General features: G+C 71.7%; 55 protein-coding genes and 3 tRNA genes (1 of these 58 cut by a window edge). 29 read left to right on the top strand and 29 right to left on the bottom strand.

Annotated features, from left to right (window positions below; translation table 11 throughout):
• The 4 genes in view from ACIBHY_RS52275 to ACIBHY_RS52260 are tightly spaced (at most 17 nt apart) and all read left to right on the top strand, a layout consistent with a single transcriptional unit that may run on beyond the window.
• A protein-coding gene (locus ACIBHY_RS52275; RefSeq protein WP_397243504.1) for a hypothetical protein crosses the window boundary here: on the top strand, positions 1-337 show its end. 653 nt of this gene lie to the left of the window's left edge; only the last 337 of its 990 coding nucleotides appear in the window; its start codon lies off the left edge, out of view; the stop codon is at positions 335-337.
• 5 nt (positions 338-342) lie between these two features.
• Positions 343-1,308, top strand: coding sequence for a hypothetical protein (locus ACIBHY_RS52270; RefSeq protein WP_397310745.1), 966 nt, complete (start codon positions 343-345; stop codon positions 1,306-1,308).
• Positions 1,309-1,325: 17 nt separating this feature from the next.
• Entirely contained in the window at positions 1,326-1,862 is a 537-nt protein-coding gene (locus tag ACIBHY_RS52265; protein ID WP_397243508.1) for a CGNR zinc finger domain-containing protein, read from the top strand.
• A gap of 10 nt (positions 1,863-1,872) precedes the next feature.
• The gene (locus ACIBHY_RS52260) at positions 1,873-3,054 is read left to right on the top strand and encodes an MFS transporter (RefSeq protein WP_397310744.1); all 1,182 of its coding nucleotides are present in this window, start codon (positions 1,873-1,875) and stop codon (positions 3,052-3,054) included.
• Here ACIBHY_RS52260 and ACIBHY_RS52255 read toward each other — a convergent pair.
• On the bottom strand, positions 3,020-3,643 hold the full coding sequence (locus ACIBHY_RS52255) for an alpha-ketoglutarate-dependent dioxygenase AlkB (protein ID WP_397243512.1): 624 nt from the start codon (positions 3,641-3,643) through the stop codon (positions 3,020-3,022). The two genes, ACIBHY_RS52260 and ACIBHY_RS52255, sit on opposite strands and share 35 nt — an antisense overlap.
• Positions 3,644-3,801: 158 nt before the next feature.
• Here ACIBHY_RS52255 and ACIBHY_RS52250 point away from each other — a divergent pair, with 158 nt between their 5' ends.
• Complete coding sequence (locus ACIBHY_RS52250; RefSeq protein ID WP_397310743.1) at positions 3,802-4,563, top strand: VOC family protein; 762 nt, start codon at positions 3,802-3,804, stop codon at positions 4,561-4,563.
• Between the two features lie 63 nt (positions 4,564-4,626).
• Here ACIBHY_RS52250 and ACIBHY_RS52245 read toward each other — a convergent pair whose 3' ends face one another.
• The 9 genes from ACIBHY_RS52245 to ACIBHY_RS52205 form a co-directional block, all read right to left on the bottom strand.
• Positions 4,627-5,706: a WD40/YVTN/BNR-like repeat-containing protein gene (locus ACIBHY_RS52245; RefSeq protein WP_397310742.1), complete on the bottom strand. Its 1,080-nt coding sequence runs from the start codon at positions 5,704-5,706 to the stop codon at positions 4,627-4,629.
• A 351-nt stretch (positions 5,707-6,057) separates the two neighbouring features.
• Positions 6,058-7,821, bottom strand: coding sequence for an ABC transporter substrate-binding protein (locus ACIBHY_RS52240; RefSeq protein WP_397243518.1), 1,764 nt, complete (start codon positions 7,819-7,821; stop codon positions 6,058-6,060).
• Between the two features lie 33 nt (positions 7,822-7,854).
• Entirely contained in the window at positions 7,855-8,130 is a 276-nt protein-coding gene (locus ACIBHY_RS52235; protein WP_397243520.1) for a DUF2160 domain-containing protein, read from the bottom strand.
• Positions 8,131-8,133: 3 nt separating this feature from the next.
• Positions 8,134-8,886, bottom strand: a complete 753-nt coding sequence (locus tag ACIBHY_RS52230) for a carbohydrate ABC transporter permease (RefSeq protein ID WP_379623746.1) — start codon at positions 8,884-8,886, stop codon at positions 8,134-8,136.
• A 50-nt stretch (positions 8,887-8,936) separates the two neighbouring features.
• Positions 8,937-9,908: a carbohydrate ABC transporter permease gene (locus tag ACIBHY_RS52225; protein WP_397243522.1), complete on the bottom strand. Its 972-nt coding sequence runs from the start codon at positions 9,906-9,908 to the stop codon at positions 8,937-8,939.
• The gene (locus tag ACIBHY_RS52220; protein WP_397243524.1) at positions 9,905-10,990 is read right to left on the bottom strand and encodes an ABC transporter ATP-binding protein; all 1,086 of its coding nucleotides are present in this window, start codon (positions 10,988-10,990) and stop codon (positions 9,905-9,907) included. Before ACIBHY_RS52220 ends, ACIBHY_RS52225 begins: the two co-directional genes overlap by 4 nt.
• Positions 10,983-12,071: an ABC transporter ATP-binding protein gene (locus tag ACIBHY_RS52215; RefSeq protein WP_397310741.1), complete on the bottom strand. Its 1,089-nt coding sequence runs from the start codon at positions 12,069-12,071 to the stop codon at positions 10,983-10,985. The genes ACIBHY_RS52220 and ACIBHY_RS52215 overlap by 8 nt, the downstream gene beginning before the upstream one ends.
• A gap of 91 nt (positions 12,072-12,162) precedes the next feature.
• Complete coding sequence (locus ACIBHY_RS52210; protein ID WP_397243527.1) at positions 12,163-13,278, bottom strand: response regulator transcription factor; 1,116 nt, start codon at positions 13,276-13,278, stop codon at positions 12,163-12,165.
• A 66-nt stretch (positions 13,279-13,344) separates the two neighbouring features.
• Positions 13,345-14,886, bottom strand: a complete 1,542-nt coding sequence (locus ACIBHY_RS52205) for a heme peroxidase family protein (RefSeq protein ID WP_397310740.1) — start codon at positions 14,884-14,886, stop codon at positions 13,345-13,347.
• 247 nt (positions 14,887-15,133) lie between these two features.
• Between ACIBHY_RS52205 and ACIBHY_RS52200 the strand changes: the two genes are divergently transcribed.
• From ACIBHY_RS52200 to ACIBHY_RS52190, 3 genes are all read left to right on the top strand, one after another.
• Complete coding sequence (locus ACIBHY_RS52200; RefSeq protein ID WP_397243531.1) at positions 15,134-16,627, top strand: M28 family peptidase; 1,494 nt, start codon at positions 15,134-15,136, stop codon at positions 16,625-16,627.
• A 77-nt stretch (positions 16,628-16,704) separates the two neighbouring features.
• On the top strand, positions 16,705-17,283 hold the full coding sequence (locus ACIBHY_RS52195; RefSeq protein WP_397310739.1) for a helix-turn-helix domain-containing protein: 579 nt from the start codon (positions 16,705-16,707) through the stop codon (positions 17,281-17,283).
• Between the two features lie 173 nt (positions 17,284-17,456).
• Positions 17,457-18,653, top strand: coding sequence for a DUF1684 domain-containing protein (locus ACIBHY_RS52190; protein WP_397310738.1), 1,197 nt, complete (start codon positions 17,457-17,459; stop codon positions 18,651-18,653).
• 16 nt (positions 18,654-18,669) lie between these two features.
• Here ACIBHY_RS52190 and ACIBHY_RS52185 read toward each other — a convergent pair whose 3' ends face one another.
• The 5 genes from ACIBHY_RS52185 to ACIBHY_RS52165 form a co-directional block, all read right to left on the bottom strand.
• The gene (locus ACIBHY_RS52185; RefSeq protein ID WP_397310737.1) at positions 18,670-19,416 is read right to left on the bottom strand and encodes a phosphotransferase family protein; all 747 of its coding nucleotides are present in this window, start codon (positions 19,414-19,416) and stop codon (positions 18,670-18,672) included.
• Positions 19,417-19,754: 338 nt separating this feature from the next.
• Positions 19,755-19,829 (bottom strand) — tRNA-Val (locus ACIBHY_RS52180).
• A 14-nt stretch (positions 19,830-19,843) separates the two neighbouring features.
• A tRNA-Cys gene (locus ACIBHY_RS52175) sits at positions 19,844-19,914 on the bottom strand.
• Between the two features lie 29 nt (positions 19,915-19,943).
• Positions 19,944-20,015, bottom strand: a tRNA-Gly gene (locus ACIBHY_RS52170).
• A 55-nt stretch (positions 20,016-20,070) separates the two neighbouring features.
• Complete coding sequence (locus tag ACIBHY_RS52165) at positions 20,071-20,706, bottom strand: amino acid-binding protein (RefSeq protein WP_397310736.1); 636 nt, start codon at positions 20,704-20,706, stop codon at positions 20,071-20,073.
• 181 nt (positions 20,707-20,887) lie between these two features.
• On the opposite strand from ACIBHY_RS52165, the gene ACIBHY_RS52160 reads away from it, so the two are divergent.
• Positions 20,888-21,376, top strand: coding sequence for a hypothetical protein (locus ACIBHY_RS52160; protein WP_397310735.1), 489 nt, complete (start codon positions 20,888-20,890; stop codon positions 21,374-21,376).
• A gap of 28 nt (positions 21,377-21,404) precedes the next feature.
• Here ACIBHY_RS52160 and ACIBHY_RS52155 read toward each other — a convergent pair whose 3' ends face one another.
• Positions 21,405-21,800: a hypothetical protein gene (locus ACIBHY_RS52155; protein WP_397243542.1), complete on the bottom strand. Its 396-nt coding sequence runs from the start codon at positions 21,798-21,800 to the stop codon at positions 21,405-21,407.
• Between the two features lie 110 nt (positions 21,801-21,910).
• On the opposite strand from ACIBHY_RS52155, the gene ACIBHY_RS52150 reads away from it, so the two are divergent.
• Positions 21,911-22,714, top strand: coding sequence for a heme ABC transporter ATP-binding protein (locus tag ACIBHY_RS52150; protein ID WP_397243544.1), 804 nt, complete (start codon positions 21,911-21,913; stop codon positions 22,712-22,714).
• A gap of 39 nt (positions 22,715-22,753) precedes the next feature.
• Entirely contained in the window at positions 22,754-23,863 is a 1,110-nt protein-coding gene (dusB, locus tag ACIBHY_RS52145) for a tRNA dihydrouridine synthase DusB (RefSeq protein WP_397243546.1), read from the top strand.
• A gap of 231 nt (positions 23,864-24,094) precedes the next feature.
• Here dusB and ACIBHY_RS52140 read toward each other — a convergent pair whose 3' ends face one another.
• Complete coding sequence (locus tag ACIBHY_RS52140; protein ID WP_397310734.1) at positions 24,095-24,874, bottom strand: phytanoyl-CoA dioxygenase family protein; 780 nt, start codon at positions 24,872-24,874, stop codon at positions 24,095-24,097.
• 41 nt (positions 24,875-24,915) lie between these two features.
• Here ACIBHY_RS52140 and ACIBHY_RS52135 point away from each other — a divergent pair, with 41 nt between their 5' ends.
• Positions 24,916-26,079 carry a helix-turn-helix domain-containing protein gene (locus ACIBHY_RS52135; protein WP_397310733.1) on the top strand — a complete coding sequence of 388 codons (1,164 nt, stop codon included), beginning with the start codon at positions 24,916-24,918 and terminating at the stop codon, positions 26,077-26,079.
• Here ACIBHY_RS52135 and ACIBHY_RS52130 read toward each other — a convergent pair.
• Entirely contained in the window at positions 26,076-26,573 is a 498-nt protein-coding gene (locus ACIBHY_RS52130) for a DUF2087 domain-containing protein (protein ID WP_397243552.1), read from the bottom strand. The genes ACIBHY_RS52135 and ACIBHY_RS52130 overlap by 4 nt on opposite strands.
• A 17-nt stretch (positions 26,574-26,590) precedes the next feature.
• On the opposite strand from ACIBHY_RS52130, the gene ACIBHY_RS52125 reads away from it, so the two are divergent.
• Entirely contained in the window at positions 26,591-27,160 is a 570-nt protein-coding gene (locus ACIBHY_RS52125) for a hypothetical protein (protein WP_397243554.1), read from the top strand.
• Positions 27,161-27,683: 523 nt separating this feature from the next.
• On the opposite strand, the gene ACIBHY_RS52120 is transcribed toward ACIBHY_RS52125, so the two are convergent.
• Positions 27,684-30,182, bottom strand: a complete 2,499-nt coding sequence (locus ACIBHY_RS52120; protein ID WP_397243556.1) for a DEAD/DEAH box helicase — start codon at positions 30,180-30,182, stop codon at positions 27,684-27,686.
• Positions 30,183-30,267: 85 nt separating this feature from the next.
• Here ACIBHY_RS52120 and ACIBHY_RS52115 point away from each other — a divergent pair, with 85 nt between their 5' ends.
• Positions 30,268-31,269: a DUF4344 domain-containing metallopeptidase gene (locus tag ACIBHY_RS52115; protein ID WP_397310732.1), complete on the top strand. Its 1,002-nt coding sequence runs from the start codon at positions 30,268-30,270 to the stop codon at positions 31,267-31,269.
• Here the strand turns inward: ACIBHY_RS52115 and ACIBHY_RS52110 are convergent.
• Positions 31,266-31,751: a GNAT family N-acetyltransferase gene (locus tag ACIBHY_RS52110; protein ID WP_397243560.1), complete on the bottom strand. Its 486-nt coding sequence runs from the start codon at positions 31,749-31,751 to the stop codon at positions 31,266-31,268. The two genes, ACIBHY_RS52115 and ACIBHY_RS52110, sit on opposite strands and share 4 nt — an antisense overlap.
• Before the next feature lie 26 nt (positions 31,752-31,777).
• A complete protein-coding gene (locus ACIBHY_RS52105) occupies positions 31,778-33,031 on the bottom strand; it encodes an acyltransferase (protein WP_397310731.1) in 1,254 nt (417 codons plus the stop codon).
• A gap of 196 nt (positions 33,032-33,227) precedes the next feature.
• On the opposite strand from ACIBHY_RS52105, the gene ACIBHY_RS52100 reads away from it, so the two are divergent.
• Positions 33,228-34,475: a sensor histidine kinase gene (locus ACIBHY_RS52100; RefSeq protein WP_397243564.1), complete on the top strand. Its 1,248-nt coding sequence runs from the start codon at positions 33,228-33,230 to the stop codon at positions 34,473-34,475.
• Positions 34,466-35,113, top strand: a complete 648-nt coding sequence (locus ACIBHY_RS52095; RefSeq protein ID WP_184962111.1) for a response regulator transcription factor — start codon at positions 34,466-34,468, stop codon at positions 35,111-35,113. Before ACIBHY_RS52100 ends, ACIBHY_RS52095 begins: the two co-directional genes overlap by 10 nt.
• Before the next feature lie 152 nt (positions 35,114-35,265).
• Here ACIBHY_RS52095 and mihF read toward each other — a convergent pair whose 3' ends face one another.
• Both mihF and ACIBHY_RS52085 read right to left on the bottom strand, forming a co-directional pair.
• Positions 35,266-35,571: an integration host factor, actinobacterial type gene (mihF, locus tag ACIBHY_RS52090; RefSeq protein ID WP_184962109.1), complete on the bottom strand. Its 306-nt coding sequence runs from the start codon at positions 35,569-35,571 to the stop codon at positions 35,266-35,268.
• 95 nt (positions 35,572-35,666) lie between these two features.
• Positions 35,667-36,071 carry a heme-binding protein gene (locus tag ACIBHY_RS52085; RefSeq protein ID WP_184962963.1) on the bottom strand — a complete coding sequence of 135 codons (405 nt, stop codon included), beginning with the start codon at positions 36,069-36,071 and terminating at the stop codon, positions 35,667-35,669.
• Between the two features lie 195 nt (positions 36,072-36,266).
• On the opposite strand from ACIBHY_RS52085, the gene ACIBHY_RS52080 reads away from it, so the two are divergent.
• Positions 36,267-36,809 carry a PadR family transcriptional regulator gene (locus ACIBHY_RS52080; RefSeq protein ID WP_379639352.1) on the top strand — a complete coding sequence of 181 codons (543 nt, stop codon included), beginning with the start codon at positions 36,267-36,269 and terminating at the stop codon, positions 36,807-36,809.
• Positions 36,806-37,636 carry an alpha/beta fold hydrolase gene (locus tag ACIBHY_RS52075; RefSeq protein WP_397310730.1) on the top strand — a complete coding sequence of 277 codons (831 nt, stop codon included), beginning with the start codon at positions 36,806-36,808 and terminating at the stop codon, positions 37,634-37,636. The genes ACIBHY_RS52080 and ACIBHY_RS52075 overlap by 4 nt, the downstream gene beginning before the upstream one ends.
• Here the strand turns inward: ACIBHY_RS52075 and ACIBHY_RS52070 are convergent.
• Positions 37,605-38,807, bottom strand: coding sequence for an ROK family protein (locus ACIBHY_RS52070; RefSeq protein ID WP_397310729.1), 1,203 nt, complete (start codon positions 38,805-38,807; stop codon positions 37,605-37,607). The genes ACIBHY_RS52075 and ACIBHY_RS52070 overlap by 32 nt on opposite strands.
• 52 nt (positions 38,808-38,859) lie before the next feature.
• Here ACIBHY_RS52070 and ACIBHY_RS52065 point away from each other — a divergent pair, with 52 nt between their 5' ends.
• The 10 genes from ACIBHY_RS52065 to rbsK all read left to right on the top strand — a co-directional run bounded on the left by ACIBHY_RS52065 (position 38,860) and on the right by rbsK (position 49,938).
• Positions 38,860-40,068: an MFS transporter gene (locus ACIBHY_RS52065; RefSeq protein WP_397243799.1), complete on the top strand. Its 1,209-nt coding sequence runs from the start codon at positions 38,860-38,862 to the stop codon at positions 40,066-40,068.
• A 393-nt stretch (positions 40,069-40,461) separates the two neighbouring features.
• A complete protein-coding gene (locus tag ACIBHY_RS52060) occupies positions 40,462-41,589 on the top strand; it encodes a LacI family DNA-binding transcriptional regulator (protein WP_397310728.1) in 1,128 nt (375 codons plus the stop codon).
• On the top strand, positions 41,586-42,500 hold the full coding sequence (locus tag ACIBHY_RS52055; RefSeq protein WP_397310727.1) for a carbohydrate ABC transporter permease: 915 nt from the start codon (positions 41,586-41,588) through the stop codon (positions 42,498-42,500). Before ACIBHY_RS52060 ends, ACIBHY_RS52055 begins: the two co-directional genes overlap by 4 nt.
• Positions 42,497-43,315: a carbohydrate ABC transporter permease gene (locus ACIBHY_RS52050; RefSeq protein ID WP_379617157.1), complete on the top strand. Its 819-nt coding sequence runs from the start codon at positions 42,497-42,499 to the stop codon at positions 43,313-43,315. Before ACIBHY_RS52055 ends, ACIBHY_RS52050 begins: the two co-directional genes overlap by 4 nt.
• 9 nt (positions 43,316-43,324) lie before the next feature.
• Entirely contained in the window at positions 43,325-44,641 is a 1,317-nt protein-coding gene (locus tag ACIBHY_RS52045) for an ABC transporter substrate-binding protein (protein WP_397310726.1), read from the top strand.
• The gene (locus tag ACIBHY_RS52040) at positions 44,638-45,603 is read left to right on the top strand and encodes an ADP-ribosylglycohydrolase family protein (RefSeq protein WP_397243577.1); all 966 of its coding nucleotides are present in this window, start codon (positions 44,638-44,640) and stop codon (positions 45,601-45,603) included. Before ACIBHY_RS52045 ends, ACIBHY_RS52040 begins: the two co-directional genes overlap by 4 nt.
• 6 nt (positions 45,604-45,609) lie before the next feature.
• Complete coding sequence (locus ACIBHY_RS52035; RefSeq protein ID WP_397310725.1) at positions 45,610-46,578, top strand: ADP-ribosylglycohydrolase family protein; 969 nt, start codon at positions 45,610-45,612, stop codon at positions 46,576-46,578.
• Positions 46,575-47,714, top strand: coding sequence for an ADP-ribosylglycohydrolase family protein (locus ACIBHY_RS52030; RefSeq protein ID WP_397310724.1), 1,140 nt, complete (start codon positions 46,575-46,577; stop codon positions 47,712-47,714). Before ACIBHY_RS52035 ends, ACIBHY_RS52030 begins: the two co-directional genes overlap by 4 nt.
• The gene (locus tag ACIBHY_RS52025; protein WP_397310723.1) at positions 47,711-49,054 is read left to right on the top strand and encodes an ADP-ribosylglycohydrolase family protein; all 1,344 of its coding nucleotides are present in this window, start codon (positions 47,711-47,713) and stop codon (positions 49,052-49,054) included. The genes ACIBHY_RS52030 and ACIBHY_RS52025 overlap by 4 nt, the downstream gene beginning before the upstream one ends.
• The gene (rbsK, locus tag ACIBHY_RS52020) at positions 49,051-49,938 is read left to right on the top strand and encodes a ribokinase (RefSeq protein WP_397243585.1); all 888 of its coding nucleotides are present in this window, start codon (positions 49,051-49,053) and stop codon (positions 49,936-49,938) included. Before ACIBHY_RS52025 ends, rbsK begins: the two co-directional genes overlap by 4 nt.
• Before the next feature lie 6 nt (positions 49,939-49,944).
• On the opposite strand, the gene ACIBHY_RS52015 is transcribed toward rbsK, so the two are convergent.
• Positions 49,945-50,718 (bottom strand): alpha/beta fold hydrolase, encoded by a 774-nt coding sequence (locus ACIBHY_RS52015; protein ID WP_397310753.1) that lies wholly within the window; start codon positions 50,716-50,718, stop codon positions 49,945-49,947.
• Positions 50,719-50,838: 120 nt separating this feature from the next.
• Complete coding sequence (pyrF, locus tag ACIBHY_RS52010) at positions 50,839-51,645, bottom strand: orotidine-5'-phosphate decarboxylase (RefSeq protein WP_397243587.1); 807 nt, start codon at positions 51,643-51,645, stop codon at positions 50,839-50,841.
• Between the two features lie 134 nt (positions 51,646-51,779).
• Between pyrF and ACIBHY_RS52005 the strand changes: the two genes are divergently transcribed.
• Entirely contained in the window at positions 51,780-52,250 is a 471-nt protein-coding gene (locus ACIBHY_RS52005) for a DUF2283 domain-containing protein (RefSeq protein ID WP_397310722.1), read from the top strand.
• Positions 52,251-52,260: 10 nt separating this feature from the next.
• On the opposite strand, the gene ACIBHY_RS52000 is transcribed toward ACIBHY_RS52005, so the two are convergent.
• The 3 genes from ACIBHY_RS52000 to ACIBHY_RS51990 form a co-directional block, all read right to left on the bottom strand.
• Positions 52,261-53,322 carry an alpha/beta hydrolase gene (locus tag ACIBHY_RS52000; RefSeq protein ID WP_397243591.1) on the bottom strand — a complete coding sequence of 354 codons (1,062 nt, stop codon included), beginning with the start codon at positions 53,320-53,322 and terminating at the stop codon, positions 52,261-52,263.
• Between the two features lie 18 nt (positions 53,323-53,340).
• Positions 53,341-53,733, bottom strand: coding sequence for a hypothetical protein (locus ACIBHY_RS51995; protein ID WP_397310721.1), 393 nt, complete (start codon positions 53,731-53,733; stop codon positions 53,341-53,343).
• 108 nt (positions 53,734-53,841) lie between these two features.
• Positions 53,842-54,636 carry a Cof-type HAD-IIB family hydrolase gene (locus ACIBHY_RS51990; RefSeq protein ID WP_397310720.1) on the bottom strand — a complete coding sequence of 265 codons (795 nt, stop codon included), beginning with the start codon at positions 54,634-54,636 and terminating at the stop codon, positions 53,842-53,844.
• Between the last annotated feature and the right edge of the window lie 145 nt (positions 54,637-54,781).

The following is a 54,781-nucleotide window of genomic DNA, read 5'->3' as shown; positions in this document are numbered from 1 at the left end:
CGCGGCCGGCGTGTACGCCCTGGCCGCCGACGGCAGGAACGCCGCCGCCCTCATCCCGGGCGACTACGACGGGGTCAAGCCGCCCAAGCTGCGCGAGTACGACATGACGAACGGGGAGATGGGTCCCTCGCTGAAGCTGGCGGCGCCCAAGGGCTACGTGCCCGCGGTCGCCTCCTACGACCGCGACGGCGGCCTCGGCGTGCTGTTCTACCAGGGGGAGAGCGGCACGGGGCACGCGTGGTCGGCCGGCGTGGACACCTCGGCGGGCACGCTCACCAAGCGTGACCACTACACGATCAGCGCGGCCAGGTACGCCGCGCGGCTGGCGGGGGAGTGAAGGCCATGAAGACCAGGTTCACCGCCGCGCTGGCCGCGGGCGCCCTCGCCCTGAGCCTGTCACCGGCCGCCCCCGCGCAGGCGGGCCCGCACGACCACGACGCCGTCCGCTACGCCTCGCTGAAGGGCTGCGCCGACAAGAAGGACGAGCGGCGCCCGTGCGGACCCTGGCGGCTGGTCACGCACGACGGCGGGCAGCGGCCGCTGCGCGACGCGCAGACCGTGGCCAGGCACGCCGACGGCACCTCCTCGGGCTACCAGGTGGCGCCGATCGCGGTCAGCGGCGACGGCAGCCACGTCGCCTACTTCACCAAGCGCGGCCGCCTGGCCGTCCGCACGATCGGCGGCGGGGTGAAGCTGCTGGCCGCCGACGCGCTGCCGCGGGTCGCGCAGTACGACGTGACGCTCCTGCTCTCCGACGACGGCGCCAAGCTGGCCGCGGCGATCACCGGGAAGAAGACGCGGATCTTCGACACCGCGAGCGGCACGCAGGTCGGCTCGGCCGGAAGGGGCGAGGCGGTCTCCGGCTTCAGCGGCGACGCCGACGAGCTGCTCACCTCCTCCGAGGGCGAGGAGCCCGTGACCGACCTGGCCGTCTACCGCGACAGCGGCGAGCAGGTGCGCCGGGTGACCCCGCCGCAGGTCGTCGCCTACAACGGCCCCTACGCCCTGGCCGCCGACGGCGCGACGACCGCCAACGTGATCCAGGGCGGGAAGCCCGCACTGGTCCTGTACGACAGCGCGGTGGACCAGGTCACCGCGAAGATCCGGCTCACGCTGCCCAAGGGCGAGGTGCTGAAGGCCGACTGGACGGGCGAGAACCAGGTGACGCTCCACCTGGCGGACGTGCCGGAGAGCGGGCCGACGAAGATGACCGTCGTGCGGGTCGAGGTGCCTTCCGGCAAGGTCACGGTCAGGGACCGCTACAGCGTCCTTGCCGACTCCTACGTCTTCGCCGCCTGCGGCGGCTGACACCGTACCCTGCAGGGATGGAGGTGCATTCGACCAGGGCGATGGCGGCGCGGGCGGTGGCGTTGTGCGAGGCCCTGCTGTGGGAGGAGCCGACGCCCGGGTCGATCGCCGGCGTCCTGCGGGCCCACGGGGAGCGGGGCCCGCTGGAGCTGTCGCCGGACGACGTGCGCGCGATGCGCGCGGCCGCCGGGCGCCTCATGGAGCTGTTCGCCGCCCCGTCGGCCGGCGCGGCGGCGGGGCTGCTCAACCGGCTGCTGGCCGGCGCCGCCTGCCCGCCCCGCCTGACCGACCACGGTGGCACGACGACCTGGCACCTGCACGTGGACCGCGACGACGACGCGCCGTGGGCGGAGTGGTTCCTGGCCTCCTCGGCGATGTCGATGGCGGTGCTGCTGGCCGATCATCAGCGGGTTCCGGCGGGGCTGTGCGCCTCGGTGAGCTGCGGCCGGCCGTTCCTGGACATCTCGGGCGGCAGCCCCAGGCGCTACTGCTCGCCGCGCTGCGCCACCCGGGAGCGGGTGGCCGCCCACCGCGCCGCCACCCGGGGCATGTAACGTCTCTTTCATGTTATGGCGTTACATGCTCGGGGCGGCCTCGGCGCGTACCGGCGACGACATGTCCGGGCCCGCGCTGCTCGTCCTGGGGCTCGCCGTCAGCGGGTCGCCCGCGGTCGCGGGATGGCTGCTCGCCGGGCTGACGGTCTCGGCCTCGGTGGGCGGGCCGCTGCTCGGCGTGCTGCTCGACCGCGCGCGGCGGCCGGGCCGGCTGCTGGCCTGGTGCCTGACGGGGTACGCGGGCGGGCTCCTGGTGATCCTCGCCCTCCTCGGCCGGGTGCCCGACGGGCTGGTGATCGGCCTCGCGGTGCTGACCGGGCTGCTCGGGCCCGCGCTCAGCGGCGGCTGGACGGCGCAGCTGCCGCTGGCCGTGCCCGCGGGCTCGCTCGCGCGCGCCAACGCGCTCGACTCGATCTCCTACAACGTCGCCGCCCTGCTCGGGCCCGCGCTCGCCGGGCTCATGGCGGCCTTCGGCGGCGGCTCCACGCCGGTGATCGCCGCCTGCGTCCTCATCGCCGCCTCCCTGCCCGTCGCCCTGTCGCTCCCGCCGCGCGAGCGCGTGGAGAAGGGGGCCTCGGTCGCGGCCGAACTCCTGGCCGGCGCGCGGGCGATCACCGGCAGCCCCTCGCTGCGCCGGGCCACCGTGACCTCGATGATCTCCATGGCCGGGGTCGCCATGCTGGTCGTGTGCACGCCGCTGCTGGGCGAGCGGCTCGTGGGCAGCGCCGGGTTCGGGGCGCTGCTCCTGGCCGTGACCGCCGCCACCGCCCTCGGCGCCAACGCGGTGCTGGCCCACCGCGCCCCCGCCGCCGGGACGTGGTGGCCCGACGGCGTGCTCGTCGCCGCCACCGCCGTGGTCGGGGCGGGCATCGCCGTCGCGGCCCTCGCCGGCTCCTTCGCGCTCGCCGTCCTGGCCGCAGCGATCGCGGGCGTCGGTGAGGGGCCGCAGCTCACCGCCCTTTTCGCGGTACGGCACCGCGACGCCCCCGCCCGGCTGAGGAGCCAGATCTTCACCACCGGCGCCAGCCTGAAGATCACCTCGTTCGCCGCCGGGTCCGCGGTGGCCGGGCCGCTGGCCGTACACTCCGTGCCCCTCGCTCTCGCGGTCGGCGCGGCGCTGCAGGCGGCGGCGGTCGCGGCCTACGGTGCTATGTCGCTCAGCGCACCCCGCGCGGGCGGAACTGAACGCTGATCCGCGGCCCGCACGGCCGCGCGGTCTTCGGCACCGCGTGCTCCCAGGTGCGCTGGCAGCTGCCGCCCATCACGATGAGGTCGCCGTGGCCGAGCTCGCGGCGCACCGACGGACCGCCGCCCCGGGGACGGAGCAGCAGGCTGCGCGGCGTGCCGACCGAGACGATGGCGACCATCGTGTCCTCGGCGGCGCCGCGGCCGATGGTGTCGCCGTGCCAGGCGACGCTGTCGCGGCCGTCGCGGTAGAGGCACAGGCCCGCGGTGCTGAACGGCTCGCCCAGCTCCTCGGCGTAGTGGGCGTCGAGCGCGGCCCTGGCCTCGGCCAGGACCGGGTCGGGCAGGGGCTCGGCCTCGCCGTAGAACTTCTGCAGGCGCGGCACGTCCACCACCCGGTCGTACATGACCCGGCGCTCGGCCTGCCACGGCACCTCGCGCAGCAGCCGCTCGAACAGCGCGTCGGCACCGCCGAGCCAGCCGGGCAGCACGTCGATCCAGGCGCCCCGCGACAGCCGGGTGCGCACCGGCGCGAGCGGGCCGGGGCCCGGCTCCTCGCCCACGTCGAGCAGCGAGCCTTGGTAGAGCACATCCATGTGTTCGAGTATACGTGATCGCCTGAACACATATTCGAAACTCGCTAGGCTCTCCTCATCCCCGACGCCGTGTGCGACGCTGAGAAGTGGCGTCGCCCTCAATCCCCTCCGCACCGTGAGGCGGCGGGCCGACCATCATCCATACGAAGGAGCACGCCATGCTCACCACGAAGAACCTTCCCGGCACCCCGGTCTGGCTCGATCTCGGGAGCCCCGACCTCCCCGCGACGGTGGCCTTCTACACCGCGCTGTTCGGGTGGAGCCACCACACCATGCCGGGCGGCGGGGACTACGGGTCGTTCCAGCAGGACGGCAAGACCGTCGCGGCGGTGGGCAGGCTCACGGAGGAGGGGGCCGACCCCGCCTGGATCCTCTACTTCCGCAGCACCGACGCGGAGGCCACCGCGAAGGCCGTCGAGCAGGCCGGGGGCACGGTCCGGATGGCGCCCTCCGAGGTCGGGCCCGAGGGCCGCATCGCGCAGTTCAGCGACCCGGCGGGGGCGCAGTTCGCGATCTGGGAGCCGGGGCGGCTCAAGGGGCTGGAGCTGGTGACCGTGCCGGGCTCACTGTGCTGGGCCGAGCTCTACACGCCCGACGCCGGCGGCGGGCATGGGTTCTACCGGTCGGTGTTCGACTGGAGCTTCGAGGACATGCCGATGGGCGAGATGACCTACACCGTCGTCACCCCGCCCGGCGGCGACGCCGACGACAGCATGGCCGGGCTCGTGCCCATGCCGGGCGTGGCGCCGCACTGGCTGCCGTACATCGAGGTGGGCGACTGCGACGCGGTCGTGGCCAAGGCACGGGAACTGGGCGGCGCGGTCGCGGTGGCCGCCGAGTCGGTGGAAGGAGTGGGCCGCTTCGCCACCCTGACCGACCCCCACGGTGTCCGCTTCGCCGTCATGACCAGCTCCGGCTGACCGGGTCCGGCCCTCTGCCCTGTCCTGGCGGCTGGGCAGGGGGCCGGTGGCGTACCCGGGTGGTCAGCGGCGGCCGAGGGCCAGACGGGCCACCCTGCCCTGCTCGCCCGCGGCCCAGCAGCTCAGGTCGGGCGTGCACGACACGGTGTCGAACGAGCCCGTGTCGAACGTGTGCCACGTCCGGCCGCCGGTGAAGGAGATGTCGCTGCCGCTCGGGCCCACGGCGATCGCGGCCAGAGGGAGCAGCGCCACGCCGGAGCGGTAGGCGGGCGGCGGCACGCGCGAGGGCCGCCAGGTGGCGCCGCCGTCGGCGGAGTAGGCGCCGGCCGAGGGGGAGGCCTGGCCGGGCCGGTAGTCGCCGCCGACCGCGATGCCCTGGTGCCGGCCGCGGAAGGCGAGGGCGAACACCCCGCGGGCGGGGTCTCCCGCGGGGATGGGAGTGTCGGTCACGGTCCAGGTGCGGCCCCGGTCGCGGGAATGGTACACGCGCGACCGCTCGGCGCCGCCACTGGCCAGCCACGCGTCCCGGCCGCCCGACGTCACCAGGCACTGCCCGCTGGCCGCGAACCCGGCCTCACCGGGCAGCGCGTCCGGCATCCCGGCGGCGGGCAGGACCGCCCAGCTCCGCCCGCCGTCCGACGTCGACAGAATCCTGAACCTGCCGTCCACCGGGTCGCTCATCGCCAGCCCGTGGCGGCGGTCGAAGAAGGCCATGCAGTCGTAGAAGGCGCGCGGCTCGTCGTTGCGGAAGGTCTCCGTCCAGGTACGGCCGGCGTCGTCGGTGCGGTAGACCCGCGAGTCGGTGCCCTCGCCGATGGACAGCGCCACGGCGGTGTCGGGCCCGAACGCCTCGATGTCGCGGAACTGCAGCGCGCCCGCGCCGGGCGGCGAGACGTTCCGCCAGGTACGCCCGGCGTCGGTCGTCCTGAGCACGGTACCTTCGCTGCCCGAGGCCCACACGACATCACGGCTCACCGGAGCCAGTCCGCGCAGGCGGCCGGTGACGCCGGTCTGCTTGAGATCCCAGCGGAGGAGGTCGCCTCCGGTGAGGCCGCCGAGGTCTGGGGTGTCGGCCTGGGCTGGCAGGGGGGTGATCAGCGCACAGGCCGCGGCTACGGCCGTGATCGCGATACGTAACTTCATGCCGAGCAAGCTAAGCCCGCCCCTCCCACCCCGTCCACCATCCACCCTTACCCCCACCCCCACGCCCACTTCCACTCCCACGCCGCGGTTCCCACGCCCCGGTCTCGGGCTCCGAGTCCCGCGCTGCTCCCGAGCCCCGCGCTGGTCCCGGTCTCCGGGTCTCCCACGTCCCGCGCACCGGGTCCCGCGCGTGTCGGTTCGGGGTCTCCGCGTCCCGGGGTCCCGCGCGTCGGTCCGGGGTCCCGGGTCTCCCGGGTCCAGGGTGCCGGTCTGGTTGACAGGTGGCCTTCCTCGCCCGGTGGGCGGGAGGTCCCCGTGCGTGGTCGGGGCGCACGGGGACTCACGGGGTGGTCAGTCGCCGGACTTCCACTGGGCGATCAGCTTGTCGTAGTCGAGGGTCTCCGGCTTGCCCCTCTCGTCGGCCAGCTTGGGCGCGGGTGCCCCCGGCTGGTCGAGCCACGTCTGCGCGGCCTGTTCAGGGTTGAGCTTGGGGGCGCAGGCGCCGCCGTAGCCGCGCCGTTCCAGCCGGGACAGGATGTCGTCCTGCTGCTTGGCCAGGTTGTCCATGGACTGCTGGGCGGTCGTCTCGCCGGTCACCGCGGTGGCCACGTTCTGCCACCACAGCTGGGCGAGCTTGGGGTAGTCCGGGACGTTGGTACCGGTCGGGGTCCACTGGACGCGCGCGGGTGAGCGGTAGAACTCGATGAGCCCGCCGTACTTGGGGGCGTTCTCGGTGAAGTAGGCGCTGCGGATGTCGGAGTCGCGGATGAAGGTCAGGCCGGTGATGGACTTCTTCAGCGACACCGTCTTGGAGGTGACGAACTGGGCGTACAGCCAGGCGGCGGCGCGCCGTTCCGCGGGAGTGTTCTTCAGCAGGGTCCAGGATCCGGCGTCCTGGTAGCCGAGCTTGTTGCCGTCCTTCCAGTACGCGCCGTGGGGGCTGGGGGCGATGCGCCACTTGGGGGTGCCGTCGGCGTTCACGACGGGCAGGCCCTGCTTGGTCATGTCGGCGGTGAAGGAGGTGTACCAGAAGATCTGCTGGGCGATGTTGCCCTGCGCGGGCACGGGGCCGGACTCGCTGAAGTTCATGCCGGCGGCTTCCTTGGGCGCGAAGCGCTTGAGCCAGTCCACGTACTTGGTGAGGGCGTAGACGGAGGCGGGGCCGTTGGTGTCGCCGCCGCGGGTGACCGAGGAGCCGACGGGACGGCAGTTCTCGACGCGGATGCCCCAGTCGTCGACGGGCAGGCCGTTCGGGATGCCGGGGTCGCCGTTGCCGGCCATGGACAGCCAGGCGTCGGTGAAGCGCCAGCCGAGCGAGGGGTCCTTGCGGCCGTAGTCCATGTGCCCGAAGACCTTCTTGCCGGCGATCTGCCCGTTTCCATTGACCTTGTTCGTGAAAAAGTCGGCTATATCCTCATAAGCCGCCCAATTCACTGGTACGCCCAGGTCGTAGCCGTACGCCGCCTTGAACTGCTTCTTGATCTCCGGATCGGTGAACCAGTCGTACCGGAACCAGTACAGGTTCGCGAACTGCTGGTCGGGCAGCTGGTACACCTTCTTGTCCGGCCCGGTGGTGAAGCTGATCCCGATGAAGTCCTTGAGGTCGAGCGTCGGCGAGGTGACGTTCTTGCCCTCCCCGGCCATGTAGTCCGACAGCGGCACCACGTAGTCGCCGCGCGCGTGCGTCCCGATGAGGTCGGAGTCGTTGACGTAGGCGTCGTAGATGTTCTGGTTGCCCTGGATCTGGGTCTGCAGCTTCTCGACGACGTCGCCCTCCTGGATCAGGTCGTGCTTGATCCTGATCCCGGTGATCTCGGTGAAGGCCTTGGCGAGCTGCCGCGACTCGTACTCGTGCGTGGTGATTGTCTCCGACACCACGTTGATCTCCATCCCGCGGTACGGCGCCGCCGCCTTCAGGAACCATTCCATCTCCGCCAGCTGCTGATCCTTGGCCAGTGTCGACGGCGTGAACTCGGTGTCCACCCACCTCTTGGCGGCCGCCCTGCCGTTCTCCTCACGGAAGTCGCTCGACGGCTTGCTCCCGCTGGAGCACCCCGCCAGCAACAGGGCGAGTACGCCCAGCGCGGCCGCGTGCCTCTTGAGTGTGTGCGACATGTCCGACTCCTCTCGCGAGCAAGGGGGCGCAGGTCAACCCCATATCCCGATCACGGCCACGACGACGAGCGCGCACCCGAGCGCGAGCCACATCGACAGGTCCGTGACGGCGATCCACCCGGCGAGCACCACCGCCGCGCTGATCAGTCCGATGTAGAGCCGGTCGCCCCTGTCGGTCTCGATGCGCAGGAAGCCGCGCCGGGCCGGCGGCGGCGACAGGCGTGCCCAGACGGTCATGGCGACCAGCAGCAGGGCCAGACCGGCGAAGACCAGTGCGGTGGGCGCGGTCCAGACCATCCACTCCAGCACCTGTCACACCCTTCCCAGCGCGAAGCCCTTGGCGATGTAGTTGCGGACGAACCAGATGACGATCGCGCCCGGGATGATCGTCAGCACGCCCGCGGCGGCCAGCAGCCCCCAGTCGATCCCGGCGGCGCTGACGGTGCGGGTCATGGTGGCGGCGATCGGCTTGGCGTTGACCGAGGTGATCGTCCGGGCGATCAGCAGTTCGACCCAGCTGAACATGAAGCAGAAGAACGCGGTCACGCCGATGGCCGAGCGGATCATCGGCAGGAAGATCCGGAAGAAGAAGCGCGGCAGCGAGTAGCCGTCGATGGCCGCGGTCTCGTCGATCTCGCGCGGGATCCCGGACATGAACCCTTCCAGGATCCACACGGCCAGCGGCACGTTGAACAGCATGTGCGCGATGGCCACCCCGAGATGCGTGTCGAACAACCCCACGCTCTGATAAATCTGAAAAAAGGGAAGAAGAAAGACCGCCGGCGGCGCCATCCGGTTCGTCAGCAGCCAGAAGAACAGGTGCTTGTCCCCGGCGAAGCGGAAGCGCGAGAACGCGTACGCCGCCGGCAGCGCCACGATCAGCGAGAACACCGTGTTCAGCGAGGTGTAGACGATCGAGTTGAGATAGCTGGAGTACCACGCGGAGTCCGTGAAGAACGTGACGTAGTTCTCCAGCGTCACGTTCTGCGGCAGCAGCGAGAAGCTCCCGAGGATCTCGTCGTTGGGCCGGATCGACATGCCGAACATCCACAGCAGCGGCAGCATGAGCGTCGCCACGTACAGCCAGAACACGGTCCGCGCCCAGGGCAGCCGTCTCATCTCCCGCTCCTCGTCAGCACGGTGAAGAACACGTAGCAGGCGATCTGCACGATGAGGAAGTAGAGGAGCGAGAACGCCCCCGCGGGCCCCAGGTCGAACTGCCCCACCGCGATCTTCGACAGCAGGATGCTCAGGAACGACGTGGCGTTGCCCGGCCCGCCCCCGGTCACCACGAACGGCTCGGTGTAGATCATGAAGCTGTCCATGAACCGCAGCAGGATCGCGATCGTCAGCACCCCGCGCAGCCGCGGCAACTGCACGTGCCGGAACGTCGCCCACGCCGAGGCCCCGTCGATCTGCGCCGCCTGGAAGTACGGCTCGGGGATCGAGCGCAGCCCCGCGTACGCCAGCAGCGCCACCAGCGGCGTCCAGTGCCACACGTCCATGGCCAGCACGGTGACCCACGCGTCGGTGGAGTCGAGTGTGTAGTTGAAGTTGATCCCGAGCACGTTGTTGACGGCCCACCCGCCGAGCCCGATGTCGCCGCGGGCGAAGATCTGCCAGATCGTGCCGACGACGTTCCACGGGATGAGCAGCGGCAGCGCCACCACGACCAGCGCCACCGACACCCACGCCCCGCGCCGCGGCATGCACACCGCGAGCAGCACGCCGAGCGGGATCTCGATGGCCAGCACCTGCGCCGAGAACATCAGCGTGCGCAGGAACGCCGCCCGCACCTCGGGATCGCGGGTGACCGACCTGAACCAGTCCAGCCCCACGAAGATGCGGTCGGTCGGCGTGAAGACGTCCTGCACCGAGAAGTTGACCACCGTCATCAGCGGGATGACCGCGGTGAAGGCCACCGACACCACGACCGGCAGCACCAGCCACCACGCGCGGTTGTTCTTGGGCTTGACGTCCCTGGGGGCCCGCTCGTCGCCGGACTTCGACGGGGGTACGGCCGGCGCGACGACCTCACCGGCCACCTGGCTGCCGGCGACCTTGGCCGGAACGTCGCCGGCCGTCATGCGCCGCTCCCTTCGAGTGCCGCGAGGGTGCCGCACCTGATCTGGTCGCGGAACAGGTAGGCCCGCTCGAAGTGCAGGTGCTCGGCCGTGCCGTGCTCGCCGGGATCGGTCTTGGCGACCAGGTCGCCGCCGTCGGCCCGCGCGTGCACGAGGTGGTAGGAGCCCATCCGGTCCACGCCGGTGACGCCGGCCCGCAGCCCGGGGGAACGGGGGAACGGGCTGATCCTGACGAACTCGGGTCGTACGCCGAGCCGTACCGGACCGTCGGGAAGGGCGCCGTCGTCGCCCACGGCGCGCCCGACGACGGAGGTCCCGACGCGCACGACGCCGCGCTCGACCGCGGCGTCGAGCACGTTCATGCCGGGCGAGCCGATGAAGTGTCCGACGAACTCGTGCGCGGGGGACAGGAACAGCTCCGCGGGCTCGCCGCTCTGCACGATCGCGCCGTCCTTGAGCACGACCACCTCGTCGGCGAAGGTCAGCGCCTCGGTCTGGTCGTGGGTGACGTAGATGAGGGTGTGGCCGGTGTCGCGGTGGATCTCCTTGAGCTTGCTGCGCAGGGTCCACTTCAGGGCGGGGTCGATGACGGTGAGCGGTTCGTCCAGCAGGACCGCCGCCACCTCGGGCCGCACGAGGCCGCGGCCGAGGCTGACGATCTGCTGGCGGCCGGGGTCGAGGCGGCGCGAGCGGCGGCGGAGGTGATCCTCCAGGCCGAGTAACCGGGCGACCTTGCGCACCCGCTCGTCGACCTCGGCCTTCGGGTACTTGCGGTTGCGCAGGGGGAAGGCGAGGTTGTCGTAGACCGACATCTCCTCGTACAGCACCGGGAACTGGAAGACCTGCGCGATGTTGCGGGCCACGGGCGGCAGGCCGGTGACGTCGCGGCCGCCCAGCAGCACCCGGCCCTGGGAAGGGGTGATCAGGCCGGAGATGATGTTGAGCAGCGTGGTCTTGCCGCAGCCGCTCGGGCCGAGCAACGCGTAGGCGCGGCCGTCGGACCAGGTCCAGGTCATGGGGTTGAGCGCGTGCGTGCGGCCGCCGTCGTAGCTGTGGCCGACGCCCTCCAGCGTGATGTCAGCCATGCAGGTCGACCTCCGTGGCGGTGTCGGCCACCAGTTCCCCCGTTCCGGAGAAGATCAGGATGTGCGCGGGATCCACGTAGGCCACCGCGGGCTCACCGGGCGTGAACAGCTGGGTGCCCGGCAGCTGCGCCACCAGGTGGCGCCGCCCGGCCAGCAGCAGGTGCAGGAACGTCGTGCTGCCAGTGACCTCGGCCAGGCGGATCTCGGCGGGGAACTCGACCTGGCCGGGCCGGGTGCGCTCGATCGTCACCTGGTGCGGGCGGATCCCCAGCACCATGTCGTCGCCGGAGAAGTGCGTGCCGGGCGTGGACAGCGGGACGCCCAGGCATTCCAGGCGGCCCTCGTTCACCACGCCGGGCAGCAGGTTGAGCGGCGGATCGGAGAGGGTGGCGGCCACCGCCAGGGACGGCGGCCGGTCGTACATGCGCGCCACGTCGCCCACGTGCTGGACGCGGCCCTCGCCCAGCACCACCGTCGGGGCCGCGAACATCAGCGCCTCGGCCGGATCGGAGGTGGAGTAGACCACGGTGCCCGGCGAGTCCTTGAACATCGCCTTCAGGTCGGCGCGCAACTGCTCGCGGAGTTTGTAGTCGAGGTTGGCCAGCGGCTCGTCCAGCAGGAGCACGTCGACCGGGCGGGCCAGCGCGCGGGCGATCGCGGTGCGCTGCTGCTGGCCGCCCGACAGCTCGGCCGGGCGCCGCTCCAGCAGGTCGGCGATGCCCATGAGTTCGGCCACGTCGCGCACCCGGCCGTCCACGTCCTTGCGGGGGAATCCGGCTGCCAGGCGTAAGGGAGAGGCGATGTTCTCGTAGACGGTCAGCGACGGGTAGTTGATGAACCGCTGGTAGACGAAGGCCACGGAGCGCTTGCGCACCGGGACCGAGGTGACGTCCTCGCCGTTGACGACCACGCGGCCGTCGGCCGGGGTGTGCAACCCCGCGATCACCCGCATCAGGGTGGTCTTCCCGGCCGCCAGCGGCCCGATGAGGGTCGTCATGCCGCTGGAGAGTTCTAGGTTGATGTCGTCGAGCCACACTTCACCGCGTTGCCGTACGCGGACGCCATCGAGTCTCAGCGCCACATTTCCTCCGGCGGTAGGTCGTGGCTGTCCTGAACCAACATGCTCTTCCATCTAACATCGCCATCAACTCTGCGCAAACAGCACAGGTGATTCAGGAAAGAAGTCCTAGTTCGTAACCCACCGCCAGTGCCTCGGACCGGTTTCGGACATCCAGCTTGCTGAACAGGCGTGACTGAATGTTCTCCACGGTCTTGGTGGTGATGGCCAAAGCCTGGGCCGTCTGCCGTACCGAATGGCCCGTCGCTATGGACCGCAGGATCTGCAGTTCGCGGTCGGTGAGCGCCGAGCGCGCCGCCGCGCGCCTGCTCATCTCCGGGTGTACGGCCCGGCCCAGCTCACTGATCGGCACCACCGCGTCCGGCGCCGGAGACGTGATGACCTGGCCGAACGCGGTCTCGGTGACCACGACCACGCGGGCGCCGAGCGCGTGCATGTGGTGCCAGGCCCCGGACTCGTCGATGATCACGGCCACCAGCGGGCGGCGGAGCATGAGCGTGTCGTCCTCGTGCGTCCAGCGGTCGCCGGCCACGAAGACCGGTAAGTGCTGCCGGATCAGGTTCTCCACGACGGCGTCGCGGCAGCTTCCCGGCCCGCCGAAGACGACCGCCAGCGGAACCGTGGCCGGCCGGGCCCCGGACCGGAACAGCAGGCCGAGCCGGGCGGCCAACGAGACCAGGTTGACCCGGCTGTGCACCTCGGTCTTGGCGAAGATGCGGCGCATGTGGTTCTCGACGGTGGCCGGGGCGATGCCGAGCATCCTGGCCGCCTCCTGCACGCTGTGCCCCGAGGCCGCCAGCGCGAGGACGTCCAGGTCGCGCCGGGTCAGGACCGGCGGGTGGGCGGGGCGGGCGCGTGGTTCGAACGGGCAGCGCCGTACCGCTTCGAGGAGGGCGGCCAGCCCGCGTGAGTAGGGCACCAGCGTCAGTCCCGCGCCCACCGCCCGCACCACGTCGCGCACGTCCATGCTCGCGTAGGTGAGCACGAGGCCGCGGCCGTGTAATCCCGGGAGCTTGGCCATCACCTCCTCGAAGTCGTCCGCGACGTCGATCACTGCGACGTCGACGTCGCGGATGCGGCAGAGTCGTTCCAGGTCGGAGAGGTACTGGGTGAGCCCGGACATGCTCAGGCCGGGCTGCCCGGTAAGGGCGGTGGCGAGCGCTTCGCGGAGCAACCGGTTGGCGGAGTGCGCGGCCACGTGGATGGCCATACGCAGAATGTACTCAAAAGAAGCTTTCTTGTCTGTAAACAGCTCTTACCGGAACTTGTCAGGGTGTCATTGTCCCCGGCTGGCCGGATCGAGCTTGGCGAACCGCAGCAGATCGACCATCGTGAACGTCCCCGGGCCGCGGCTCGGCAGCGTCGGCCGCCAGTTCGGACCGGCCGCGAGGTAGGAGCCGGGGTCCTTCTGCAGCAGGCCGACGAAGACCTCGCCGATCAGCCGGGCGCCGACCCCGGCCAGCTGGATGCCGTCGCCGAGGTCCTGGCCCTCCTTGAGCACGTAGTACCAGAGCGGCGCGTTCGTGCCGAAGCCGAGCGGGCCGAGCTCGGAGGTGTCGACGTGCGGGATGCCCATCGTCGTGGCCAGGCGCTGACCCGACGGCAGCGACCAGGTGAGATGCCGCAGCAGGTTACGGGTGGCCAGCGAGATCGGCGGGTCGCCGCTCGGGATCGAGCGCAGCGGAAGCTGGAAGAGCGGCGTGGACAGCTGGGTGTCCATGCGCTTGTTCGGGCGTACCTGGCCGTCGCCGAAGTTGAAGAACGTCTGCCAGCCGATGAAGCGCCGCCCGGCCCGCGCGCCGCCCCGCAGGTCCACCGGGTCGGCCTGGCCCTCGGCCACCGGGTCGAAGATGAAGCCGAAGAACGGCCGGCCGCCGTCACCGGCCAGGTTGGCCCGGTAGGACGGGCGGATCATGCTGTGGCCGAAACGGTAGGCGATCTGGAACTCCACCGGGATCGACGGCGCGCCGGGCGGCCGGTAGAACTGGCGGCCGAAGCGCAGGATGTGGTCCACGAGCGGCCGGCCGATGATCTGCGGCAGGAACTCGTTCAGGATGATCCACTGGTAGTGCCAGAGGACCGTACGGCGGGCCGTCTCGAACAGGGCGCTCTCCGGTGTGCCCTGGGCGCGCAGGCGCTCGACGACCTTGTTGTGGAAGACGAGGAACGCCGCGTGCAGGCCCGAGATCATCAGGTTCTCGTCGTTGCGCGGGTCGCCGATGATCGCCCGTTGGTCCGGCTGCCTCGGCACGTCCTCGAACAGGCCGCCGCTCTCCACGCGCATCGTGATCCGGTCGGCGTTGAAGAGGTGCGGGCTGGCGGTGGGGCCGCCGCCGTACACCGTGTCGAGGTCGAAGGCGGGGGTGCGCAGGTTCGGCGAGGACTCCGGCCGGGTCGGCACGCCCAGCGGCGAGGCGTTGTCGAAGGTCATGTCGTGGTCGAGGAACTGGCCGAAGAACGTCACGCCCGCGGTGTGGAAGGGGTTGTCGCGGTTGTTCGGGCTGAGCTCCGGGTTGGTGATCAGCCGGATCGGGCCCTCATGCAGCGGGTCCTTCGCGTCCAGGATGCCGCCCAGCTTGCCCATCTCGGTCAGCGCCGCCCGTACCTGGGGCGTCGCCTGGGCGAACGGGGGCAGGTTGAACACCCGGCCGAAGTTGTTGACCAGCGTGCCCTCCTGCTCGGCGCGTGCTGAGGCGGCGATGGCGGCGTCCAGGTCGAGCGCGACGATCGCCGCGCTCGCTCCGAAGCCGCCGAGGAAGGTCCGCCGGGTGACGGCGGACGAGTCCGTGATGGGTGGGGGTAACCATCCTCGACGCATCTTGCTTCCTCCTCTGTACGGGGGGTTCGACGGGAAGCTTCGTCGCGTCGGGAGTGTGAGCTTGGCCGGAAGAGCGGCGCAATGACCCCAAGGTTCACCGGGTTTCCCAAGGGCTTCCCGCCCTCCCAGGGGGTACGCGGGGCCCTGGGGGTGCTCGGCCCTCCCAAGGGGTCTGTGCGCATGACTGGTCGATCCGGATTTGTGGAGTTATGTTCGGGCTCCCCGGATCTCCCCGCAGAGGAGTGGCATGAGATCACGTCTGCTCGCCGTACTCGCCACGCTCACCCTGGTCTTAGCCGGAGGCCTCCACCAGGCCACCGGCGCGACCGCGCTCGCCCCGCCCGACATCCCCCTCGCCAACGTCAAGGCGCACCTGACCCAGTTCCAGAGCATCGCCACCGCCAACGGCGGCAACCGCGCCCACGGCCGCCCCGGCTACCTGGCCTCCGCCAACTACGTCAAGGGCCGCCTGGACGCCGCCGGATTCACCACCACGCTGCAGTCGTTCACCTACAACGGCGCCACCGGCTACAACGTCCTCGCCGACTGGCCCGGCGGCGACCCCAACGACATCCTCATGGTCGGCGCCCACCTCGACAGCGTCACCGCGGGACCCGGCATCAACGACAACGGCTCCGGCAGCGCCGCCATCCTGGAGACCGCGCTCGAGGTCTCCCGGCAGGCGCTGCAGCCGACCAAGCACCTGCGCTTCGCCTGGTGGGGCGCGGAAGAGCTGGGGCTGCGCGGGTCGCAGTTCTACGTGACGAACCTGGCCGCCACGGAACGGGCCAAGATCAAGGCGTACCTGAACTTCGACATGGTCGGCTCGCCCAACGCCGGCTACTTCGTCTACGACGGAGACAACTCCGACGGCGTCGGCTCCGGCCCCGGCCCCGCCGGGTCGGCCGCTCTCGAGCGCACGCTGCAGGACTACTTCACCTCCGTCGGCGTCCAGACGCGTGGCACCGACTTCGACGGCCGCTCCGACTACGGGCCCTTCATCTCACGCGGCATCGCCGCCGGCGGCACCTTCACCGGAGCCGAGGGCATCAAGTCGAGCGCCCAGGCGCAACTGTGGGGCGGCACCGCCGGGCAGGCCTTCGACGTCTGCTACCACCGCGCCTGCGACACGACCTCCAACATCAACGACACCGCGCTCAACCGCCACGCCGACGCCGTGGCCTATGCCGTGTGGACCATCGCCACCGCCGTACCCCCCGTCGTGGTCTGGGAGGACACCTTCGAGACCGACAAGGGCTGGACCCGCCTGACCGGCAGCGCCACCACCGGCCTGTGGGAGCGCGGCGACCCCGAGGCCACGACCTCCAGCGGCGCCAAGCAGCTGGGCACCACGGTCAGCGGCGTCAACGACCTGGTCACCGGCCGCCTCGCCGGCGCCGCGGCGGGCGACCACGACATCGACGGCGGCACCACCGCCATCCAGTCACCCGCGGTGACGCTGCCCAGCGGGACGGTGAAGCTGTCCTTCGCCTGGTACCTGGCCCACGGCAGCAACGCCACCAGCGCCGACTACCTGCGGGTCAGGGTCGTCGGCACGACGACCGGCACGGTCTTCGAACAACTCGCCGCCGCCACGGACCGCGACGGCGCCTGGACCACCTCGACGGTGGACCTCTCGTCCTTCGCCGGCCAGAGCGTCCGCATCGTGGTCGAAGCCGCCGACGCCGCCACCGCCAGCCTCGTCGAGGCCGGCGTCGACGACGTCAAGATCATCCGCTAGCCGGTACGGCGCCGCCCCACCGCTCCGGGGGCGGCGCCCACCCGCTCACCTTGCACCGCGGACATACGATGTTGCCCATGGCGCAAGATGACGGCGAGCTGGACAGCCTCGTCCGCAAACGGATCCGCGCCCTGCGCGTGGCACAGGGCTGGTCGCTGGAGGAACTGGCCACCCGCGCCAACGTCAGTCAGTCCACGCTCTCGCGCATCGAGAACGGCCGGCGCCGCCTCGCCCTGGACCAGCTGGTCACCCTCGCCCGCGCTCTGGACACGACCTTGGACCAGCTGGTCGAGACCGCCTCCGACGACGTCGTCACCAGCCCGATGATCGACGGGGCCCACGGCCTGATGCGCTGGCCCGTGAAGGGCGACCCGGGCATGAGCGTCGTGCGCCAGCGCATGACCGAACCGCCGCCGGACAACCCCGCACGTATGCGCGCGCACCCCGGCCGGGAATGGCTCGTCGTCCTGTCCGGCACCGCGATCCTCATGCTGGGCCACCGCCGCATCCGGGTCGAGACCAACCAGGCGGCGGAGTTCCCCACCATGCTCCCGCACGCGATCGGCGCCGAGGGCGGCCCCTGCGAGATCCTGGGCATCTTCGACCGCGACGCCCGCCGGGGCCACCAGCGCGACGGCGGCGGCTCCTCCACCTAGGCCCCTGCGGACGAGTCACGGGCCCGCGCCGCCGTTGCCCGCCGAGCAGCCGAACCGTCCATCGTCTTGCCTTATGCGCAAGAGGTGATGCTCTCCGCGCATACCGCTCGTAGGTTGGGTGGCCACGGGCCGCGTAACACCACGTTCGCGGCCGGAGAAGAAGGGAGCCACTCATGGCCGCACAGCAGTCCTTTGCCTATCAACATGCACCAGAGGCGCGCGCCGGGTACGAAGCCTGGCGCGAGGAACGCTGGGAGGAGGTCGCCGGCCCGAACGGCAAGGCCAAGGTCGTCGCCAACGGCACAGTGACCGATCAGGACCTTCACACCATCGCCGGCATCCCCGGCACGTGGTCCACCAGCGCGACCGGCGCCCTGACCGTGACGGCGAGCGCCGGCGACGGCGTGCGGGTGGGCGGCGAAACAGTCGACGGAACCGCGGAGGTGGCGCCCGGCAGCACGCTGGAGTTCCCCGGCGGCCGCGTCGGCTTCGCCGGAGGCGGCGACGGATCCTACGGTCTGGTCGTCATGGACCACCAGGCGGTCGAACGCTCCGGCCTCGCCGGAATCGACACCTTCCCCTATGACCCGGCCTGGGTCTTCGACGGCGAGTACCGCGAGGCCCCCGAGGGCCGCCGCATCGAGGTGGAACGGCTGACGTCGCCGCGCAGCACCGAGGCCATCCGGGCCCCCGTCGACCTCGTCGTGACCGTCAACGGCACCGAACACGTGCTGGCCGTCCTCGAAGACATGCCCGGCCAGCGCCTGGTCGTGTTCACCGACGAGACGAACGCGGACACCACGCCCGAGATCGGCCGCTGGCTCGTCCTGCCGCTCCTGGAACCCGGAAGCAAGCTCACCGTCGACTTCAACAAGGCGACGCTCTCCCACCACCACCTGCGGCCGTCCGTCTTCGTCTGCCCCCTCTCACCTCCCGGCAACCACCTGCCGACGCGCGTCGAAGCAGGCGAACGCGCCCTGGTTTACAACACAGGCATCACCGCCATGAGCCAGGACCTCAAGGACAAGGCCATCACCTACCTGCGCAGCCTGGAGAAGGCCGACTGGGACACCGCCCGCGCCATGTGCGCGCGGACGGCCACCGTCTGGCACAACGACGGCAAGGGCGAGTCGGGCATCGAGGAGAACATCGCGGGGATGAAGGAGCAGATCCACACCATCGAGTCGATGCGCTACGACATCACCCGCCAGTTCTCCCAGCCCGGAGAAGTCCTTCAGCAGCACGTCGTGCACGTGGCCGCCAGGAACGGCGTACGCGGCGAGGTGCACGCCGCGGTCTACTTCCGCTTCGACGACGAAGGACTGATCACCCGCATCGAGGAGTACGCGAACTTCATCCCCGCCGGCTAGGTTCCGCCGTCCGGCCTCACATCCGGGCTTTCAGCACGTCCACCTCGCAGCCCGGCGAGGACGGGTGGAAACCGTGCTCGATCAGCCAGCGGATCGCCCGCAGGCTCCGCAACGACCACCACCCGCGGATCACGTCGAGGTCGACGTCGGTGCCGTAGCCGGCGACGACGTCACCAAGACGCTCCTCGTGTCCGAGCGTCAAGCTGGCCAGGTCGTACAGGGCATCGCCCCGGGCCGCCTCGGACCAGTCGATCACGCCGGTGACCTCGTCACCCTCGACGAACACGTGGGTGATCTGCAGGTCGCCGTGCGCGAACACCGGCGTCCACGGCCGGAGCGCCGCCTCGGCGACCTGGCGGTTGCGGGTGACCAGGTCGAAGGGAAGGACGTCGTTCGCGACGAGCCACTCACATTCGCCGTCGAGGTTCGCGGCGATCTCGTCGAGGCTCCGACCGGGCCACGGCGGCAGCGGCGCCTCATGCAGTTTCCGTACGGCGGCGCCCGCCGCTGCCCACGCCGCCGGTGACGCGGCCGACGGCTCGCCCAGGCGGCCGAGGGCGGTCCCGGGGACGGCGGCGAGCGCGAGCACGGGCGGCCTGCGCCACAGCACCACCGGCGTCGGGACCGGCGCCATGGCCATCGCCTGGACCTCGACATCGGTGCGCGCCTGATCAGCGTCGATCTTCAGGAACACATCACCGACGCGCAGGGTCGCGCGCTCGCTATGGGCGACGACGACTTCGACCTCTTCCACGCCGGCCATTGTCGCGGGGATGGCCAAGGATGTCGCCAGAATTTTCCCGAGCTCCCGAGCTCCCGAGCGGTCCGTGTGTCCGCGCGCCCGTCTGACCGAGCGCCCGAGCGATCGTGCGCCCATGTGGTTGTGCGGTCCGTGCGTCTGTCTGACCGAGCGCCGGTCCGACCGGCCGAGCGGCCGTGCGCCTGACCCCGTCACGCCGACCGGCGGCCTCGTGCGCGGCAGTGGTCGCCGGCCGGTGCCGGAGATCGACGTTCTCGGCTGCCTGGCGCCGCCGCCTCGGCCACGAAAACTGAAAACGGCCCTGCCCGCACGCCCAAAGGGCGCGGAGGGCAAGGCCGTGCTGGTGGACGATACTGGGATTGAACCAGTGACCTCTTCCGTGTCAGGGAAGCGCTCTCCCGCTGAGCTAATCGTCCGGGTATTCAACTAGAGGTGGAGACGGGATTTGAACCCGTGTGGACGGCTTTGCAGGCCGCTGCCTCGCCTCTCGGCCACTCCACCGAGCGAGGCCCCAACCTGCGGCCTCTCCGAGCGGAAGACGGGATTCGAACCCGCGACCCTCACCTTGGCAAGGTGATGCTCTACCACTGAGCCACTTCCGCGTCCGCCGCTGCTCGCGGCGACACAGCAACTCTAGCGGGTTTTTGGAGTGGATGCTCACTTGCGCAGCTGACGGGCCACGCTGCGTTCGGTCGCCGGGAGGCTGAGGAAGATCTCCAGGATGCGGGTGAGGCGGTGGACCTCGATCCGGTGGAAGGCGGGGCCGTCGGCTCTGGCCAGCATCAGCGTGAGGGCCAGCGGCGGGAGCGGGGCGTGGATGAGGTGCAGGCCGGACTCCAGGGTGGTCGCCACGGGGCGGGGCGGGTTCTCGGGCGGGAGGACGATCTCCTGGGGGGCTCGCCAGCTGGAGTAGACGGTCGCGTCGGCGGTGGACGCGGCGGCCCAGTCGGCGCTGAACAGCACCGGCAGCGAGTCGATGAGCGTGGTCAGCGCGCGCTCGCCCGCGGTGGTGATGTACTTGAGGATCTCCAGCTCGGGGTAGGTGCCGGCGGCTTCGCGGGTGGCCCAGATCGCCTCGACGCGTACACCTTGGACGGTCAGCAAGCTCTTGGCCAGCGTCTCCTTGGGGGTGCCGTCCGGGCAGAAGACGGTGATGTCGTCCACGGCCCGCCCGCCGCCGCGCTCCAGGACGGTCAGCTGCGTGATGTCGGCTCCGGCCACGCCCAGCACCCGGGTGACCTGACCGAGCGAACCCGGCCGGTCGGGCAGCGTGAGCCGTAGTCGAAGCAGCATCGTTCGCCTCCCCATCGATCGCAGCTCACAGCGTATCGGCGATGGTCGTTCGGGGTGCTGTCATCACGAATCTGCGCGACTTTCTGGTACGGCACACACCCCCCGGATACCGGCCATTCCCCCCACGGGATGAACCGCCACGCCTCCCATGACGTCGTTGCGCGTGAAGGCGGTGGTGAGGATGACCCCCAGAAGCGCACTGGCCGCGCTGGCCCTGCTCGCGGCGGCCTGCGGCGCGGGCCCCGTCACGAGCGCGGGCTCCACCGCCGGCGGGGTCCTCACTCCCGGGCTCGCCCCGTCCCCGTCGGGTTCGGTCGTCTCGCCGTCTGCCGTGTACGTCTGTCACGACCACAAGGTGCCGCTCGGCGTGCTCACACAAGGCAGGCCCGCGACCGAGCTCGGTCCCGACGGGCTGGCCGCGCTCGGCGGTGAGGAGGTACGGCGCCCGCCCGACCTGGAGCGGTGGCGCGTCGTGGAGGAGGGGCCGGAGCGCGTGGCCCTGATGGCCGACCGGGAGGTCCGGCTGCTGATCGGCGTGGCCGGAGCGCCGGGCCGGGCGCAGACCTGCCAGGGCAACCCGCGCACGCCGTTCACGGTCGAGCTGTCCGCGCCGCTGGGCGATCGCGTGCTGCTGGACGCCGCGATCCACCCCGTCAGGCGGATCCGGTAAAGGTCGGGCAGATCCGGGGAGGGTGGGGTCAGGCGGGTTCGGTGATGGCGAGGCGGTCGGCGGCCCACAGGACGGCGGCGTCGTAGTCCACGGTGCCGAGGACGGTCAGGCCGCCGGGGCCGGGGTTCTCCACGAGGTCGGCCAGTGACGGGGTGGCGACCACGCTGACGTAGCCGACACACCACTCGGCGATCTCCGCCTCGCGCTCGGACCAGAACGCGTGGATGATCTCCAGCGCCCCCTTCTCCGGCGCCTGGCGTTCGCGCTGGTCCACGACGACGGCGAAGCGGCGGTTCTCGGCCCTGGCGCGGGCGAGCACGTCGAGCATGCCGGCGTTGAGGCGGTCGGCCTCCGCGACGGTGAGGCGGCCGTTCTGGGCGGCGGTGACCAGAGGCCACCGGCCGAGGTCGACGTTGTTGCCCATGGGCATGGCTCCTTCAGTGACATTTAGCTGCAAAACCGGTCAAACCTATCGCATGAAGAGGATGTGATATTAGGTGAGGCTAACCTAAATTACAGCAGTGGAGGAAGAGCATGAGGCCACGCGTCCCCGCCCGCCCGGCCCACGGCACGGTCTACGCCGAGGCCGCCGGGGTGTGTTTCGGCTATGGGAGTGAGCCGGTGCTGCGCGGCGCCGACCTGGCCGTGTTCGCCGGGGAGGTGCTGGCGCTCGTGGGGCCCAACGGCTCCGGCAAGTCCACGCTGCTGTCCGTGCTGGCGGGCGACGTGCGGCCGCGGGCGGGAGCCGTACACCTGGATGGGCGGCCTGTGGCCGCCTGGACGGCGCGTGAGCTGGCGCTACGGCGGGCGGTGCTTCCCCAGCGGCTCGATCTGGCCTTCCCGTTCACGGTCGAGGAGGTCGTGGGCATGGGACGGGCGCCGTGGGCGCGCACGCCGGGGGAGGAGCAGGACGCGCAGGTCGTCGAGGCCGAGCTGGAGCGGGCCGATGTCGCGCGGTTCAGGACGCGCGCCTTCCAGGAGCTGTCGGGCGGCGAGCGGGCGCGGGTGGGGCTGGCGCGGGTGCTGGCGCAGCGCACGCCGATGCTGCTGCTCGATGAGCCGACCGCCGCGCTGGACATCCGCCACCAGGAGGCGGTGCTCGGGCTGGCGGGGGAGCGGGCGCGCGCGGGTGACGCCGTCGTCGTGGTGCTGCACGATCTCGCGCTCGCCGCGGCCCACGCCGACCGGGTGGCCGTGCTGTCGGAGGGTGTCGTGCGGGCGTGCGGGACGCCCGCGCGGGTCCTCGGCGAGGAACTGCTCAGCCACGTGTACGGCCACGCCGTCGAGGTGCTGCCCCACCCGCGCACGGGCGTGCCGCTGGTCGTGGCCAGGCGCTGAGTTTCCGTCCGAGGGGGGAAGTCGGCTACAAATGAACGGGTGAAGATTGGGCCGATGGGGGTGTGGCCGCCGGTCGTGCTGGCGCCGATGGCGGGGATCACGAACGCGCCGTTCCGCGTGCTCTGCCGTGAGCAGGGCGCGGGGTTGTTCGTGTGCGAGATGATCACCACGCGGGCGCTGGTGGAGCGCAACCCCAAGACGCTCAGGATGATCAGGTTCGCCGACGGGGAGCGGCCGCGCAGCATCCAGCTCTACGGCGTCGACCCCGAGACCGTCGGGCGCGCGGTCAAGATGATCGCCGAGGAGGACCTGGCCGACCACGTCGACCTCAACTTCGGCTGCCCGGTGCCCAAGGTGACCAGGCGCGGGGGAGGTTCCGCGCTGCCGTACAAGCGCAATCTGCTGCGGCGGATCCTGCGCGAGGCGGTGCGCAACGCGGGCCCGCTGCCGGTCACCATGAAGATGCGCAAGGGCATCGACGACGACCACCTCACCTACCTCGACGCCGGGCGCATCGCGGTCGAGGAGGGCGTCGCGGCGATCGCGCTGCACGCGCGCACCGCCAAGCAGCATTACGGCGGGCAGGCCGACTGGGCGGCGATCGCGCGGCTCAAGGAGGCGGTGCCCGAGGTGCCGGTGCTCGGCAACGGCGACATCTGGAGCGCCGACGACGCGCTGCGCATGGTCGCCGAGACCGGCTGCGACGGCGTCGTGGTGGGGCGGGGCTGCCTTGGGCGGCCGTGGTTGTTCCGCGATCTGGAGAACGCCTTCAACGGCGATTCGTCGCGCGCGAAGCCGTCCCTGGGCGAGGTCGCCGACGTCATGGAACGGCACGCCGGAGGGCTGGCCGCCTGCTTCGACACCGAACGGTACGCGGTGGCCGACTTCCGCAAGCACGTCGGCTGGTACCTCAAGGGCTTCACCGTCGGCTCCGAGCTGCGCCGCGCGATGACCACGGCCGAGTCGCTGGAGGAGCTGCGTACGGCGCTGGCCAAGCTCGACCGCGACCAGCCGTGGCCGCCCAACACCGACACCCCGCGCGGCAAGTCGGGCGAGCGGGACCGGGTGCACCTGCCGGACGGCTGGCTGGACGACCCGTGGGACAGCCACGTGCCCGCCGACGCCGAGTCGGACATCTCCGGCGGCTAGGTGTTCTGTCCTGAGAGGCTGGGTACGCGGTTGGCGGGTGGCCGGCCGCCGAGTGCGGTGCGGCCGCGGTGGTGATGGCGGGTGTGCAGCCATTGCGAGAGTGGTCGTCGACGGCGTTGCATGAAGGGCTTTCTGGTTCAGGGGTAGATGTCGCAGTCCACACCGAACCCGGAAGCCCTTCGTCATGCCACAACGATCAACCCCTGTACCTAACCTCCGTGGTCGGAACAGCTAGTGCGGTCCCGACGCCTCGGTGCCGCACGGCCCGCCGCCCTCGGCGGCCGCGAGCGGGTGGGGCGCGCCCGCCATCGTGAGCGTCGGGTAGTAGGCGGAGATGCGCTCGGCCGAACGGCCCGCGTAATGGAAGATGAGGCTGCGGCGGAAGCGGTCGGCCGTGGCGTTCGGGCCGGAGCCGTGCACGAGGCTGCCGTTGAAGAACAGCACGTCGCCCGGCTCCATGTCGACCGGCACGCGCTCCAGGCCGGGCGGCGGCGGGACGTACTCGCGGGTGAAGGAGATGGACGGGTCCGCGTCCTCCGGGCAGAACAGGTCCATCTTGTGCGTACCGGGCACGACCTCCAAGCCGCCGTTGGCCCGGTCGACGCGGTCCACGGCGATCCAGGCCGCCACGCAGGTGCCCGGCTCGACGCGCAGATAGAAGTTGTCCTGATGCAACGCCTGCCCGCGGGCGCCCGGCGGCTTGAAGTAGAACATGCTCTGGGCTGCTATCGGCTCCTCCTCCAGCAGCTCCCGCAGGACGGCCGCGATCCTGGCGTCCAGGAGATAGCGCAGCGCGACGTCGTTGATCTGGTGCGGGTGCATGATGCGCGGATAGGCCCGCAACCCGTCGTACGGCAGGCCGGGTTCCTGGGGCTTCGGCGAGAAATGACCTGGGACGGGGCCCGCGGCGTGCAAGCGCGTGAACTCCTCCCGCAGCAGATCCGCCTCGTGCGGGGCCAGCAGGCCGCGGATGACGATGTAGCCCTGGTCGTGGAAATCCTTGGTGTCCATGCCTTCGAGCCTAAGAACGCGGGCTGTGGGAGGGTATGCCGGTGAGCGCCGACGACATGTCTGTTCCTGCTGCCGAGCTCGTCATCGTGGGCCACTACGACAAGGGGCCCGGCTATGCCACGCGGCGGCCGTCGGGCTCGCCGAGCTGGCTGCTGATGTGGACACAGGAGGGGGCGGGGCTGGTCGAGCAGGGCGGGGCGGCGCTCACGGCGGGCGCGGGCGACCTCGTGGTGCTGGCCTCACGGGCGGCACACCACTACCGGACGGAGGGGGAGCGCTGGCGGTTCTGGTGGGTGCACTTCCAGCCGAGGCCGTCCTGGGTGACCTGGCTACGCCCCTACGCCCTCTCACCCGGCTGCCACCTCGCCCCCGGCCCCCACCAGCGCACCCCAACCACCCAGCCCACCCTCCCGCCCGGCACCACGCTTGGGCCTGACGCCACTCTCCCGTCCGGCGCCACTCTCGGGCACGGCGACAACCTCGGGCCCCGCACCAACCTCCCGCCCGGCAGCCCGGGAGCGGCGGCGGGTGAACCTCCGCCGGTGTCCGGCCGGATCGAGCGGGCGTTCCTGCGGGCGCATGCCTATGCCCGCTGGAGCGGCCGGGGTGTGCCACCGGAGCCGGGGGAGACGTCCCGGCCGGTGGCCGCCATGGCGGAGCGGGCCCGCGAGCTGGTGCTGGGCGCGGTGGAGGAGATCCTGCTCCTGGCGACAGCCGCCCCGGACGCCTTCGGACCAGAGCTGGGCGACGGCGAGATGGGGCCGGGCGCATGGGGCGCGAGCGCACCGGATGCGGGTGGCGTGAGCGCGCCGGGACCAGGCGGGTTGGGCGGGCCGGGGCCGGGTGGGTCGCGTGGGGTGGGCGGGTTGCGTGGGGTGGGTGTGGATCGGAGGGTGGCGCGGGCACTGGAGTTGATCGCCGCGGAACCGGGCGCCCCGCACACCGTCACGTCGCTGGCGGCGGCCGTGGCGCTGTCGCCGTCCCGCTTCGCCCACGTGTTCGCCGAGCGCACCGGCCGCACCCCCATGCGTGCGGTACGAGCCGCCAGGCTGGCCCACGCCGCCCAGCTCCTGGAAGCCACCGACCTGGACATCGGCCAGGTGGCGGCGGCCTGCGGCTTCGTCAGCCCCTTCCACTTCAGCCGCACCTTCGCCCAGGAGTACGGCCTGCCACCCCGCGCCTACCGCCGGCGCCTGAACTCCTAGAGTTCGACCGGCCCGCCGCTGCGCCAGTACACGTTGCCCTCCCGCGACAACAGATCCGCGTCGACCAGATACCGCCGCAAAGCCGCGTAGTCATCGTGGAAGGCCCGCAACGCCACGTTCACATCTTTCTCCGCGTACCGCACACCCGGCTCGAACACCCGCACGATGTACCGCAGCACCACCAGCCGCTTCTCGTGCTTCATCGGCATCGTCTGCAGCCGCCCCTCCACCAGGAACGTCTGCAGAACCCGCTCCTCCTCGCTCAGCCGCGGCGAGGGCTCGGCCAGCGCCTTCAGCAGCTCACGGAAGCGCTCCGGCCGCGCCCGCCACCGTCCCTCCCCATCCGGTACGGCCAGCCCGCCCGCCCGCAACCTCTCCAGCACCTTCGGGGGAAGCTCGGCGGCACCGGCGTCCAGCACCAGCGCCGAGAAGGCCCGCAGGGTGTCGTCCTGTGCCAGCAACCCGAGAACCCGCTTGACGTCTTCGTCGCTCATTCCCCCTATTTTGAACCATGCTGAAGACGATTCTCGTCGCCTCCGTCATCGCCGGAGCGATCCCCCAAGGCTTCCTGCTGTACGAGAAGGACGCCGCGAAGAAGGACAAGAACCCCGAGACCAGCTGGGCGGTGAGCAAGAAGAAGACCGCCAAGTCCGTCGTGAACCCCTGCGACCGCGCCGCCCTCGGCCAGGCCGGCCGTACCTCCGCGAAGACGATCATCTACACGGCGGTCCCCGACTACTCCAAGTCGGAGCAGGTGATCCTCTACACCGGCGCCGCGTCGGCCGGCGCCGCCCTGGCGGGGATCAAGAGCGCGGCCGCCTCGTGCGGCACGAAGGGCTACCGGTTCTCCGCCCGCGCGGTGAAGCTCGGCGACGCCGCCCTCGCGGTCACCGGCCAGAGCTACTACAAGGGCAAGGCCGCGGTCGGCGGCGAGCGCGCGATCGTGGTCCGCCGGGCGAACGCGCTCATCGTGTACACGCAGGCAGGGGAGTGGGGCAAACCCGCCACGGCCGACTTCGCCCGGCAGACTCAGGACGCCAGGCGCATGCTGGCCAAGGTCTGCCAGATCGCCTCGTGCTGAATGTCTCGATCTTGAGACATTGTCATGACACGACGGCGAACCTCGTGACCGGACACTAGAGGAAGAGGCGTGTGCCGGGGCGCCCTTGCCAGTCCGTCCCGGCGCACGGCTTAACCATCTCCCGCGGTGGCCGGCCCGTCCACCGCCCGAGCCCCCGGGCTCCCGCCGCGGTCGAGCACTCCCCGGAAGAGCACCGTCGCCTGGACGTTGACCGCACCTCCGGCGATCCAACCGCCCACCCGGCCCCCATAGAGCGAACGCGAGCCATACCACGCCTCCGGCGGCACCCCCCGGCGCTGCCGAGCGCAGGGGAGTACCGCACCGCATCAGGGGCGATCCCCGCGCTCGCGTGTCCAGACGCCTTGGCGGGGCGCTGCGACGCGCGTGCTGCGGTCGCGAAGGGCGCGGGCGCGGCCCGCGCTTGCGCGCCGCACCGCGCCTTCGGCGGCGACGAGGGGGCCGCGGGACGGGTTGCGGGCTGTCGTGGGGTCAAGGGGTGGCGGTCGCTGCGGCGGTGGGGCGGTCAGAGGCGGTTCAGGCCCTGCACGTGCAGGACGGCCCGGCCCTCCTCGTCGGAGGCGGTCAGGTCCACCTGGGCGTCGATGCCCCAGTCGCCGTCCCCGGCCGGGTCCTTCACCGTCTGGCGGACCTTCCACAGCCCGCTCTCCTCCTCGATCCGCAGCAGCGCGGGCCCCCGGGCGTCGGCGCCGGTGAGGATCTCCTCGTGGTCGTCGTAGTACGCGTCGAGCGCCGCGGGCCAGTCGACGTCGGGAGCCAGCTCGGCCAGCTCCTCCTCCTTCTCCAGCGCGCACAGCTCCACCAGGCGGAACATCGCGTTGCGCACCAGCACCCGGAACGCGCGCACGTTGGCGGTGACGGGACGGACCTTGGTCTCCAGCTGGTTCTGCGCCTCCAGCGCCTCGGCCGGGTTGGCCAGCTTCTCCCACTCGTCGATCAGCGAGGAGTCGACCTGGCGCACGAGCTCGCCCAGCCATTCGATGAGGTCGACGAGGTCCTCGGTCTTCAGGTGCTCGGGCACGGTGCGCGACAGGGTCCGGTAGGCGTCGGCCAGGTAGCGCAGGACGGTGCCCTCGGAGCGGGCCAGCTCGTAGACCTGGATGTACTCGCTGAACGTCATCGCCCGCTCGTACATGTCACGCACGACCGACTTGGGGCTGACGGTGTAGTCGCCCACCCACGGGTGGCCGCGCCGGTAGGTCTCGTAGGCGCCGAGGAGCAGTGTCTCCAGCGGCATCGGGTACATGACCTCGGTGAGGGCGTCCATGCGCTCCTCGTACTCCATGCCGTCGGCCTTCATCTGCGCGACGGCCTCGCCGCGGGCCTTCTTCAGCTGGGCCGCGAGGATCTGGCGCGGGTCGTCGAGGATGGACTCGACGATGGAGACCATGTCGAGGGCGTAGCTGGGGGAGTCCTGGCCGAGGAGTTCGAAGGCGGCCAGGGCGAAGGTGGACAGCGCCTGGTTGAGGGCGAAGTCCTCCTGCAGCTCGATCGTCAGGCGGGCGCGGCGGCCCTGCTCGTCGGGGTCCTTGAGCTGTTCGACGATGCCGCCGGCCAGCAGGGAGCGGTAGATGGCGATGGCCTGGCTGATGTGCCGGCGCTGCCACTTGCGGTCCTCGTGGTTGTCGGTGAGCAGGTGCTTCATGGCGGCGAAGCAGTCGCCGGGGCGGTTGATGACCGCGAGCAGCATCGCGTTGCTGACCTTGAAGCGGGAGTTGAGCGGCTCGGGCTCGGCGGTCTGGAGCTTCTCGAACGTCTCCTCGCTCCAGCCGACGAAGCCCTCCGGCGGCTTCTTGCGGGCGTAGCCGCGCCGCCGCTTCGGGTCGTCGCCGATCTTGGCCAGCGCCTTGGCGTTCTCGATGTCGTGCTCGGGGGCCTGGCAGGCGACGTAGCCGATGGTGTCGAACCCGGCCCGGCCGGCGCGGCCGGCGATCTGGTGGAACTCGCGGGCGCGCAGCCTGCGCACCTTGTTGCCGTCGTACTTGGACAGGGCGGTGAACAGCACGGTGCGGATCGGCACGTTGACGCCGACGCCGAGGGTGTCGGTGCCGCAGATGACCTTCAGCAGACCGGCCTGGGCCAGGCGCTCGACCAGCCGCCGGTACTTGGGCAGCATGCCGGCGTGGTGGACGCCGATGCCGTGCCGTACCAGGCGCGAGAGGGCACGCCCGAAGCGGGTCGTGAAGCGGAAGCCCCCGATCATGGCCGCGATGGCTTCCTTCTCCGCCTTCGTCGCCATGTTGATGGACATGAGGGACTGGGCCCGTTCCATCGCGGAGGCCTGCGTGAAGTGCACCACGTAGACCGGCGCCTGGCCGGTGGAGAGCATCTCCTCCAGCGTCTCGTGCAGCGGCGTCATCCGGTAGGAGTAGATCAGCGGGACGGGGCGTTCGGCGTGCTTGACGACCGAGGTCGGTTTGCCGGTGCGGCGGGTCAGGTCGCGCTCGAACATCGACACGTCGCCCAGCGTGGCCGACATCAGGATGAACTGGACGTTGGGCAGCTCCAGCAGCGGCACCTGCCAGGCCCAGCCCCGGTCGGGCTCGGCGTAGAAGTGGAACTCGTCCATGACGACCTGGCCGACGTCGGCCGCGGCGCCGTCGCGCAGCGCGAGGTTGGCGAGGATCTCGGCGGTGCAGCAGATGATCGGGGCGCCGGGGTTGACGCTGGCGTCGCCGGTCATCATGCCGACGTTCTCGACGCCGAAGACCTCGCACAGGTCGAAGAACTTCTCCGAGACCAGCGCCTTGATCGGCGCGGTGTAGAACGTGCGGATGTCCCTGGTGAGGGCGGCGAAGTGCGCGCCCGCCGCGACCAGTGACTTGCCGGAGCCGGTCGGGGTGGCGAGGATCACGTTGCTGCCCGAGACGACCTCGATCAGCGCCTCCTCCTGGGCGGGGTAGAGCGTGAGCCCGCGGTCGGCGTTCCAGCCGACGAACGCGTCGAAGATCTCATCGGGCTCGGCGTCGATCTCTTCCGGCAGGCGGTCTACGAGGAGGCTCACCCCCCTATCCTGCCGAATTCCCGGACCTGCTCGAACACCCCCGCCCGGATCCGTCGCAGTTCGGAGCGGATGATTACATAGTGTTATGAGTCGATCGCTTATGGTGGCCGGTGTCCTGGTAGTGGCGTTGAGCGCCTGCGGTACGACCAAACCGCAGCCCTCGCTGCCCGCCGAGCCGCCCGCGGCGGGGGGACAGGCGAACCCGAGCCCGTCCGCCAGCCCGTCGCCCAGCGCTTCGGCCAGTCCCTCCGCGAGCCCGAGCACCCCCGCGTTCATCCCCTCCTACGTGGTGCCCGAGGACAAGGACCTGAGGCCGGCCGAGAAGCTGATGCGCGACCACCACCTGCTCCAGGAGTGGGCCGAGTCGGCCTCCGACGCGTTCATCCCGCCGCGCGACATCCCCCTGAAGGCCGAGCAGTGCGACACCGTCAACGCCTTCTACAGCCCGGAGGATCGGACGATCACCATGTGCTACGAGATGGTGGCGTACCTGCAGAGCCTCTTCGCCGCGCCCGAATCCGGCCAGAGCGCGACGCCCGACCCGCAGGACGTCGACGAGAGCGTCGTGGGCGCGATGAGCGGCATCTACTACCACGAGCTCGGCCACGCCCTCATCGATCTGTACGACCTGCCCTCCACCGGCAGGGAGGAGGACGCCGTCGACCAGCTCTCCGCCCTCGTGCTCATCAGCTCGGCCGAGGACCAGCGGGACTACTCCGAGATCATCAGCACCATCCAGGCGTGGGGCCGGATGTCGCAGCAGGAGGTGTCGCAGCCGCTGGACAAGACCGTCTTCGCCGACGAGCACTCGCTGAGCGTGCAGCGTTATTACAACATGATGTGCTACCTCTACGGCTCCAACCACAACGCCTTCCTGCCGCTGATCGCCGACGGCGCGCTGCCGGTCACGCGGGCGGTGCGCTGTGAGGAGGAGTACGCCAAGATGGCCAAGGCCTGGGCCACCCTCCTGGCCCCGCACATGCGCACCGACCTGCCCGACATATCCCCCAGCCCGAGCCCCAGCCCCAGCCCGAGTCCCACCCCGAGCCCCAGCCCCACCCCGTCCCCCTCGGGCACGCCCGGCTAACTCAGGTCCAGCTGCATCAGCACGGTGTCCAGCCAGCGCCCGTGCTTGAAGCCGACCGCCCGCAGCCGTCCCGCCTCCTGGAAGCCCAGCGCCCGGTGCAGCTTCGCCGAGGCCGGGTCGCCGCCGTCTGCGATCACCGCGATGATCTGGCGCGCCCCGCTGTCCCTGCAGGCCGCGACCAGCGCCTCCAGCAGCGCCCTGCCCAGCCCCCTGCCGGTGAAGCCGGGCGCGAGGTAGACCGTGTCCTCCAGGCTGTGCCGGTAGGCGGGCTTGGGCCGGTACGGCCCCGCGTAGGCGAACCCGCCGACCGCGCCGTCCGCCTCCGCCACCAGGAACGGCAGGCCCGAGGCCGCCTTCGCCCGCCAGAAGCCGGGTTCGGGCGGATTCTCCTCGAAGGTGGCCACGGTGTTGAGCACGTAGTGGGCGTAGATGTCGGCGACGGCGGGCAGATCGGCCTCGGTCACCGGTCGGATGACGCTCATGCCGCCCGATTGTGCCCGAGAACGCCTCACCACCTGGCACGCGGCCCGGTGAGGAGCAGGCCGCCGAGGATCGCCACCGTGCCCAGGACCGGCGCGATGCCGGGGGCGAAGCCGTACACCATGAGCAGGACGAGTCCGACGCCGATCAGCGCCGCGGCCGGGCCCGAGGCGGACCACGACGGCTTGCCGTACGGCAGCGCCGGCGGCTCCTCGAAGCGGGCGAAGCACCGCACCAGCGGCCACATCACCAGCGTCAGCAGCCCGAACCAGATCGGCCACCCCGCCAGCCAGCCGAAGCTGCCCGGAGCCGGCGTGTCGACGCCCAGCACCACCACGACCACCCCGGTCACGGCGAACAACGCCGGCATGTGCCACAGGTACACGGTCATGATCCGCGGCCCCGCCCAGGCCAGCACCTTCCCGGTACGCAGTCGCACCAGCCACGGGCGCAGCAGCATCGCCAGCCCGATCTGCCCGAACGAGACCGCCAGCATGGCGAGCGTGGGCGGCGCCATGTTCGACACCGCGGCGCCCGGCATCCCGATCATGCTGCCCGGGTACGGGCCGAAGGCCACCAGCAGCGCCGCCGCCCCGAATCCGGCGGCCGCCATCAGCGCCGGCCCGCGCAGCCGTCCCTCGGCGTAGAAGAAGCCGAGCTGGTGCACGGCGATCCAGACGAACACGACGTTGGCGTAGCCGAGCGCCTCCACCCCCGAGGAGAACCGGACCACGTCGCTCACGACCGCCCCCGCGGCCAGCACCGCCACGACCCGCCAGCCGAACCGCTCGTGCGCCTTCATCATGAGCGGCGTGATGGTGACCGCGATCAGGTAGACGGCCAGGAACCACAGGAGCTGCCCGGTCAGCCGCGCCCCTGTCTCCAGCGGCTGAGCGGGCACCCCCATCGCGGCCAGCATCTGCGGCAGCGGAATCCACACCGCCGCCAGCGGCAGCAGCGGCCAGGCCAGGCGGCGCAGCCGTACGTTCAGCCACTGCGGCGCGCCGGCGTGGGCGCGGCCGAAGCTGATGGCGTTGGCCGCCCCGCCGGCGAAGAACACCAGCGGCATCACCTGGCTGATCCACGTGACCACCCAGACCCCCGGGGTGGCCAGCGCGTTGCCGGTGGTGAGCCGGCCGCCGTCGTAGCTGAGCACCGGGATCGTCCAGTGCTGCAGCACCACGAGCGCCATGCCGAAGACCCGCAGCAGGTCGATGAAGGTGTCGCGGCGTGCGGGCGCCTGGACGACCCGCCTGGGTGGGTGGTCGAGCAGGACGGTCATGGGGGCCTCGATTCGGTGGATCATTCGGTGGAAAACGCGATGAACCAAGGCTTCCGGCCAGGCGGCCGCGGCACAGTGACGCCCGCCTCCCTCTTCGGGTCAAGATCCCACCACCAGGCTCGGTAGTGCTGGCCCTACCCCCAAAGGCGGGCGTACCCGGTCGTCTCAGCGGGGACGGGGCCGTAGCGTTGACGGCATGCGCTCCCTGATGAGACGAGTCCTCCTGGACTCGCGCTACACCCTGGTCGGCTTCCCGACAGCCGCCATCACGTTCGTGCTGATGGTGGCCGGTCTCGCCGCGGGCGTGGGCACCGCGGTGGTGTGGATCGGGCTGCCGATCCTGGCGGGCACGCTGATGCTGGCCCGCGCCTTCGCGGAGGGCGAGCGCGGCTGGCTGTCGGACGTGCTGGGCCGCCCGCCGGTCCGCCCCCGCTACAAGCCGGCCCCTCCGGGCGCGGGCCGCCTGCGCCGCCTGGTCAACCCGCTGACGGCCGGGCAGTCGTGGCTCGACCTGCTGCACGGCATCCTGAACTTCCCGGTCGCGATCGCGTCGTTCGTGATCACGATCGTGTTCTGGGCCATCCCGATCATGGGACTGACGTATCCGATCTACGGGATCTTCACCTCGCGCATCCCCGGCAACCAGGAACTGCCCGAGCTGCTCGGATTCGGCGACGGCTACGGGGTCAACGTCCTCTTCCACGTCGGCCTGGGCCTGATCGGCGTGGTCCTGCTGCCGTTCGTCACCCGGGGCGCCGCGCTGCTGCGCGCCGCGCTCGGGCGCGTGCTGCTGACCGGCGTCGCCGAACTGCAGGAGCGCATCACGGACCTGTCGGAGTCCCGCTCCGCCGCCGTGTCCGCGGAGGCGAACGCGCTGCGCAAGCTGGAGCGCGACATCCACGACGGGCCGCAGCAGCGCCTGGTCTCGCTCGCGATGGAGCTGTCACGGGCGCAGCGGCAGATGCAGAAGGACCCCGAGGCGGCCCAGGTCACCATCAAGGAGGCCATCAGCGCCACCCGCGAGACCCTCGACGAGCTGCGCGCCCTCTCGCGCGGCATCGCCCCGCCCATCCTGTCCGACCGCGGCCTCGCGCCCGCGCTCGCCGCCCTGGCCGGGCGGTGCACGGTCCCGGTCGACCTCGACGTGCAGACAGTCGAGCGCTACCAGGCCGCCGTCGAGAACGCGATCTACTTCGTCTGCGCGGAGACGCTCACGAACGTCGCCAAGCACAGCCGGGCGCAGAGCTGCACGATCCAGCTGGTCAAGACCGGTGACACGCTCATGCTGATCATCGGCGATGATGGTGTCGGCGGCGCACACGTCGCCAAGGGACACGGTCTCGCCGGACTGGCCGACCGGCTGCGCGCCGTGGACGGCGAGCTGACGGTGCAGTCACCTGACGGCGGGCCGACATTGATCGTGGCGGAGGTTCCGTGCGGGTAGTGGTCGCCGATGACGCGGTGCTGATCAGGGCGGGCCTGGTCAGGCTCCTGGAGGAGTTCGGCTTCGAGGTGGTGGCGACGGTGGGCGACGGTGACGCGCTCGTCGAGGCCGTCGCCGAGCACCGGCCGGACGTGTCGGTGGTGGACGTGCGGATGCCGCCGTCCTTCACCGACGAGGGGCTGCGCGCCGCCGTCGAGGCGCGGCGCCGGGTGCCTGGGGCGCCGGTGCTGATCCTCTCCCAGTACGTGGAGGTCTCCTACGCCGACGACCTGCTCGCCGACGCCCGGGGCGCGGTGGGCTACCTGCTCAAGGACCGGGTCGTCGACGTGGACGAGTTCCTCGAGGGCCTGCGGCGGGTCGCCGCGGGTGGCACGGTGTTCGATCCGCAGGTGGTGTCCCAGTTGATGGTGCGCAGGCGAAGGGACGACCCTCTCGCCCAGCTGACCCCGCGCGAGCGGGAGGTGCTCGGGCTGATGGCCGAGGGCAAGTCGAACCCGGCGATCGGGCGGCAGCTCGTGATCAGCGACGGCGCGGTGGAGAAGCACATCCGCAGCATCTTCGCCAAGCTCGGGCTCTACGCCGAGGACGGTGACCAGCATCGCCGGGTTCTCGCCGTCCTGGCCTATCTGCGTTCCTGACGCGTGGCGTGGGGTTCGCCTGTGGAGGGGTGGCGGGGGGTGCGGGCCGCCCGCCGTACGCGCACAGGGGATTCTGCGCGCCCGCACCAGGCGGGCGCGAGGCGCCGGCCGGTCCGCGCGGCAGTGCGCGCGGACCCTGGCGGCTCGGCTGTCTAGCCGAGCGCGTCGACCAGCTTCTTGCGCTGCTGGGCGCCCAGGCCGCCGAGGCGGCGCTTCTCGTCGACGCCCGCCTCCTCCATCAGCGCCGTCGCCTTGGCCGGGCCGACGCCCTTGACCGCGCGAAGGGCCTGGGAGACCTTGATCTTCTTGGCGATGTCGTCGTCGCGCTCCAGCAGCTGAGCGAACGACAGCTCACCGGCCTTGACCTTGGCGAGCAGGGCGGTGCGGGCGGCGCGAGCCTCCGCTGCCTTCTCCAGCGCTGCCTTGCGCTGCTCAGGGGTAAGGGTAGGAAGTGCCATCGGATTTCTCTCCTCGGGGATTTACGGACTGTTACCCGTAGTGCAGTGGCTAATCATGGCGGATACCAGGGGTTCGTGTTGCGGAAAGTGGCCGCTCAGCCCGTCCGCCAGACTTCGGCGGCGGCTTCGGCGCATGCCACGTCCTGCGCGACCGTCCCTCCGCTGACCCCTATCCCGCCGACCACGCGTTCTTCCTCACCGTAGTCCGCCCAGAGGGGTATGCCACCTCCGAAACAGATGAATCGGTCACCCGCCAGCCCGAAAAGCTCCCCTCCCGGCGCCGTCAGCGGGGCGAGCTCAGCGGTGGACATGCGATGGGCGACCGAGGTGTACGCCTTCCCGGGCGCAAGCACGGGACCTGCGATCTCAGCGCCTTCCATGCGCTGAAACGTCACCAGGTTCCCGCCCGCGTCGACCACCGCGACCGACACCCGGGCCCCTTCCCGCCCCGCCTGCTTCAACGCCGCCTCGCACATGCGTAATGCGATCTCCAGGTTCACGCGACTCTCCCCAGGTCCCGAAATCTCCAGATCCATGTGTACGGCTCGCGCCGACCTCCACGCAAGATCATCGAGCACCAGTTCGGAAGTGTGGTTCATCCCTTGTCGGTGGTTTTCATCACATCGCGGATCTCGGGCGTGTCGCGGCAGGTGACGCTCATTTCCCACAGTGAAATTTTTTAGTATTGTCGCTACATGTCATTGCGGATGGCCCTGCTGACGCTCATCGCCGGAGCGCCACGGAGCGGGTACGACATCGGGCAGGAATTCGACGGCGTCCTCACGTTCGTCTGGCACGCCAAGCCGACACAGGTCTACCCGGAGCTGAAGCGGCTGGCCGCCGAGGGGCTCATCAGGGAGCAGGCCGAGGGGTCGCGGGGGCGGCGGCCGTACGAGATCACCGAGGAGGGGACGCGGGCACTGCGGGAATGGCTCGTGACCACCTCGGCCGACCACGCGCAGCGCAACGAGACCGTGCTGCGCTCGTTCGCGCTGTGGGTGGTCTCGCCGCGGGAGGCGGCGGACTTCCTGCGTGAGGAACTGGAGTACCACCGGGCGAGGCTGCGCGGGCTGCGCGCCCTGCGCAACGGGCTCGACCTGCGGCTCGCGCAGGACCGGGCGGCCCTGCTGGGGGTGGAGGCGGGCGTGCGGCGGCTGGAGGCCATGGTGTCCTGGGCCGAATGGGCCATCGAGACCGTCTCCCACTGGCCCGCGCCGGTCGCGGAGGGACGCTCGTGAACGGGCTCGGGTGGGCGGAGTTCGGCGATCCGGCCGGCCGGCCCGTGGTGTTCGTGCACGGGTACGCCTCGTCGCGGTGGGCCGCGGGGTGGACGCTGTCGGGCGAACGGCTGGTCCGGGAGGGGATCCGGGTGCTCGCGCCGGACCGGCCCGGCTACGGCGGCACGCCGCCGATGCCCCCGGAGCGGTGGACCGCGCAGGTGGCGGCACGGGCCGAGGAGGTGGGCCCGGTGGTGGTGGCCGGCGTCTCCATGGGCGCCTCGGCCGCCCTGCGCCTGGCCGCAACCCGGCCCGACCTGGTGACGGGGGTGGCGCTGCTGTCGGGTATGGCCCCCGTACCGGCTGAAAGGTGGTCGCCCGCGGCCAAGGCCGACGCCTTCTACTGGCGGCTGGCCCGCCGCGCGCCCTGGCTGCTGCGCCGCCTGTGCGCCGTGTCCGCCCGCGCGATGGCGTCGGCCGACGCGAGCGTCATCCCGCGCATCGAACGTGCCCTTCCCGCCGCCGACCTGGAGGTCTTCCGCGCCCGAGCCGGTACGGCCCAGGCCGCCTTCCTGTCCGACGCCAACGAGAGCGGCAGGCAGGGCGGCGACGCCATGGCCGGCGACCTGCTCCGGCACCTGCGCCCCTGGGACGTCGTCGTGGAGGAGGTGAAGACCCCGGTGTGCCTGATCCACGGCGTGGACGACCACAAGGTCCCGGTGTCGCTGGCCCGATCCCTGGCCGCCCGCCTGCCGCGCGTGGAGGCGACGTACCTGCCCGGCGGCCACTTCGCCCCCTTCGCCGACCAGGAAGCCCTCATGGCCGTTCTCGGGGGCGCCAGGTTCTGAGACCCTCCGGGGTCAGGAACGCGTCGAACACCGACTCCATCGCCCCCACCAGCGCCCCGCTCCACCCCAGCTCCGACGGCGTCAGCTCGGGCGGCCGCTCGGCCCGGATCCTCATCAGCCCGGCCAGGTACGCCTCCGACAGCGCCGCCCGTCCCTGCGTGAACAGGTCGACGCCGAGGCCGGACAGGGTGACGATCTCCGGGTCGTGCGCGTTGACCAGGGCGGCGACGCCGCGGCCAAGGGCGCGCGCGCCCGCGTCGACCGCCGCGGCCGCCTCGGGATCGCCCTTCGCCGACCTGGCCAGGATGGCCTGCGCCTGGTCGCGCCCCCTGCCGCCGCCCGCGGCCAGGCCCAGGTGGCGCAGCAGCGCGTTGGCCCCCACCTCCATGGCCCAGCACCCCCGGGCCCCGCACGGGCACGGATCGGTACGCCCGGTCAGCGGCATGTGCCCGAACTCCGCCCCGACACCCGTCGCCCCGCCCAGCGGCCGTCCGCCGACCACCAGCACGCCGCCGAGGTCGAAGTCCACGTGCAGGTGCAATCCCACCCGAACCCCCGCCATCCGCCCCCTGCGCGCCTCGGCCAGCGCCGCGAACGCCGTGTCGTTGCCCACGTGCGGCCCGATGCCCGCGGGGATGCCGGACTCCAGCCCGGCCGCCGCGTCCACGGCGCGCCAGCCCAGGTGGGAGACGTCGACGAGGCGGTCGTCGCGCACCGGTCCCGGGACGGCCAGGCCGATGCCGACGGCGCGGGAGCCGTACCGCCGGAAATGGGTGCGCAGCGCCGCCGCGAGAGGACCGAACGCGCCCTCCGGCGTGCCGTCGTGCGGGCGCGCGGCGAGCGGCGTGATCCGGCCGCCGAGCTCGCCCGCGGCGATCTCCCACCCGTCCTCGCGCAGGTCGGCGGCGAGGGCGACGGGGCCGCACGGGTGCGGTCCCGGGATCTGGGTGGGACGGCCGCGGCCGTGCTCGGCGGAGGGTTCCTCATGCAGGAGCGCGTCCTCGCTCAGGCGGGTGACCAGGACCGACGCGGTGCCGCGGGCGAGGTCGAGGTCCTTGGTGAGCTGTGATCGGGTACGGCTCGCGCCGCAGTCGTGCACCGCGCGCAGCAGCCGCGCCCTGTTGTGCTCACGCAGCTCGACGCTGGTTGTGGCCCCGGTCACGGTTCGCATCTCGTCATTGTGGCGGCCTCCTCGTTCTTATTATGCTCTAGCCGTGAACAAAATGGTGGCGAGGCGTGCGCGGCAGGGTGTGTTCGGACTCTTCTTTCTCAGCGGGCTCGTGGTGGGCGTGTGGGCGGCCGGGCTGCCCTCGCTCAACGACCGGCTCGACCTGGGACCGGCGAAGCTGGGCACCGCGCTCCTGCTGATCTCCCTGGGGGCGCTGGTGTCGATGCTGGTCGCCGGCCCCGTGGTCGACCGGTGGACGAGCCGGCGGGTGTGCTGGTTCGCCGGCCCGCTGTCGGCGCTGGCCCTGCTCGCCCCCGCCGTGGCGCCGTCGTACGGCCTGCTGGCGGTGGCGGCCGTGGTGTTCGGCATCGGGATCGGGGTGGTCGAGGTCGGCATCAACGCCCACTCCGTCGAGGTCGAGCGCGTGTACGGCCGGCCGATCATCTCCGCCTTCCACGGCACCTGGAGCCTGGGCGGCGCGGCGGCCGGCCTGATCACGTCGCTGGTGCTGAAGCTGGGTGTGAGCGGGCAGGCGCTGCTGGTGGCCACCGCCCTGATCGTGCCCTTCCTGTACCTGCCCGCCGTGATGCGGCTGCTGCCGTCCGCGCCGCCCGCCTCCCCCGAGGGTGGTACGGCCCCCGCCCCCGGCAAGGCGGTCGGGCTGCGGTGGGGACTGATCGCGCTGCTGGGGCTTGCGGCGTTCGCCGGACACCTGAGCGAGGGCGCGGCCATCGACTGGGCCGCCCTGCACGCCCGCTGGATCCTGGGCACGGACCCGGCCGCCGCGCCGCTGGCCTACACGATCTTCGCGGTGGCGATGACGACGGTGCGACTGCTGGGCGACCCGATCCGGGCGCGGCTGGGATCTGTGCTGACCATTCGGCTGGCAGGCGTGCTGGCCACGTGCGGGTACGTGCTCGTGCTCTGCGCGCCCCTCGTCGAGGGTGTGGCGCAGGTGGTGGTCGCGTGGACCGGGTGGGCGCTGGCGGGCGTCGGGCTGGCCACCGTGGTACCGGTCATCTTCAGCGCGGTGGGGGCCGCGGGTGGGCCGGTGGGCAAGGCGTTGTCGCTGGTCACCGCCTTTGGTTACTCGGGGTTGCTGATCGGGCCAGCGGTGCTGGGGTTCGTGGCCGAGGCGTCTTCCTTGCCGGTGGCGCTGGTGATCCCGGCGGCGTTGGCGGCGGTGGTCGCCTTGGCCGGCAGCCCCTCCATCCGAGCCCTCACCACCCGCCCCACCCCCACCCCCGTCCCCGCCCGCGACTAGCCTCCACACCTGGGTGATGGCGCCTGGGTAGTGGCGCTTGGGTGGCCGGGCTCGGCGCGCGTTGCGCCGGTCGCGTCCGTGCCACCTCCCGCCGCACCGGCGCCCAAGGGCGTGGTCAGGTGGCCGAGGGCCTGTGCGTGCCCGTCCTGTGCTCCGAGGCGTGCCCCTGTGCCCGGAGGGTGGCGGACGTCGGGTGGTTGCGGTGGTGGTGCGGGTGGGTTACGGAAAGTCGGGTTGGGCTACTGGTGGGGTGACAAAGGGTCAAATAGGGGATGACCTGGTGTTATTCTATCGTGACTTGACCCCAAGGTTACGGACGGGTTTCATGAGGCCAACTCAGTAAACGTTTACAGATGGCTTTCTGTCACCGTTTACCCCCATGGAAGGAAAGCCTTGGCCGACGGACCCACGATCAACACGATCGCCGAGCGTGCGGGCGTCTCGATCGCCTCCGTCTCGCGGGTCCTGAACGGCCTGCCGACCCGCCAGGAAACCATCCGCAAGGTCCTGGCCGCCGCCGAGGAACTCGGGTACGTGCGCAACGCCGTGGCCCGCAGCCTCAAGTCGCGGCGCACCAACCAGGTCGCCTTCGCCATGGCCGACATCGGCAACCCGGTCTACCTGGCCATGGTCCGCCAGATCCAGCCGGTGCTCAAGGCGGCCGGCTACCGGCTCGTACTCCACTCCACCGACGCCATCGCCGCCGACGAGATCGACGTGCTGCACAGCCTCGGCGAGCGCTACGTCGACGGCCTCATCATGAGCCCCCTGCGCGTCACGGACGCGCACCTGGAGACGCTCAAGGCCGCCCGCGCCCCCGTCGTGATCATCGGTTCGGCTCCGGACGGCACCCGGGTCGACAACGTACGCGCCGACTCGCGCACCGGCGTCCGGCTCGCGCTCGACCACCTGCACGCGCTCGGCCGCCGCCGGATCGCGCTGGTCAACGGGCCTCTCGACACCGTGCCCGGCGCGTCCCGCGGGGCCGCGTACACGGAGGCGCTGGAGGAGCTCGGCCTGCCGTACGACGAAGGGCTGGTCGAGATCGGCGACTTCTACCGGGCGGACGGCGCGCGGGCGGTGGCCGCGCTGCTGGCCCGGCGGCCCGACCTCGACGCGCTCATGTGCGCCAACGACCTCATCGCGCTCGGCGCGCTCGACGTGCTGCGCGCCGTGGGGCGGCGGGTGCCCGAGGACGTGGCCGTGGTCGGCATGGACGACACCGAACTGGCCGCCGCCTCCTACCCGTCGCTGACCAGCGTCTCGCTGGGCTCGGCCGAACGTGGCAAGGCCGCCGTCGAACTGCTGCTCGACCGGCTGCAGCGCGGCGACCGCGAGCCGCGCCTGGTGACGGTGCCGCCGCGCCTCGTGGTGCGCGCCTCGACCTCGGGTGAGGAGCCCGCGCTGCCGTACGACCTCACGACCAATACGCCGTACGACCTCACGACCCAACCACCGGGAGCCCTGGCGGGGGCGGTTCCCGGCGACAAGAGCTCGGCACACGAGGGAGGCGCCGGATGACGGCGACCGCGACCAGACCGGCGCCACCCCGACCGCGCTCGCGGCGCGGCGGTGGCGGCACGCGCCGCAACCGCGAGATGTGGGTGCTGATGTTGCCGGCGCTGGTGCCGGTCCTGCTGTTCAGCGTGGGACCGCTGCTGTACGGCGTGGGCCTGGCCTTCACCGACGCCCGCGCCACCAGGAACCGGGACATCAGCTTTACCGGTCTGGAAAACGTTTACGAACTGTTCGGCGACGCCGACTTCTGGTCCTCGTTCAAGATCGGCCTGATCTGGTCGGTGTCGGTGACGGTGCTGCAGTTCCTGGCCGCGCTCGGCCTGGCGCTGCTGCTCAACCAGAACCTCAGGTTCAGGGGCGTGGCCAGGGTGCTGGCCGTGGTGCCCTGGGCGATGCCGCCCGTGGTCATCGGCCTCATGTGGAAGCTCGTCTACCACCCCGACGCCGGAATCCTCAACAGCATGCTCGGCACGGACGTCAACTGGCTGGCCGACTTCTCGCTCGCGCTGCCCGCGATCATCGTGGTCGGCGTCTGGACGGGCATGCCGCAGACGACGGTGGTGCTGCTGGCGGGCCTGCAGAGCGTGCCGAAGGAGCTGTACGAGGCGGTCGAGGTCGACGGCGCCGGCCGCTGGCGGCGCTTCTGGAACATCACGCTCCCGCAGCTGCGCCCGGTCATCGTGGCCATCACCTCGCTCGACTTCGTGTGGAACATCAACCAGTTCGGCCTGGTCTACGTGCTCACGGCCGGTGGACCGGGCGGTCAGACAAGGCTGCCGATGCTGTTCGCCTACGAGGAGGCGTTCCGCTACCGCTTCTTCGGCTACGCCTCCATGCTCGGCGTCGCGTTCGCGATCGTCGTGCTCGCGGTGCTCGGCCTGTACCTGTGGCGTCAGATGAAGGAGGCCAAGTGAAGCGCCTGCCGAGCTACGCGGCCCTGCTCGCCTACATCGTCTTCCTGGCCTTCCCGCTGGTCTGGCTGCTGTCGACGGCGCTGAAGACGCCGCAGGAGATGGCCCAGCTGGACCCCACGTGGATCCCGCGCGAGCCGACGCTGACCAACTTCTCCGACGCCTTCGGCGAGCAGGACCTGACCGGCGCCGCCCTGCGCAGCCTGGTCGTCGCGGTCTTCAGCAGCTTCATCACCGTGCTGATCTCGCTGCCCGCGGCGTACGCCATGGCCCGCTACCGCAGCCTGGTCAACCGGGTGGCGATCGGGTGGGTGCTGGTCAGTCAGGTCTTCCCGTTCATCCTGATCATCATCCCGCTGTTCATGGTGCTGCGTGAGCTGGAGCTGGTGAACACGCTGCCCGGCCTGGTGGTCGTGCACGTGACGTTCACGCTGCCGTTCGCGCTGTGGATGCTCCAGGGATACGTGCGGGCGGTGCCTCCGGAGCTGGAGGAGGCCGCGTCCGTGGACGGCGCCGGCCGCCTGCGCGCGCTGGTCAGCGTCGTCGCCCCGCTGCTCGCCCCCGGTGTGGTGGCGACCTTGCTCTTCTCGTTCATCTCCTCATGGAACGAGTTTCTGTTCGCGCTCGTGATCCTTCAGGACCCCGACGTGATGACCCTTCCGCTGACGCTGGTGCGCTTCACCGGCCCGGAGGGGGTGGCCAGGCTCGGACCGCTGGCCGCGGCGTCGCTCATGGCGACGATCCCGAGCCTGATCTTCTTCGCAATCATTCAGCGGCGATTGAGGTCCGGCCTGATGGCCGGCGCCGTCAAGGGCTAGGAGGCTCATATGCGAATCAAGTCCGCTCTGGCGGCAGCGGCGCTCGTCGCTGTGGCCGCGGCCGGCTGCGGAAGCGGCGGCAGCGGCGACAAGGGCGAGGCGGCCAAGCCCGGCGAGCCGGTCAAGCTGAACTTCCTCAGCCTCGCCTGGCAGAAGGAGTCCCTCGCGGCGAACAAGGAACTCGTCGAGGAGTGGAACAAGGCCAACCCCACCATCCAGGTCACCTACGTCCAGGGCAGCTGGGACAACGTCAACGACCAGCTCGTGACCCAGTTCGCCGGCGGCACCGCCCCCGACGTCATCCACAACGACTCCCCGGCGCTGTCGGGCTTCGCCGCCGACGGCTACCTGCTCGACCTCAAGGACAAGATCCCGGCCGAGCTGAAGAGCGACATCCCGCAGGCCTCGTGGGACACCACGACGTTCGACGACGGCAAGGGCAACCAGGGCGTGTACGGCGTGCCGTTCCTGCAGGAGTCGCAGGTCATCATCGCCAACAAGAAGCTCCTCGACGAGGCCAAGGTGCGCATCCCCACCGCGGACAGCCCGTGGACGTGGGAGGAGTTCTCCGAGGCGGCCAAGAAGATGACCAAGGGCGGCAACTTCGGCGTCGCCTGGCCGATGAAGTCCCCGGTCAACAAGACGCTGAACCTGGCGCTCAACTTCGGCGGCAAGTTCTTCGAGACCGGAGCCGACGGCAAGACCACCGTCAAGGTCGGCCCCGAGGAGCGCGAGGTGCTCCAGCGCATCCACGACCAGCTCTGGAAGGACAAGTCGGCCGACCCGGCGGCGCTCGGGCAGGGCACCGCCGACCCGCTCCCGGCCTTCTACAAGGGCAAGTTCGCGCTGCTGCCGGTCGGCGTCTACCTGCGCCAGCAGGTCGTCGAGCAGGCGCCGGAAGGCTTCGAGTGGGTGACGCTTCCCGGCCCGAAGGGCACCACGACCGAGCAGGGCGCCGTCTCCCAGACGCTCTCGGTCGCCCAGGACAGCAAGAACCCGGACGCGGCGCTGAAGTTCATCTCGTTCTTCCTCAACGGCAAGAACCAGGCCAAGCTCGCCAAGGGCGACTGGCTGCTGCCCACCTCGCAGGCCGCCGCCGCCGACCCGTCCATGACCACGAAGGAGAACGGCTGGGACGTGGCGACCGCGTCCGGCAAGAGCCTCGTGGTGGCGCCCTTCCTCAAGGTGAAGGGCTTCGACGAGTGGAAGAGCAAGGTGGCCACGCCGGTGCTCCAGCAGTACTTCGCCAACAAGATCAGCCTCGACGAGGCGGTGAACAAGCTGGTCACCGACGGCAACTCCGTGCTGGAGCGGTACCAGAAGTGAACCATCGCGACAGGGCCCGCGGGTGTCTGCTCGGCCTCGCGGCCGGGGACGCCCTCGGGGCCCCTGCGGAGAACATGACCCCCGAGCAGATCACCGCCCGGTGGGGCCGCCTCACGGAGATCGAGGGCGGCGGCACCGACGACACCGAGTACGCCGTCTTCGCCGCATCCCTGCTGCTGCGCCACGGGCACGCGCTCACCCCGGCCGACGTGGCCGCCGCCTACCGCTCCGAGATCATCCCGCTGGTGACCGGGCCGATGCGCGGGGCGGGGTTCTCCGAGCTGGGAACGGTGCAGGCGCTGCGGCGCGGGCTCGAACCGCCGCTGACCGGCCGCGTGCACGCGCACGGCTGGTCGGACGGGCTGGCCATGCGGGCGGCGCCGTACGGGATCTTCTGCCCGGGAGATCCCGCCGAGGCGGCGCGGCTGGTCGAGCAGGACGGGCTGGTGAGCGGCGACGGCGAGGGCATACTCGGCGGCCGCGCGGTCGCCGGCGCGGTGGCCGCGGCGATGGCGGGCGCGCGGCCGCGGGAGGTCGCGGACGCCGCGCTCGCGGTGATCCCCGCCGACTCGTGGACGGCGCGCGCGATCGTGCGGGTTCGCGACGTGCTGGGCGACCTGTCCGGTACGGCCGGCGACCTCGGTCCCCGGCTGCACGAAGCCGTCGTGGTCCGGCACTACCCCTGGACCGACGTCGCCCCGGAGGCCGTCGCCCTGGCGCTGGCCGCGTTCCTGGCCGGCGAGGGCGACGTCGAGGCCTCGGTGACGTTCGGCGTCGGCCTGGGCAGGGACGCCGACACGATCGGCGCCATCGCCGGCGCCATGTCCGGCGCCTTCCAGGGCGAGGCGGGCGTGCCCAGGCGATGGGCCGAGCGCATCGGGCCCGCCACCGGGAAATGCCTGCCCGTCGTGAAGGGCAGACACGTGCTTGACGTCGCCGACGAACTGGCGAAAGGACGCTGAACATCGATGTCGGGGGACAGGATCAGGGGAGCCTTCATCGGGCTCGCCGTGGGGGACGCCGCCGGGTGGCCCGCCGCGCGCCACAGGTCGGCGCTGCACGCGCCGTGGAGCAGGCGGCTGCACCGCGAGCTCGACCTCTTCGCCGAGGAGCACCGGATCACGACGCTGCCGGTGCCGTTCGCGCTGAACCAGCCGACCGCGCCGCTGGCGCTCGGCCCGTCGGACGACGCCGAATGGCTGGCGTGGACCGTTCTCACGCTGCGCCGCCCGCGGGCCGAGGCGTTTCGCGAACTGGCCGGCCGGGACGACGTCCGGGCCCGGATCTCGGTGGCGAGCGCGCTGGACAACCTGGCCAAGGGCGTCGAACCGCCCGCCAGCGGCCACGACAACCCGCACTTCTTCGACGACGCCGCCGCGATCAGGGCGGTGGCCTTCGGCGCGGCCGGGCTCGACCCGGCCGAGGACGCCCGGGTGACCAACGCCGGTGACGGCGTTCTCGGCGCCCAGGCGGTCGCGGCGGCGATCGAGGCCGCCGTCGGCGGCGCGCCGGTCGCGGAGGCGGTCGAGGCGGCGCTGGCCGTCCTGCCGGAGGACACCGCGATCGGGTACAACGCGCGGCTGGCCGTACAGGCGGGCAGGAAGGCGGGCGAGGCGTTCGGCGCCGTGCCCGCGCTGGACGCGGCGCTGCTCGACCACGTCTACAGCTACGCGGTCGGTGCGGCGCAGACCGTGCCGATCGCGCTCGCGCTGGCCGAGGCGTCGGGCGGCGCCGTTGGACCGGCCGTGTCCGCGGCGGCGTGCCTGGCCGCCACCGCGGACTCCGCGCCCGCGCTCGCGGGCGCGATCACCGGCGCGTGCGGGGGGTACGGCGCGATCCCGGAGGGGTGGATCGCGCCGGTTCGCACGCTCGCCGGTTGCTGCTTGCCAGAACTGGCGGGCAGGGATCTCCTGGAACTCACGGAAGGACTGACATGACGCCGCTTGAGGACAAAGCCACTGGCTGCGTGGCGGGGGCCGCGGTGGGTGACGCTCTGGGCGGCGCCACGGAAGGCTGGACTCCCGAGCAGATCACCACACGGTACGGCGGGCCGGTCGAGGGCATCGTGCCGCCGTACAACGAGGACTGGCGCAACGCCCGCCCGATCGCCCCGTACCACAAGGGCGACGGCCACATCACCGACGACACCCTGATGACGCACGCGCTGATCCGCGTGTACGAGAAGGCCGGCCGCCACCTCGACGCGTACGCGATGGCCGAGCACTTCGTGCCGGAGCTGATGGGCGAGCGCGTGTGGATCCCCGAGCTGGAGGCCGAGGCGCTGCCGCTGCAGCGGATCTTCCTGGCCGAGAAGTGGATCGTGGCCCGCCTGCACTACGGCCACGCCGACCCGCGCGAGGCCGGTGTGGGCAACATCGTGAACTGCGGCGCCGCCATGTACGTCGCCCCGGTCGGCGTCGTCAACGCCGGCGACCCGGACGCCGCCTACGCCGAGGCGATCGACCTGACCGGCGCCCACCAGTCCAGCTACGGCCGCGAGGCGGCCGGCGTCATGGCCGCCGCGGTCGCCGAGGCCATGCGGCCGGGCGCCACCGTGGACAGCGTGATCGCCACCTCGATCCGCCTGGCCAAGGACGGCACCCGCGCCGCCATCGAGGCCGTGTGCGGCGCCGCGGTGGATCTCGGGCACTGGGACGGCTCGTTCGAGAAGCTGCGCGCCGCCATGCGGCCCTACGACACCGTCGCCGACACCTACCGCGACCAGGGACTCGGGGCGCGCCGGCCGAGCCGGGTGCACAGCATCGAGGAGCTGCCGCTGGCGCTGGCCTTCCTGGTGATCGCCAAGGGCGACTTCAGGGAGACCGTGCTCGGCGGAGTGAACTACGGGCGCGACGCCGACTCGATCGCCTCCATGGGCGGGGCGATCGCGGGCGCGCTCGGCGGGCTCGACGGCGTCCCCGCCGCGTGGGTCGAGGCGGTCGGCACGGCCAGCCGTACCGACATCGTGACGCCGGGCCGGGCGATCGCCCGGGTCGCCACCGGCATCCACACCGCCGACCTGGCCCGCAGGCGCGCCCACGAGGACGCCTTCGCCGAGCTGGCGGGCGAATGATCCGCCTCACCTGGGTACAGCCGGAGGACCTGATCGGGCACGAGCTCCGGCAGGCGGAGGAGGACGGGCGGGCCGCCGCCCACCCCGCCCAGCTCACCCGCATCACCGGTGAGTGGCACGCGGCGGGCGGGCACGACGCCCCGCCGCGCGCCGGCGCCTCCGAGCCTCGGGCGGCGCGGCTGCGCGGGCTGGCCGGCGACCTGATGGACCAGCTCGCCGCGCTCACCTCGCCGCTGGAGGAGCCCGGCGAGCTGACCGACATCATCGCCGCCTGCCCCGCCTGGCCCGCACCGCGGCCCGCCGAACCCGACCCGGCGCGCCTGCTGGCCGCCTGGCAGGGACGGGCCGCCGGGTGCGTGCTCGGCAAGCCGGTGGAGAAGATCCCGCGCGCGGGCATCAGGGAGATCGCCGAGGCCACCGGGAACTGGCCGATCCGGGGCTGGTTCACCGCGAAGGGCCTGCCCGCCGAGGTGGCCGGGCGGTGGCCGTGGAACCGGCGCAGCGCCGTCAACTCGCTGGCCGAGAACATCGACGGCGTCCCCGAGGACGACGACCTCAACTACCCGCTGCTCGCGCTCACCGTCCTGGAACGGCACGGCCACGGGTTCACCACCGACGATGTCGCCAAGCTGTGGCTGGACGAGCTGCCCGCCGGCCGTACCTTCACCGCCGAACGCGTCGCCTACCGCAACCTGCTCGACGGCCTGGAACCACCGGACACCGCCGCCCACCGCAACCCGTTCCGCGAGTGGATCGGCGCCTTCATCAGGGCCGACGTCTACGGATGGGTGAATCCGGGCGACCCGGCGATGGCCGCGATCCACGCCTACCGCGACGCCCGCCTGACCCACACCGCCAACGGGCTCTACGGCGCGATGTTCGTCGCCGCCATGTGCGCCCGCGCCCTGGTGAGCGCGGACGCCGAGGACGTCGTGGAGACGGGCCTGTCCGTCGTGCCCGCGCGCTCCCGCCTGCATCACGCGGTACGGCGGGCCGTCGAGTCGGCCCGCGCGGCCGGCGACTTCGAGCAGGTCGTGGACGGCCTGTACGAGCGCCACGGCGGCCTGCACTGGGTGCACACGATCAACAACGCCGCCCTGACCGCCGCCGCCCTGGTCCACAGCCGTGGCGACTTCACCCGGGCCATCGCCGGGGCCGTCGCCGGCGGCTGGGACACGGACTCGGCCGGCGCCACCGTCGGCTCGATCGCCGGCGCGCTGGCCGGCCGGGTACCCGAGCAGTGGCTCATGCGCGACCGCCTGTCCACCAGCCTCACCGGCTTCGACGGAGTGGGGCTGGCAGAGCTGGCCCGCCGAACGCAGGAGATGATGAAGGCATGATCTCGGTCTTCGGTAGTGCGAACATGGACCTGGTCGCGTATGTGGCGCAGGCTCCCAAAACCGGGGAGACCGTCACCGGGCGCGCCTTTCGTACGGTCCCCGGTGGTAAGGGGGCCAACCAGGCCATCGCCGCGGCGCGTGCGGGTGGCCGGGTGGCGTTCCTGGGGGCGGTGGGCGACGACGGGTTCGGGGCCGAGATGCGGGCCACGCTCGCCGAGGCCGGGGTGGATGTCAGGGGGCTGCGGCAGGTGCCCGGCTCCAGCGGCATCGCGCACATCGTGGTCGACGACGACGGGGGCAACTCGATCATCGTGGTTCCCGGCGCCAACGGCGCCGTCGGCGGGCCCTCGGGCGACGACCTTGCCGTGATCGCCGGGTCGCGGGCGTTGCTGCTGCAGCTCGAACTGCCCATGGAGGCGGTGATCGGGGCCGCCCAGGCGGCTCAGGTGTCCGGCGCGCCGGTCGTCCTCACCCCGGCGCCCGCGCGGCCGCTGCCGGACGAGCTCCTGGACGCCGTCACCCTGATCGTCCCGAACGAGCACGAGGCCGCCGCCATCACCGGCGCCTCCGGGGCGGAAGAGGCGCTCGACGCGCTTCTGAAGCGGGTGCCCGAGGCGGTGATCACGCTGGGGGCGGCCGGCGCGCTGTACGGTTCGCGCTCGGGCGAGCGGCTGCGGGTGGCGGCGGTGCCGGTGAAGGCGGTGGACACCACGGCGGCGGGGGACACGTTCGTGGGTGCGCTGGCGGTGGCCCGGGGGGAGGGGCTGGCTCCGGCCGAGGCGTTGCGGTTCGCGTCGGCGGCGGCCGCTCTGTCGGTGCAGCGGGAAGGGGCCAGTACCTCGATGCCGGCCCGTGCCGAGATCGACGCCTTTCTGCGCGGCTGAATCCCTTCAGGGGCGGGGGGAGCGGGTCGGGAGGCCGGCGGCGATCCAGGCCGACACCTCCTCGACGAGGCCGGGGTCCACGGGCTTGGCGTACTGCCTGCCGTACGTGCTCTGTGAGGCGGGGCCGGGGTCGCGGCGCAGCAGGTGCGTGAGGTCGGGCAGGCGGCGGACCTCGGCGGGGCCCGGGACCACCGAGGCGAGTACGTCGAGGTCGTCGGGGCTGACCTGCACGTCCTTGGCCCCCGTGACGGCCGGCAGGGGCACGCGGACCTCGGCGAGGTCCTTCTTGGGGTCGTAGGTGAGGAACTCGCGCATCGACCGCGCCGGGACCTTGAAGCCGTAGAGCCGCGCCACGTCGCCCTTCGTGGCCTTGATCCTGGCCGTCAGCTTCGCTGCCACGCCGCGCATCGTGCGCCGCCCGAGCAGCAGCGCGATGAGCCGCATCGGCCATGACAGGCCCTCGGCGTCCTTGAGTCCGGCGAACCACAGGAGCGTCTCCTCGCCGGTCATGGTGTGGCCGGAGATCATCACCACGGCCGCGGCGCCTTCGTGCGCGCCGAGCGCCGCGGCGTGCAGTGCGCCCTCGCTGTAGCCGATGGCGCCGACGGCGCCGATCTCCGGGAGTTCGGCGAGCTGGCGCAGGGCCGCGGCGGCGTCGGCGCGGTGCTGGTAGATGCCGGTCGCCTGCCAGTCGCCCGGGGTCGCGCCGACGCCGCGGCGGTCGTAGCGGTAGGAGGCGACGCCCTTGGCGGCCAGCGCGGCCGCGAGTGGCCCGCCCAGTTCGATGCGGCCCTTGCCGAGGGCCGCCCTGGTTCCCCACCTGGGGAACGAGCCGGCGCCCGGACGGCGCCGCTACCTCATCAGCCCGATCCAGTTTCCGCTGGAGGACTGAGGAGCCCGTCAGGAGGCCAGGTGGTGGGCGCAGTCGTCGCGGTAGCGCAGGGTGATCTCGCGGATGCGGGCCGGGTTCTCGGTCACCGCGCGGGACACCGAGGGGATGACGGCCTGCCGTACCCCGGCGAACAGGCGCGCGAGGTCGGACGGAGAGGCGCCCTGGGCGCCCAGGCCCGGTGCGAGGATGGGGCCGTTCAGCCGGGAGAGGTCGAAGCCGGGGTCGGCGACCGTGGCGCCGACCACCACGCCGATCGAGCCCAGCGGGGTCGCGCCCTGGTTCAGGCCGGAGACCGCGTCGAAGATCTGGCCGGCCACGAGCGACTGCAGCCGCTCGGCCTGCGGGTTGGAGGTGCGGGCCAGGATGAACAGGCCGGCGTCGTTGGTGTGGGCCTGGCGGATCGCGGGGGCCAGGGAGGCCAGGCCCAGGTACGGGCTGACCGTCAGGGCGTCGGCGGCCAGGGGGCTGCCGGGGTCGAGATACGCCTCGGCGTACGCGATCATGGTGGACTCCACGTCGCCCCGCTTCGCGTCCAGGATGACCAGCGGGCCTGCGGCGCGCAGGTCGCGGACCGTGCGCTCCAGCACCGCCACCCCGCGGCTGCCCCAGCGCTCGTAGAAGGCCGACTGCGGCTTGACCACGGCCGCGACGTCGGAGATCTCCTCCACGACCGTGCGGCTGAACTTCTCCAGGCCCGCGGGTGAGTCGTCCAGGCCCCAGGCGAGCAGTTGCGCGGGGCTCGGGTCGATGCCGACGCACAGAGGTCCGTATTTATCCAGTCTGGAGCGCAGGCGCGCCCCGAACGTCTCTTCCATCACAGTGACCCCCCTTACGCGCCGCAGCCTAACCGGTTCGTGGCGCGGGCAGAACGGAATAGACGACCACGGTATGAGTCGGGGGGTAGGGCCCCGGCCGGATGCGGGGGCCCGCTCGTGGGTAGGTCGCAGGCATGTACGAGATCGCCAGCCGGACCCTCACCCTGCGCACCATGCCGCCCAGGGAGGTGACGATCACGGTCGGCCTGCCGTACGAGGAGCCGACGGGGGAGTGGTCGTGCCCCTACCGGATCGACGGCCTGGACGGATGGGAACACGAGCGCAAGGTCACCGAGGCGGACGCGGTGAAGGTCGTGGAGATGGTGCTCGGGGTCCTGCGCACGGCGGTGGCCAACTCGCCGGAGGGCCGCGAGGGCCTGCTGTCCTGGGACGAGGAACCGTCCGGCCCGAGGACCGTCTACCTGAGGCTGGACCAGGAGGTCAACGCGGCCTACATCGCGATGAAGCGGGAGATCGCCCCGGGCGAGGCGGTACGGCAGGCGGTCGCGGACGACGTGGTCCTCGACTTCGGCGAGTCGGGCGAACTGCTGGGCGTCGAACTCCTGAACGCCGACACCGCCCTGCCCTCCGAGATGCGCGCCTGACGCCCCGGTCTCAGCGGAGTGCGTTGGCCATGGCCACGGCGGTGGTGCGCCAGATGGGGGTGGCGGGGTCGATCACCGCGAAGTGGTCGCCGGACATCTCCAGGTACGTGAGGTCGTCGCCGGACTCCTTGGCGGCTCTGGCATAGCGGCGGCTGAAGTCGACCAGGTCCAGATCGTCGCCCGAGCCTTGGACCACCAGCTGGCGTACCTTCAGGGGGAGCCTGGCCAGGGGGCTGGCCTGGCCGTACACCTGGGTGTCCGGCCCCAGGGCGGAGGCCACCGCGCCCGAGCTCAGCCACCGGCGCCCGGCCTCCACGACGTCCAGGACGCCCGCCAGGGAGACGGCCAGCGCCACCCTCGCGCCGTCGGCCGCCGCGCGCAGTGCCAGCTGGGCGCCGGCGGAGTGCCCGGCCACCGCCACCCGGCCCAGGTCCAGGGCCGGTTCCGCGGCGCCGGCCAGGGCGCCGACGCCCGCCGCCACGTCCGCGGTCGTGGCCTGCCAGCCGTGGAGGTCGGGGCGGCGGTACTCCAGGTTCCACACCGCGAACCCGCGCCCGACCAGGTCGGCGGCGAGCGGCTCCATGAGGTCGGCGGCCCAGATCGAACGCCAGTAGCCCCCGTGCACCAGCACGATCACCGCAAGCCCGCCGGAGGACGCGACGGCGGCGGGCGGGAGGTAGAGGTCGGCCCACTGGTCGGGGTGGGGGCCGTAGGGGACGCGGCGGGCGCTGTGGCGAGTGCGGTGCACGGCGTGCCTGATCGCCCACGCCAGGCCGTCCACGCCGCGTCCGTGCAGGTGGCGGGCGTCCTTGCCGGGACTCACCCGGTCGTCGCGCGTGAGGTCCAGCCAGACGACCGGGCCCACCGGCTCGCTCATGAGGGCCCGCGCCGCCGGATCCGGTCCGGGGATGATCACCGGGATGCCGCCGTCGGGGCGCAGTTCGCCGACGGTGCGGGCGTACCTGATGTGCCCCTTCACCCCCAAGGCCGCGAACTCGCGCTCGGCGACCTCCGACAGAAGGGTGGGATCGGCGACGACCCCCGGCCCCACGACCACGCGCACGTCACTCACGAGTCCGACAGTACTTGTTCACATACGCGACATGCGAGGGCTGAACGCCCATACCGCCAGCCACACGCTGAGCCCGAAAATCGCCAGCGCCAGCGGCACGTGCACCGCCGTGGCCCCCGACCCGCCGGTCATCGACTGCGCGAACCCCAGCAGCAGGATCGCCACCCCCACCAGCGCCGGCCAGCCCGCGCCGCGTCCCGGCTTCCACGCGAGTACCCCGGTGATCGCCACCAGCAGCCCCGCGACGTGCACGGCGCCCGCGCCCATGCCGTGGGCGGCGGTACCGGCGCCGCTGAGCAGCTGGCCGGCCGTGACCCCCTGGGCCAGGACCGCGAGAGCGTTGAGCACGATGGCGGCCTTGAAGGCGGTCCTGAGCCCGCCGCGCTCCTTGACGACCTGCTGGGTGACCACGGGGTTCTCCTTCGATCTCGGCTGAGGCCACCAGACTCGCGGGTCCCGCGCCGCCGGGCATCCGCCCGGTGTCGCGATCGTCCGTACTACAGATGGGGTACGCGGGGCTCAGCCGTACAGGCGTTCCAGGACGGCGGCGACACCGTCCTCGTCGTTGGACAGGGTGCGGCGCTCGATCGATTCCAGGAGGAGGGGGTGGGCGTTGCCCATCGCGTAGCCGTGGCCGGCGTAGGCGAGGACGGCCAGGTCGTTCGGCATGTCGCCGAAGGCCACCACGTCGGCGGCGTCCACACCGCGGGCCCTGCACACGCGGGCCAGGGCGGCCGCCTTGTCGACGCCGGTGGCGCTGATCTCCAGCAGGCTCCGGCCGCCGGAGTGGGTGATGGTGACCTGGTCCCGCACCGCGGCCGCGGCCAGGCTCGCCAGCTCGTCCACCGGATGACCGGCCGCCCAGGCCAGCAGCTTGGCCACCGGCTCGCCCGCGTCGCAGACAGAGGGGACGTCGCGGTAGAAGTCAAGCTCTTCGGGGATACGCCGGGAGTAGCCGGGTTCGCACAGGACGTTGTGCCCCGTCTCCGCGGCGAACACGATGCCCGGCACACTCTCCGCCAGCGCCGCCATGATCTTGCGGAGGATGGCCGGGTCGAGGTCGACGCGTTCGGTGACGGTACGGCCGGCCAGGTCGTAGACGATCGCGCCATTGCTGCAGACCGCCGTCCCCGCCACCCCGGCCACGGCCGCCACCCGCTCCGCGCCGCGCGGCGGGCGGGCGGTCACGAACACGATCTCGGCACCGGCCCGCTCGGCCAGGCGCAGGGCCGCTCGGGTGCGGGGGGTGAGGGAGCCGGTGGAGTCCAGGAGGGTGCCGTCAAGGTCGGTGGCCACGAGGCGAGGAGGAGTCACCCACCCAAGTATCACCAACCCACCCAAACCCCACCCAACCGACCCATCAACCCCCAAGCCCCCAAGCCCCCAAGCCCCCAAGCCCCCAAGCCCCCAAGCCCCCAAGCCCCCAAGCCCCCAAGCCCCCAAGCCCCCAAGCCCCCAA

Origin of the sequence: Nonomuraea sp. NPDC050547, from assembly GCF_044457345.1 — a bacterium.
Lineage (GTDB): Bacteria > Actinomycetota > Actinomycetes > Streptosporangiales > Streptosporangiaceae > Nonomuraea.
Note: the sequence above shows the minus strand (reverse complement) of the source record. Positions and strands in the feature narration are given on the sequence as shown.

Bases quoted from the DNA above. Each gene is read 5' to 3' on its own strand.
- ACIBHY_RS52270 (WP_397310745.1), top strand. From the start codon at position 343: ATGAAGACCAGGTTCACCGCCGCGCTGGCCGCGGGCGCCCTCGCCCTG.
- ACIBHY_RS52265 (WP_397243508.1), top strand. From the start codon at position 1,326: ATGGAGGTGCATTCGACCAGGGCGATGGCGGCGCGGGCGGTGGCGTTG.
- ACIBHY_RS52260 (WP_397310744.1), top strand. From the start codon at position 1,873: ATGTTATGGCGTTACATGCTCGGGGCGGCCTCGGCGCGTACCGGCGAC.
- ACIBHY_RS52255 (WP_397243512.1), bottom strand. From the start codon at position 3,643: ATGGATGTGCTCTACCAAGGCTCGCTGCTCGACGTGGGCGAGGAGCCG.
- ACIBHY_RS52250 (WP_397310743.1), top strand. From the start codon at position 3,802: ATGCTCACCACGAAGAACCTTCCCGGCACCCCGGTCTGGCTCGATCTC.
- ACIBHY_RS52245 (WP_397310742.1), bottom strand. From the start codon at position 5,706: ATGAAGTTACGTATCGCGATCACGGCCGTAGCCGCGGCCTGTGCGCTG.
- ACIBHY_RS52240 (WP_397243518.1), bottom strand. From the start codon at position 7,821: ATGTCGCACACACTCAAGAGGCACGCGGCCGCGCTGGGCGTACTCGCC.
- ACIBHY_RS52230 (WP_379623746.1), bottom strand. From the start codon at position 8,886: ATGCTGCCGCTGCTGTGGATGTTCGGCATGTCGATCCGGCCCAACGAC.
- ACIBHY_RS52225 (WP_397243522.1), bottom strand. From the start codon at position 9,908: ATGACGGCCGGCGACGTTCCGGCCAAGGTCGCCGGCAGCCAGGTGGCC.
- ACIBHY_RS52220 (WP_397243524.1), bottom strand. From the start codon at position 10,990: ATGGCTGACATCACGCTGGAGGGCGTCGGCCACAGCTACGACGGCGGC.
- ACIBHY_RS52210 (WP_397243527.1), bottom strand. From the start codon at position 13,278: ATGGCCATCCACGTGGCCGCGCACTCCGCCAACCGGTTGCTCCGCGAA.
- ACIBHY_RS52205 (WP_397310740.1), bottom strand. From the start codon at position 14,886: ATGCGTCGAGGATGGTTACCCCCACCCATCACGGACTCGTCCGCCGTC.
- ACIBHY_RS52200 (WP_397243531.1), top strand. From the start codon at position 15,134: ATGAGATCACGTCTGCTCGCCGTACTCGCCACGCTCACCCTGGTCTTA.
- ACIBHY_RS52195 (WP_397310739.1), top strand. From the start codon at position 16,705: ATGGCGCAAGATGACGGCGAGCTGGACAGCCTCGTCCGCAAACGGATC.
- ACIBHY_RS52190 (WP_397310738.1), top strand. From the start codon at position 17,457: ATGGCCGCACAGCAGTCCTTTGCCTATCAACATGCACCAGAGGCGCGC.
- ACIBHY_RS52185 (WP_397310737.1), bottom strand. From the start codon at position 19,416: ATGGCCGGCGTGGAAGAGGTCGAAGTCGTCGTCGCCCATAGCGAGCGC.
- ACIBHY_RS52165 (WP_397310736.1), bottom strand. From the start codon at position 20,706: ATGCTGCTTCGACTACGGCTCACGCTGCCCGACCGGCCGGGTTCGCTC.
- ACIBHY_RS52160 (WP_397310735.1), top strand. From the start codon at position 20,888: ATGACCCCCAGAAGCGCACTGGCCGCGCTGGCCCTGCTCGCGGCGGCC.
- ACIBHY_RS52155 (WP_397243542.1), bottom strand. From the start codon at position 21,800: ATGGGCAACAACGTCGACCTCGGCCGGTGGCCTCTGGTCACCGCCGCC.
- ACIBHY_RS52150 (WP_397243544.1), top strand. From the start codon at position 21,911: ATGAGGCCACGCGTCCCCGCCCGCCCGGCCCACGGCACGGTCTACGCC.
- ACIBHY_RS52140 (WP_397310734.1), bottom strand. From the start codon at position 24,874: ATGGACACCAAGGATTTCCACGACCAGGGCTACATCGTCATCCGCGGC.
- ACIBHY_RS52130 (WP_397243552.1), bottom strand. From the start codon at position 26,573: ATGAGCGACGAAGACGTCAAGCGGGTTCTCGGGTTGCTGGCACAGGAC.
- ACIBHY_RS52125 (WP_397243554.1), top strand. From the start codon at position 26,591: ATGCTGAAGACGATTCTCGTCGCCTCCGTCATCGCCGGAGCGATCCCC.
- ACIBHY_RS52115 (WP_397310732.1), top strand. From the start codon at position 30,268: ATGAGTCGATCGCTTATGGTGGCCGGTGTCCTGGTAGTGGCGTTGAGC.
- ACIBHY_RS52110 (WP_397243560.1), bottom strand. From the start codon at position 31,751: ATGAGCGTCATCCGACCGGTGACCGAGGCCGATCTGCCCGCCGTCGCC.
- ACIBHY_RS52105 (WP_397310731.1), bottom strand. From the start codon at position 33,031: ATGACCGTCCTGCTCGACCACCCACCCAGGCGGGTCGTCCAGGCGCCC.
- ACIBHY_RS52100 (WP_397243564.1), top strand. From the start codon at position 33,228: ATGCGCTCCCTGATGAGACGAGTCCTCCTGGACTCGCGCTACACCCTG.
- mihF (WP_184962109.1), bottom strand. From the start codon at position 35,571: ATGGCACTTCCTACCCTTACCCCTGAGCAGCGCAAGGCAGCGCTGGAG.
- ACIBHY_RS52080 (WP_379639352.1), top strand. From the start codon at position 36,267: ATGTCATTGCGGATGGCCCTGCTGACGCTCATCGCCGGAGCGCCACGG.
- ACIBHY_RS52070 (WP_397310729.1), bottom strand. From the start codon at position 38,807: ATGCGAACCGTGACCGGGGCCACAACCAGCGTCGAGCTGCGTGAGCAC.
- ACIBHY_RS52065 (WP_397243799.1), top strand. From the start codon at position 38,860: ATGGTGGCGAGGCGTGCGCGGCAGGGTGTGTTCGGACTCTTCTTTCTC.
- ACIBHY_RS52055 (WP_397310727.1), top strand. From the start codon at position 41,586: ATGACGGCGACCGCGACCAGACCGGCGCCACCCCGACCGCGCTCGCGG.
- ACIBHY_RS52045 (WP_397310726.1), top strand. From the start codon at position 43,325: ATGCGAATCAAGTCCGCTCTGGCGGCAGCGGCGCTCGTCGCTGTGGCC.
- ACIBHY_RS52035 (WP_397310725.1), top strand. From the start codon at position 45,610: ATGTCGGGGGACAGGATCAGGGGAGCCTTCATCGGGCTCGCCGTGGGG.
- ACIBHY_RS52030 (WP_397310724.1), top strand. From the start codon at position 46,575: ATGACGCCGCTTGAGGACAAAGCCACTGGCTGCGTGGCGGGGGCCGCG.
- ACIBHY_RS52025 (WP_397310723.1), top strand. From the start codon at position 47,711: ATGATCCGCCTCACCTGGGTACAGCCGGAGGACCTGATCGGGCACGAG.
- rbsK (WP_397243585.1), top strand. From the start codon at position 49,051: ATGATCTCGGTCTTCGGTAGTGCGAACATGGACCTGGTCGCGTATGTG.
- pyrF (WP_397243587.1), bottom strand. From the start codon at position 51,645: ATGGAAGAGACGTTCGGGGCGCGCCTGCGCTCCAGACTGGATAAATAC.
- ACIBHY_RS52005 (WP_397310722.1), top strand. From the start codon at position 51,780: ATGTACGAGATCGCCAGCCGGACCCTCACCCTGCGCACCATGCCGCCC.